Source organism: Kitasatospora sp. SC0581, assembly GCF_048159585.1.
Classification (GTDB): Bacteria; Actinomycetota; Actinomycetes; order Streptomycetales; family Streptomycetaceae; genus Kitasatospora.
Window position 1 is genome coordinate 113,427 of the sequence record NZ_JBLRWA010000016.1, and the last position, 42,092, is coordinate 155,518.

Below are 42,092 nucleotides of genomic sequence, written 5' to 3' on the forward strand. Positions count from 1 at the left end.
GAAGATGAACGGGGTCCCCGCGTTCTCGCCGTGCATCGCGGTGAGCTGGGTGACGAACGCGAACGCCAGGAAGACGATCAGTGCCGTCGCGGCAGGCCCGGCCAGCCGGCGGACCAGCAGGCCGACCGCTCCGGCCAGTTCCACCAGTCCGGTCAGGTACATGAACCAGTGCCCTGCCCCGATGGCGTCGAAAACGGTCGTGGCGGCGGGGAGCGCAAGCAGCTTGGGCAGCGCGCTGGCCAGGGCGAAGAAGAGCGCGAGCAGGATCCGCAGCGTCCAGACCACCCGGACCACGGCCGTGCTGGACTTCGTGGCGGTGGCGGTGGTCGTGGTGGCGGTGCTGGACATTTCAGGTCTCCCTGGTCGGCTGTCGTTGCTTTCTCGGGTTTGACCGCCGCTACCGCCTGAACTCATCGCTCTCGGGAGGAAAAGTCTTCCGGCAGCCCCACCTCCAGTACCGGCGGCTCGCCGCCGACCCGCGCCACCCCGCCACCGCGTCTTCGGCTCCTACGTCGAGAACGGCGCCGACGCCTGGCGGATCTACCGGACCTGGGGCCCGGGCGCCGAGGCCGACCGCCAAGTGCACCACGGCCGGGACGACGCGGTGCTCACCGTGCTGCTGATCGGGCCGCACCGCTGACGGCCGCTTCCGCCGCTGGGCCCACGTGTGTAGAGGGCGGGCAGCGGGTCGTCCGCGTTCGGGGTGTGGAAGGCGTCGTGGGCGGCCCGTTCGACGTGGTGCAGCAGCGCCTCCCCCCCGGTGGCGGGCGCCCGCCACCGGGGGGCGCTGCTTGTCCGCTGGAGGAGCTGAGAACCCTCATCCCCAGGTCGCGGGGTCAGTGCGGAAGAAGCCCGCCTATCCGGGCGCGGTTGAGGGTGGAGACGCGGTCGCGGGTGCCGAGCTTCCGGTAGATCCGCTCGATGTGCTTGTTGGCGGTGCGGGTGGTGATGCCGAGGCGTCGGCCGATCGCGGCGGCGGTGAGCGCGTCCGCGAGGAGAAGGAGGACGGCCGCCTCACGCGGCGTGAGCCCCGCGTCGGCGGACGGAGCCTGTTCCTTGGTCACCTCGCCGCTGGAAGACGGGGCCTGCCGCATGGCATGCCACTGGGACAGCAGTTCCCACTGCCGGTCGACAGCGTGGAGCAGCGGCTGGATCCGGGTTCCGTAGGCGCAGTCCGAGGCGGTGAACGCACCGTCCGGGCGGAGCAGCACGTACCCGCGCACGGGGGAGTGGGTGCCCGGCAGGGGAATGCCGAAGGCGAAGCGGCGGCCGGGGGCGAACCTGCGGACATCCCGTAGATCCAGTGCTCGGCCGATCTCCTGTGCGGTGAGCGGGACGGTGCCGGGCGTCGTCGCGTAGTAGTCGGAGAAGGGGCGTCCGGTCCTGATCTGACGGCACGCCCTCTCATCGGTGAGCGCGGTGGCCGCGCCGCCGCCGGTGGCGATGGTCATGGGCCCCGCGTCCATGCGCCAGTCCCCCTCTTTGAACACGACGATCTCGGCATCGCAGGCGCTCAGTAGTTCGGCCAGGACGAGCCCGTGGAGCGCGGAAGGGTCCCGCTCGTGCAAGACCGTCACGGCCAGGTCGTGCATCCGCCGGTAGAGGCGCGCGGTATGCCGGGCGTTGTCGGGCACTGTCCCTCCTGGCGTCGGCGTGCACGGCGCAGGCAGGTGGCGGTGTCAATACGCAGAACTGCCACTGGGGGGAGCCTGCCCCGGCCTGGCAGGCTTACACGAGGACGAAAAGTACGTACACAACATTCACTGAATCCGTGTGGAACACCCGTTCTTCAAAGAGGAGTCCGAGAATGAAGTCGAACACCCGTCGTCTGGGCCGAGCCACCGCGCTGGCCGCCGCCGTCGGAACCGCCGTCGTCTTCGCCGCCGGGCCGGCCTCCGCCGCCGGCGGGTACTGGAGCGTTCAGTGCGACAACGGCAGGGCGTGCATCGCCCTCGCCAAGGGCGGGGCGACCCCGGTCTGGAACCTGGACGGCTGCGGCGTACACCCGATCCACGACTACTACCGGTTGGGCCAGGCCCACGGCAACACGTTCGTCGTTCACTACGAGAACCTCCTGACGGACACCGTCTTCGCCTGGCAGACCCGGGGGCTGGACCGGAACGTCCTGGTCACGTCCGTGGACGTGCAGTGCTGAGGTAGAGGGCCGGGCGGGGTCGGCGCTAGTCGAGTCCGAGCGCAGCGAGCCGCTCCGACCGCTCACCGGTCGGCTTCGCACGCCGGCTCTCGGCGTTCGACAGGAGCGTCCCGAGCTTCACCTCCGCCGTGCCGCCGCCCTCGGGGACCGGCTCGACGTGGCCGCGGGGCACGGTCGCCGATCCGGTCCGCGCCTTGTACCGGGCGAGCGCGGCCGGGCCGCAGTCGAAGGCGCCCGGCTTCCCTGCGCCGGCCTTCCTCGCCGCCGCCCCCGTCGCCTCGGCCGCCCCCTCCTCCGGGAACCACGGCACCGTCCTCGAGTGCTTCTGGAGCAACGAGTCGAACTCGTGGCCGTCTGACCATCAACCGGTGGGCTCCTCTATCTCCAATGACCATTGTTCCTAGAATGGCCGCATGGAGCACATCGAAGCGATCGCCGCCCTGCACGACCCCGTGCGCCGCCGCCTCTACGCGTACGTGGCGGCCCAAGGCCGCGAGGTGGGCCGGAACGAGGCGGCGGAGGCCGTCGGGGTGGCGCGGACACTGGCGGCGCACCACCTGGAGAAGCTGGTCGAGGCCGGGCTGCTGGAGAGCGGCAGCCGCAGGCTCACCGGGCGGTCGGGGCCGGGGGCGGGGCGGCCGGCGAAGGTGTACACGCGGACGCGCGCCGAGCGGGTGGTCTCGCTGCCCGCGCGCGACTACCGGACGGCCGCCGAACTGCTCGCCGAGGCCGCCGAGCGGGCCGGGCTGGACGACGGGCTGCGCGCAGCCGCGCGGCGGCGGGGGGAGGCTGAGCGCGGAGCGGCCGCGCCCTGCGGGGGGCTCGACGAGGCCGTCGCGCTGCTGGCCGCCCGCGGGTACGAACCCCACCTGGAGGAGGGGGCCATTCGCATGCGCAACTGCCCCTTCCACTCCGTCGCCGAGCGATTCCCGCCCCTCGTCTGCGGCATGAACCTCGCCCTCCTGGAGGGACTTCTCGGCGCGGACGGCGCCCTCCATGCCCGGATGGACGCCCGGCCCGGGGAGTGCTGCGTGGTGGTCGAGCCTTCTAAAATCAATATTGATTGACATAGAAAGAAGGCCCGTGCTGGGATGGCGCCATGACCTCCCACCACCTCGCCCAGTTCAACGTCGCCACGCTCCGCCACCCCGTCGACGACCCGCGCATCGCGCCGTTCGTCGATCTGGTCTCCCCGGTCAATGCCGCCGCCGACACCGCCCCCGGCTTCGTCTGGCGGCTCGCCGCGGACGGGAAGGACGACGCGACCGCCCTGCGCCCGGCGGGCGAGGACGTCATCGTCAACATGTCGGTGTGGGAGAGCCGGGAGGCGCTGTGGGAGTTCACCTACCGCAGCGGGCACCTGGAGGCGATGCGGCGACGGCGTGAGTGGTTCGAGCGGAACGTCGAGGCGCACCTGGTCCTGTGGTGGGTCCCGGCCGGGCACCTGCCGGACGTCGACGAGGCCCTGGAGCGACTGGCCGACCTGCGCGCGAACGGCCCCTCCCCGCGCGCCTTCACCTTCAACTCCCCCCGCACTCCGGACGGAGCCGCACCACACCCGGGCGCGTGAGCGGGCCGCTCCTCCGCCACCGCCGAGCGGACCCGGCGTCCGCCGTGCCGGCCAGGACCACCAGCAGCCGCGGGAACGAACGCCAGCGCTGCTCCTCGCCGAGCCCGCGGCGTACGCGGGCTCGGCGGCGGGCCGGTACACCCCAGCCTGGCCGGCGGGCAGCTCCGGGGCGGGGACGAGGCCGAGCGGGCCGCAGGCCTCGCCGCGGGCGCGGGCGCCGGCGACGAAGGCGGCGTGGATCCGGCCGACGTCGAGCAGCGTCGAGCAGGTGCTCGCGCCCGTGCCGCCCGGCGCCACAACGGGTGCCGGGCGGGCCGGTTCAGCGCAGCACCTCCAGCTCCGGCCAGTCGTCGCCGGGCCGATCGAGGAAGCCGGTGGGCCGCCCCGTCAGGTACCGAGCGAAGAAGGCGGCGACGGCGGTGCGCTGGGCGGCCAGGGAGCGCCGGGGGTCGACGGTGCCGATGAGTCCGGCCGCGTCGGGGACCGGGAGGCGGCGGACGAGCTGGGGCAGGAGGACCTGGAGGTCGGTGTACGAGCCGTGGGCGGCGTTCCGCAGCCGCAGGGCATGCCGCAGGCCGGTGGACGCCGCCCAGCACGAGGCCCAGCTCGGTTCGGTGCGCAGGGTCTTCGTACCGGAGGCCATCAGCAGGAAGGGCTTGGCGAGGCCGCTGTCGGCGACGGGCCCGAGGAGGGCACCGTCGAGGTCGGCCGCCGCGCGGACGCGGGGCTCGTCGTGGGCGAGCTGGGCGGCGACGGAGCCGCCGAGGGACTGCCCGAGCACGCCGGTCCTGGCCGGGTCGGCGGCTTCGGCGAGCCCGTCCGGGAGCGGGCCGGTGCCGGTGCCGGTGCCGGTGCCGGTGCCGGGGCGGTCCCCACGGGCGAGGCGGTCGAGTGCGCCGAGGACGAAGCGGGCGTCGGCGAGGCGGGCCCGGGAGTGCCCGGCGAGGAGGGCGGCGACGACCTCCGGGGTGAGGTCGTCGGGGAGCGGGAGGGCGCGTTCGACACGGCCGCCGGGGAACTCGACCTGTTCGGCCTCGTACGTGGAGTCGAGGGTGACGACGAGGTGGCCGCGGCTCGCCAACTCCTCGACCAGGGTGGTGCCGAGGGCGCGCGTGCCGCCGTCGCCGGGGGAGAACAGCACCACGGGCAGCCGGCCGGCGCGACGGGCGACGGGCGCGCCGGTGCGGGCGTGGGTCCTGATTCCCCGCCAGTCGGCGGCGCCGGCGGGGACACCGAGGGCCGGTGCGGAGTGCGCGTCCCAGTCGGCTGCCGCGGCCGGGGGCAGCCAGGGGGCCGTCGGGTGCCCGGCGCCGGGTTCCGCCGGGTACCAGAGGCCGGCCATGAGCTCCCGGTAGGGCTTGGCGGGGAGGAGGGGGTCGGGGCGGCTGTCGTCGACCAGGTGCAGCGCGACGGTGCCGACGGGCCAGGGCCCGGTGGGCGGGGGCAGGCGCAGCGGGACGGGGATGCCGGTCGGGGCGGCGGGGCGGCTTCCCGGGGCCGGGGCGGCGGCCACGGTGGCGAGCGCGGCGACGCCGAGCGTGCCGAGCAGGGCGCGGCGGGTCGGGGGCATGGTCGGGGGCATGGCGCGTACTCCTCGGGCGGTGCGGCTGCGGGGTCGCCACCAGGGTTCCGCCGCCGGGGGTGCGGGGCGCCCTGCCGGGGGACGATCCCGCCGGTGGGCGCGTGTCGCCCCGGCGCGCGTTCGCTCCTCCGCGCGGAGGAGCCCCCGGTGTCCCGGGGTCTCCCCCCGGTGTCCGCCGGCGGGCGGACGCCTTCGCGGGCGCGAGGGCCCTACCGTGGGGCTCCGGCGAGGACGCCGGACGACGCGGACGCGAGGACGGACACGATGACCGAGACCGGCGCGGTACGGACGGGCCCGCCGGGAGCCCTCGCCCGGCTGCCGGGGCGGGTGCCGCCCCTGGTGGCGGACGCCGCGCTCGCGGCGGCCCTGTTCCTGGTGACGCTCGGGCCGGGGCGGGTGGCGAACGGTACGGGCTTCGCGCTGCAGACCGCTCTGGTGCTGCCGTTGGTGTGGCGGCGGCGGGCGCCCCGGGCCGCGTTCGGGGTGATCGCCGCCGCGGCGCTCGCGCAGTGGCTGCTGGGTGTTCAGCTGCCCGCCGACGCGGCGTTGCTGGTCGCCCTCGGGACGGTGACCGCGCGGGCGCCGTCCCGGTCGGCGTGGGCGGCGGCTCTGGTGGCGGTGGCCGGGGCGGTGCTGGCGGCGGCGCGCTGGGCGCCCGAGGGCCGGTTCCCCGCCTCGGCCGCCGCGATGACGGCGGCGGTCGCCGCGAGCGCGCTGCTCGGGGCGAACGCCCGGATCCGGCGGGCCGCGCGGGCGGAGCGGCTGGCGCGGCTGGAACTGGACCGCGACGAGCGGGAGCGCCGGGCGGTGGAGGAGGAACGCGCCCGGATCGCACGGGAGTTGCACGACAGCGTGACGCACGGCCTGTCAGTGGTGGTGGCGCTGGCGGACGCGCTCGGGCACGCGAGGCCGGCCGACGCCTGCGCCGTGACGGCCCGGATCGCGGAGACCGGGCGGCAGGCGCTGACCGACATGCGGCGGGCCCTGGGCCTGCTCCAGGAGGCCGGTCCCGACGCCGGCCCCGACACGGGGCCCGGGGACGACCGGCGGTCGCCGCCGGGGATCGGGCAGCTCAGGGCGTTGTGCGAGCAGATGGCGGCGGCGGGCCTCGTGACCCGGCTGCGGGTGGACGGCGAGGCCGCCCGGGTGCCGGCCGCGGCGCAGCTGACGGTGCACCGGCTCGTCCAGGAGTCGCTGACCAACGCGCTGCGCCACGCGCCGCAGGGGTCGCGCGCCGAGGTGCGGGTGTCCTGCGCGCCGGGGGCGGTCACGGTCGAGGTGACCGACGACGGGCGGGCCGCAGGGACCGGGCGGCCGGGCTCCGCCGGGTCCGGGCGGGGTCTCACGGGGATGCGGGAGCGCGCCGCGGCCTTCGGCGGGGTGCTGGAGGCGGGCCCGCGGCCGGGCGGCGGCTGGCGGGTCTTCGTACGGCTGGATCCCGGGGGCGCGCCGTGAGCGTCCGGGTGCTGCTGGTGGACGACGAGGAGCTGCTGCGGCTGGCGTTCGGCATGATCCTGCGCGCCGAGCCGGACATGGAGCCGGTCGGGGAGGCGGCCGACGGGGCGGCGGCGGTGGAACTGGCGCGGCGGCTGCGGCCGGACGTGGTGCTGATGGACGTGCGGATGCCGGGCACCGACGGCATCGGGGCGACCCGGCGGCTGCTGCGCGAGGTGCCCGGGACGCGGGTGCTGGTGCTCACGACCTTCGACCTGGAGGCGTACGCCGTCGAGGCGCTGCGCGCCGGGGCCTGCGGCTTCCTGCTGAAGAACAGCCGGCCGGAGGAGCTGCTGGGGGCGATCCGCGACGTGGCCCGGGGGGACGCCGTGGTCTCCCCTCGGGTGACCCGGCTGCTGCTGGACCGCTTCGCCCACCGGCTCCCCGCCGCCGGAGACGGGGGCGGGGGCGGGGGCGGGGGCGACGCGGAGCGGCTGCGCGTGCTGACCGCGCGCGAGCGGGAGGTCCTGCTGGGGGCCGCCCGCGGCCTGACCAACACGGAACTCGCCGCCGCCCTCGGTCTCGCGGAGCCCACGGTGAAGAAGCATCTCGGCCGGGTCATGGCCAAGCTGGGCCTGCGGGACCGGGTGCAGGCGGTGATCTTCGCGTACGAGTGCGGGCTGGTCGGGCCGAGGTAGGCGTGGGCGGCCGCCGGGCGGGGGCCGGCGGCTCAGGCGACGCGATCGACGAGGCCGTCGCCGACCTGCTCGCCCGGACGGGCGCGGAGTGAGCAACCCGCACGACCCGGACGGTCTCGCCGGCGGCGTCGTCTGACAAGCGGTCTTGATCGATTGACAGGCGATATTGACCGGTGCAGTCGAACCATCGGTACGGTCAGCTCATGGAAGAGCTACCTGAGGGCGTGGACCGCGACATCCTGGACCGCCGGATAGGCCGTGCGATCAAGGCGATCCGAGACGCGTCCGGTTGCACGCTCCACGAAGCACTCGACGTATTCACACAGCGGTACGAGGAGCTCCGCCGTGATCGGCCTGGTGACTTCCGGCTGAGCCGCGAGGAGTACAGCCGGGACGTCTACACCTGATACACCTGATCCGACCGAACTCGCCTGTCGGCGGACACGGGTGACCGAGCAGACCGGCCAGGAGACCACCCGCGGGAGCCGGCACGTCGCCGGCCGCGGTGAAGGCGCTGCCGGCGTGCGAGCGGCTCCGTGATGAGGCGCTCGCCCTGCTGGCCGCCGAGGAAGAGGCCGCGGCCGAAGGCCGGCTCGGTGCCGTCCGGTAGATGCGTACCGGACGGCACGACGCCGTCGGCCTGCTGATGGAGACCGTCCAGGTGCCACCGTCCACGGGAGCACCGCCCTTGGCATCGACGGTGCGGTCAGCCGCGGCGCCGACGGCGCATCCGTGACCCTGCTGCCCGGCCTGCGCTCGCAGCAGGAGCTGCTCCTGGACGCCCGGGAGCTCGCGCGGGACGCGGTCGATCGCCTCGCCCTTCAACCCACCGAGCGCTGCACCACGGGCCCACCCGGCCGCAGTCCAGCCAGGCCGTGAGAGTGTCCGCGCGGGCCACGGACCATGCACTCACGTCTGTCCGTCCGGTCCTGTACGTCGGCCCGGCCGCTCATGAGAGTGGGCCCGAGACGCATCAACTCACGGGAGGATGCCTTGCGCGCCCAGCGGACCGCTCAGCTGCTCCGTTCTGGGTGTTTTGAAAGATCCTGTCGATTGATCATGCGTTGAGCAGGGACTTGCAGAATCTGGGACCGATGTTCGGGTCGGTCGGGAGAACCTATGGGTGGTCAGGGGAACAGGGGCTGGCCGTTCTGCCCGTAGACGGCTCGGTAGCCTCGCCCGATGCGCATCCTGTTCACGTTCATCGGTGGCAGCGGCCACTTCCGCCCCCTCATCCCGGTGGCCCGCGCGGCGCAGGCCGCCGGGCACACCGTCGCGGTCGCGGGCAGCGGCGGCAGAACGGCCGAGATCACGGCGGCCGGGTTCACCGCCTTCGCCACCAGCGAGCCGCGGGTAGGTACGGCGGGTTCCGCGGGCGCGGCGGCCGTGCCCGTCGACGTACCTGATCCGGCGGCTGACCTGCGGCAGCTCGCCGAGGGCTTCGCCCGGCGCGGCGGGAGACGGCAGGCTGCTGCGGTGCTGGACATCGCCCGCGATTGGAAGCCCGATGTCCTGGTGCGCGACGAGGTCGACTTCGGCAGCTCGATCGCGGCCGAGGTGCTCGGGATACCCTGTGCGACCGTCATCGTGCTGGCCGCCGGGGGCTTCCTGCGCAAGGAGGTCGTCGCGGCGCCGCTGCACGAGCTGCGCTCCGAGTACGGCCTGCCGGTCGACCCTGGGCTCGCGATGCTGGACCGGGACGTGGTCCTGTCGCCGTCCCCGCACACCTTCCGGGACCCGCGCTTCCCGTTGCCCGCCCACGCGTTCGCGTTCCGGCCGGGCCCGGCCGTCCCCGCAGCCCCCGTGCGGGACACCCCCACCGTGTACTTCACGCTCGGCACCGTCTACACCAGCACCGAGCTGTTCGCCCGGGTCCTGACCGGGCTCCAGGGACTCGCGGTGAACGTGGTCACGACGGTCGGCTCCCAGATCGACCCCGCGCTGTTCGGGCCAATGCCGCCGAACGTCCGGATCGAGCGCTTCGTCCCGCAGGATCAACTGCTGCCGCAGTGCGGCCTGGTGGTCTCGCACGGCGGCTCCGGCAGCCTGCTCGGCACGCTCGCCCACGGCCTGCCCTCGGTGCTGCTGCCGCTCGGCGCGGACCAGCCGTACAACGCGCGGCGGTGCGTCGAACTCGGTACCGCCCGGGTGCTGGACCCGGTCACCGTGACCCCGGATGAGGTGCGCGAGACGGTGTCGGCGGTACTGGCCGACGAAGGCTACCGCCATGCCGCCGAGCGGCTTCAGCGCGAGACCAACGCCCTGCCCGGACCGGAGCAGACCGTTCCCCTGCTCGAAGCACTCCGCTGAGCATCCCGCGTCCCCGTATCGGCCCCGCCCGCTGACGACCCCGTACGTCGTGGCGGTTGGAGGGCACGGCCGGGCTGGACGCGGCTGCCGCCGTGCTCGGCCTGCCCCGCCGCTCGGAGCCGGGACGTGCGCGGGTCCGCTGGCTGCACCGTCCGGGCCGGGCTGTGGTGGTGCTCGCTGCCCGGGGTGTTCGCCGCTGTCCCGTCCGGGTCTGTCCCCGCGTTGCCGGCCGGGTCCCGGGCGGCGGGCCCGATGATCCCGGTCGCAGTGGTTGGACCCTTTCTCATCCCCGGACCACCTCGGCGGCGGCCGCGCGTTTCCCCTGGACAGAAGGATCCGTACCGCACTGCCGCACCGCGGTCCCGACCCGCGATCCGACCCGGTGGCCTGGGACGCCCCGGCAGCTGCGCGCGGTCGGCCGGTGCTCTGCGGGGTGGCCGTTCTGGTTCTGTTCGGAGCGGAGCGGCTCCTGGTGGTCGAGGCCGATCTCGACTGTGCTCCCGTCGGCGAGTCGCAGGGTCTCCTTGTGTCTGCGCGGCACGTCGAGGTGCCCTTCCCGTTCGCGGTCCTGGGTGGCTGCGGCGAGGTTTCGGGCGTCTTTCTCCGCCTCTGTCACCTTCGCGGCCGGTCAGTTCCGGTCGGCGACGCCGGCCTCCAGGACGGAGACCACGGCGAACAGCGAGAAGCAGACGGCGCCGAGGCCGACCAGGACCCGGGCCGCGACCGTCACGTCCGGGTCGGCCGACTCGAACAGGAACGCCGACATGAACAGGCACAGCAGTGTGGTGCCGACCGGGACCAGCGGGGCGCGGCCGGCCGGCGGCGCGGCACGGCGCCAGCCGAGGGCGAGCAGCAGCACCGCGCTCAGCACGGTCCAGCACAGCAGACCCAGCCCGATCTGCACGTACCCGGTGGCCAGTTGACCGGGCCGGGGGTCCAGGGCGACGACGACCAGGCCCCCGGTGATGTCCATGGCGCCGAGCACGGCTGCCGGGACGAGCCACCAGACCCGCTCCCGCCGGGTGTACGTGTTCCGGATCTGCCGCAGCAGGGTGATCACCAGCCCGATCAGGGCGGTGCAGACGATCGCCTGGTCGACCACCACGTGCCCGGCCGTGAAGCGCCCGTCCGAGTCCCCGCCGCCCCCGTTGGCCAGCATGACGGTCGCCCACGCCCAGGCGGCGGCGGCCGCAAGGACCGGGACCGCCACCAGCGCCCGGGCCGCGGACCGGCCGAACGGCGCGGGCGAGCGCGGCGGGGAACCCTCCGGCAGGACGGCGTTCTGCCCGATCAGCGTGAAGCGGGTGGCGACCGCGGCCACCGACGAGACGCACACGCAGACCAGGCCGATGCCGAGGACCACGCTGCCGGCCACGAAGTCGGCCACCGGCCGGTGGCTCTCCGCCAGCAGGCCCAGCCCGTAGCCGACGGCGGCCCCGGACACCGCGAAGCCGAACGCCGGGTAGCCAATCCGGTCCAACGCGCCGAAACGGCCGGTCAGTTGCCGCACGACGGTCGCCGCGACGGCGAACAGGCAGAGACAGACGGCGGCCAGGAAGACCAGCGTCAGACCCGCGACCCGGGCGCTCGGCCCGGTGGAGTGCGCGAGGACGTAGCCGCCGAGCGAGGCCGACACCGCTCCCATGAGCAGCGGAATCGCCCGGAGCAGCACGCTCATTCCGTGGTTCACCAGGTCTCCTCGTTCCCTCGCGCTCGCCGGTTCCGGGCGGCAGTCAGTGTTCAGCCCGCCGGGTCTCCGGCCGGGACCCCGGCGGCGGGTGTCCACGGATTTCGTCCGATCGGCTCACGGCTGCTCCGTCCCGACTGGATCCCAGCTCACGTGTCCCGCACCCTTCTCGCTGCCGGCCCCGGGAATCCCGGACCGGCTGGCTCTTCCAGCTCGGGGGAGCGTACGGCGGGACAGTGACAGCCCGTACCGGCGAGCACTTCACCGCGCTGGTCAGGATCACTTGGCAATCGGTCAGGACCGCGTGTCAGAGGACATCGGGCTCAGCCCCGCGCTCGACCCGAGGCCCTGACCGGGTACCCGCCGGTGGCCCTGACCGGGTACCCGCCGGTGGCCCTGATCGTCACCGGCGCCGGAGCGATGTCCCGGTCAGTCTTCCAGGTCCGACCAGTTGTTGAGACTGCCGTCCTCGACAACCCACTCGTGGTAGCCGAGCCTGCGGCCGATCTCCTCGAAACCGGCTCAGCCGCGCCGGGCCAATGGGGATGAAGTACACCTTCATCGCCCGCTCAGGCCCCGGAGGACTCGCGCACCGTCAGGTCCGGCAGGAGGTCCAGGTGGTGCACCGGCAGGGCGGGGCCGGTGGCGGCCAGCCGGCGGACCAGGAGGTCCACCGCGGCGGCGCCGACGGCGCGCTTGGGCGGGGCCACGGCGGTCAGCGGCGGGGCGCCGAGGGCGGCGAACACGTCGTCGTAGGCGACCAGGGCGAGGTCCTCGGGGATCCGTACGCCGCGGGTGCGCAGCAGGGGCAGCAGTTGCAGGGCGTCCTGGTCGTTGTGCACGAGGGCGGCGCGGACCCCGTCGGCGACCGCCTCGGCGAGCCGGGCGGCGACGGAGTCGACGCCGGCGGCCGGGGTGCGGACGTCGATGACGGGTTCGGCGGGCAGGTCGAGGGTGCGGCAGGCGTCGGTGTAGCCCAGGCGGACCTGGTAGGCCGTCCAGGTGTCGGTGCGGGCCGCCAGGGCCACCCGGCGGTGGCCGAGGGAGGTGAGGTGGCGCAAGGCGAGCAGGACGCCGTGGCGGTGGTCGGAGCCGACCGCGTCGAGGGCCGCGGCGGGGCTGCCGGGGGCCGGGCGTCGTTCCAGCAGGACGGCGGGGACGGGGAGTTCGGCCGCCCAGGCGTGGTCCTCGGGGCGGTCGGCGGCGGTCCAGTTCGGGGCGAGCAGAAGGCCCTGGGCGCCGGAGGCGAGGAGCTGGTCGACCTGGACGCGGTCGGCGCTGGCCTCGTAGGAGGAGATGCCGAGGACCAGGTGCGCGCCGGCCTCGGCAGCGGCGGTGCGCGCGCCGGCGATGACCTCGTCGAAGTACTGCACCACGGCGGGGACGAGCAGGCCCAGAGTGGGGGCCTCGGCGGGCCGGGGCGGCACGGGGGCGGGGGCGTCCGCGGGGCCGCCGAAGGAGACGGAGCCGTGGGTGCGGCGGAGCAGGCCCGCGTCGGCGAGGCCCGCGACGTCCCGGCGGACGGTGACGGCGGGCAGGCCGAGCCGCTCGGCGAGGTCCACCACCCGGACGGTGCCCAGGCCGCGCACCGTGTCGAGGATGCGGGCGCGGCGATCGTCCGCCGGGATCGGCATGGCACTCCCTGTCGGTGGGCCGGTCTGTCGAGGTGGACAGGAACCTACCATTCGGTCACCGGGGGGACGGCCGGTGCGGGCTCCCCGCGGGCCCGGGCCGGGGGCCGGCGCGCGCCCGCGGGGCGGGAGGGGTCAGGAGCCGTAGCGCTCCTCGGGGACGGCGGGGCCGAGGTCGGGGCCCTCGACCAGTTCGACGCGGTCGCCCGGGCGGTGGAGTTCGAGGACCAGCAGCTCGTTGGCGCCGGCCCGCCAGAGCGGCGCGGGGGCGTAGAGGGTGCGCTGCGGGCCGCGGTCCCAGTAGCGGCCGAGCGCGAAGCCGTTCAGCCAGACCATGCCCTTGGTGAAGCCGGGCAGAGCGAGGAAGCCGTCGGCGGGGGTGTCGACGGTCAGTTCGGCGCGGTGGAAGCCGGGGCCGTCGGCGGTGGAGGGCGCGCCGAGGGCGAGGGCCGTCAGGTCGTCGAGGGGCAGCGGGCGTATCTCCCAGCCGAACTGGTACTGCCGGTCGACCCGGACACCGCCGGTGATGCCCTTGGGGTCGTGCAGCAGCGGGCCGTAGTTGATCCGGCCGAGGTTCTCGACGAGCAGTTCCAGGACGGCGCCGCCCTCGGGCACCCGCAGCGGCAGGGCCTGTTCGGGGTGGTTGCGGTCGAGGACGCCGAGGGGCTCGCCGTCGAGGAAGACCTGGGCGCGGTCGGCGAGGCCGTCCACCCGCAGTTCACCGTGGGCGAGCGGGCCGCGCAGACGGGTGCGGTAGTGGATGAGGCCGAGGTTCTGGCCGAGCCGCTCCATCGGGAGGGGCTCGGGGAGGTGGTGCGCGGTGGAGAGTTCGCCGAGGGCGCCGCCGGCGCCGAGCAGCGGGCGGCCGGCGGTGACGGGGGCGCTGCGGGGGGCGAGGCGGGCGGGCAGCGGCGGCAGCGGGTGGGGGTTGGGGCCGAGGTGGCGTTCGATCACCGCGCGGAAGAGGTGGAACTTCTCGGTGAGTTCGCCGGCTTCGCCGACCGGGGCGTCGTAGTCGTAGCTGGTGACGTCCGGCTGGTAGCTCGTGCCGTCGTGGTTGGCGCCGTTCCACCAGCCGAAGTTGGTGCCGCCGTGGCCCATGTACATGTTGACGGAGGCGCCGGCGGCGAGCTGGGCGTCGAGGACCTCGGCGGCGTCCTCGGCGTCGCGCACGTGGTGCGGTGCGCCCCAGTGGTCGAACCAGCCGCACCAGTACTCCATGGTGACCAGCGGGCCGACCGGCTGGTGGCGGCGCAGGCAGGCGAGGGACTCCTCGGGGCGGGAGCCGAAGGTGCCGGTGGTGAGGAGTCCGGGCACCCGGCCGCCGAGCTGGAAGCCGTCCTCGGCACCGTCGGCGGTGAACAGCAGGACGTCGACGCCGCGGGCGACCAGGGCGTCCCTCAGATGTTCGAGGTAGGCGGTGTCGTTGCCGTAGCTGCCGTACTCGTTCTCCACGGCGACGGCGACCACCGGGCCGCCGTGGGAGGAGAGCAGCGGGAGCAGTACGGGCACCAGGTGGTCGAACCAGGCGTCCACGGCGGCGAGGAAGGGCGGGTCGAGGCGGCGCAGCCGCATCGCGGGGTCGGCGAGCAGCCAGCCGGGCAGGCCGCCGAACTCCCATTCGGCGCAGATGTAGGGGCCCGGGCGGACGATGACGTCGAGGCCGAGGTCGCCGGCGGCGCGGACGAAGGCGGCGAGGTCGCGGTCGCCGGTGAAGTCGGCGCGGCCGGGGGTGGGCTGGTGGAAGTTCCAGGCGACGTAGGTCTCGACGGTGTTGACGCCCATGGCGCGCAGCCGGGTGAGGCGGTCGGTCCACTGTTGGGGGCGGATGCGGAAGTAGTGGACGGCGGCGGAGACGATCCGGTGCGGACGTCCGCCGCGCAGGAAGGTGTCGCCGTCGGTGGTGAGGGCGGGGTGGGGGGCCTGGTCGGCCATCGGGTCCTCCGCGGGAGGGGAGCGGGAGTGAGGGGGGTGTGGGGACCTCGGTGGGTCCGGGCGCACGGCTGCGCGGGTGGCCGCGGGCGGATCGGCGGCGGCCACCGTGGTCACCCTAGGAGTTCGGTGATCGCACGGTCAATCGATCGGCGATCATCGGCTTTATTGATCAATTTCCGATCGAACGATACTCTTCGATCGGAATATCATCGGCTGACCGCTTCCGGACGACGCGTCGGCCGGCACGACGGATGGAGGCCGGAATGGCCATCTCGGGGGAAGAGCGCCGCAGGCTGATCGTGTCGGCCGTCGGCGAGCTCGGCGGGCGGGTCCGCCTCACGGAGCTGGCCGACCGGCTGGGCATCCCGGCCGTGACGGTCCGCCGGGACGTCGCCGCGCTCGCCGACGCCGGCCGGCTCTCCCGCTCGCACGGCTTCGTCTCCCTGGAACGCCCGGACGACGGCGCCGGGCCGCCGCTCGCCCCCGGCCCCGGGCAGGGCCGCGCCCTCGGCCTGCTGGTGCCCTCGGTCGGCTCCTACTTCGACGAGGTGATCGCCGGGGCCCGGGCCGCCGCCGCGGCCGCCGGGGCCCGGCTGGTCCTGGGCATCGCCCCGTACGGGGCGGGCGGCGACCGGCTACAGGCCGAACGCCTGCTGGAGTCCGGAGCCGAGGGCCTGCTGCTGGCCCCGGGGCTGGTCCCGGGCCGGACGGCCGAGGACTACGCCTGGCTGGACGCCCTGCCGGTGCCCGCCGTGCTGGTGGAGCGCCGTTCCCCCACCCCGGACGGCCCCGGGGCCGGACTGGACACCGTGGCCTCCGACCACCGGCACGGGGTCCTGAGCGCCCTGCGCCACCTGGCCGGGCTCGGCCACGGGAGCGTGCTGCTGGCCGCCCGCGGCGACTCCTGGACGGCCGCCGAGGTGCGGGCCGGATACCGGGAGGGCACCCGGCTGCTCGGACTGCCCGACCTGCCGGCGCTGGACATGCTCGGGCCGGGCAACCTGCCGGCCGATCCCGAGCCGCTGGTGGCACGGATCGCCGAGGCCGCGCGGTCCGGGACCCGGGCGCTGCTCGTCCACAACGACCAGGACGCGCTGCGGCTGGCGCCGCTGCTGCGCGCGCACGGCCTGGCGGTGCCCGCGGACGTGGCACTGGTCGCCTACGACGACGTCTTCGCCGCGCTCGCCGCGCCCCCGCTGACCGCCGTCGCCCCGCCCAAGCACGCGGTGGGCGCGGCGGCCGTCGACCTGCTGCTGCGCCGCCTGGCGGCGGGCGCCGAGCTGCCGGTGCACCGCACGGCGCTGCTCCCGGTCCTGCGCGTGCGCGCTTCCTGCGGGGCCGAGCGGACGGCCCCGCGGACGGGCGCCGCGACCCTGGGGTGAGGGGCGCGGCGCCGCCTCGGCCGGACAGGGCCTGAGGAACAGGTGTGCGCCCTCAGCCCGGCAGCAGCGCGGACAGGTGGCGCGCCCCGCTGCCCAGCCGCGGTGCCAGGGGCGCGGCGCGCGGGTGCCAGGGGGCCTCGTACTCCCAGGCCGCCCAGGTGCCGGGCGGCAGCAGGTGCAGGCAGTCGGCGATCGGCAGCACTCCGGTGCCGAGCGGCAGCGGGGTGAGGTCGTCCGCCGAGGCGACGTCCTTGACCTGTGCGTAGCCGAGGTGGGGGCCGAGCGCGCGGTGGGTCCGTGCCGGGGTCTCGCCGGCCAGCCAGGTGTGCAGCAGGTCCCAGAGCGCTCCGACCGCGGGGTGGTCCACCCGGTTCAGCAGGGGTGCCAGGGCTGCCCCGGCGCGGTGGGAGTCGTGGGTCTCGACGAGGATCCGCACGCCGAGGGCCGCCGCCCGCGGGGCCGCCGCGCGCAGGCGGCGGACCGCGCGCTCGTCGGCCTCGGCCGCCGGGCCGGGGCCGCCGTGCGGGAAGACCCGCAGGTGGCGGCAGCCGAGGTCGGCGGCCAGCCGCAGGTGGGCGGTCAGCGCGGCGAGCACCGGCGCGTCCGGCCCGGGCGCGGCGACGCCGACGTAGGAGGCGAGGGTCAGCGGGAGGACCCCGGCGGTGGACAGCAGGCGGGCGGCGCGGCGGCGTTCGTCCGCGTCCAGCCCGAGGCGGACCGGCTGGTCGTCGGCGCAGCGCAGTTCGAGGCCGTGCCAGCCGTGTTCGGCGGCGAGGGCGGCGGCCCGGTCGAGCGGCGTCCCGGGCAGGCCGAGGGTGGCGAGGGCGAGGGGCACGGCGGTTCAGTCCCCTTCGGCGGGGTGGACGGTGACGGCGGCGGGTGCCAGGCGGATCCGCAGGCCCGGTGCGCCGGCGAGGCGGACGGTCAGCAGGACGGCCTCCGGGTCCTGCCCGTCCGGCCGGGCCGTCAGCTCGACGGTGTCCGCGAGCGCCGGCGGCCGCGCGACGGCGGTGAGCCGGGCGGCGCAGGCGAACAGGGCCGGGCCGTCGGCGGGAAGCTCGCCGGTGAGCACCGGCAGGGCGGCTTCGGGGCCGAACGCGGTACCGCCGGGGACGTGCTCGGCGCCGGCGGTGGTGAAGCCGCGCAGGGCGTGCAGCTCCGAGGCGAGCCCGCCGTCGGCCCGCACTCCGGCACCGGCGCGCTGCCCGGCGCCCCGGCCCGCGACGGCCCAGCCGGTCTGGGTGACCGGGGTGCCGGCCGGCCCGCCGGTGACCAGGTGGGCCCGGAGCTCCTCGGCGCCGTGGGCCAGGGTGAGCGAGGTGACGGTGACGCCGGGCAGTTCACGGCCGCCGACGCGCGGGTGCCAGCGGGAGGCGGCCCAGCCGGGCCCGGTGCCGAGCGGGTGGACGCGGCCGCGTTCGGTGGGTCCGGCGTCGGTCAGCAGGGCGAGGTGGTTGTCGGCGGGGCCCTCGAAGGCCGGCCCGGTGGCGGTGGAGTGGGCGAGCCGCGCGTAGTACGGGTCGTCCGGGCCCACGGCGTCGGCGGGCTGGTCGTCGCTGCCGTGGTTGTGCAGCCGGACCAGGCCGTCGGCGGCGGTGGACTGCACCAGCCAGCCGGGCCCGTGCAGGGCGAGGACGGTGTCGCGCTCCTCGACGGGTGCGAGTCCCTCCGGCGCGGTCCACACCGGGTGGCCGGGCGGGAGCAGCAGGCCGAGGAAGGCGCTGCCGGCCCAGTACGGGGAGGCGGGGCCGGAGTAGACCTGGACGAGCCGGAGGTCGGGTCCGTGCCAGCCGAGGGTGAGCAGGCCCCGGTCGTCGACGGCGCCGCGGTCGAGGAAGTGGCGCAGGGCTCCGGAGGCGAGGCGGCGGGTGGTGCCGGGGGCGAGCGGGGTGTGGCCGGTCAGAGCCCCGGCCCAGAGCGGGGCGGTGGCGGCGAAGCGGTAGGTGAGCGAGCGGCCCTGGTGGACGGGCGCGCCGTCGGCCCCGAAGGTGTGGGCGTAGCCGGCCAGGTGGGCGGCGAGGCGCTCGCCGTACACGGCGCCCAGGGCCCGGTCGCCGGCGAGGTGGGCGTGCAGGACGGGGTACAGGTGCAGGGCCCAGCCGTTGTAGTGGTCGAAGGCGCGGGGGCGGCCGTCGGTGTACCAGCCGTCGCCGAGGTACCAGCGGTCGATGTGCTCCAGCCCGCGGCGGACGGCGGCGCGGGCCTCGGGTTCGGCGATGCCGGCCTCGGCGAGGAAGCCGCCGACGGACAGCGGGAAGAGCTGCCAGTTGTTGTCGTTGGGCACGCGGTGCAGGGCGTCGGCGAGCCAGCGGCCGACCCGGTCGCGGACGGGCCCGGACAGCCGGTCCCAGAGCCAGGGGCGGGTCAGGCGCAGGGCGAAGGCGATGGAGGCGGCCTCGACCATGGCCTGGCCCCGGTCGGTGATCAGCGGCCAGGACTCGCGGTCGCCGTCGGCGAGGTCGCGCTCGCCGGTGGGGGTGCGGGTGCCGGCGTCGAGTCCGGCGGCGTAGTGCGCCAGCAGGCCGTGCGGATCGGTGCCGCCCGCGCCGGCCACCCGCAGGGCGGCGGGCAGGAAGGTGCGGGCGAAGCCCTCCAGGGCGTCGGAGCGGCGCCCGGAGCGGCTCGGGCGGGGGCCGGGCAGGTCGATCAGCGCCCCGGCGGGACTGGCGTGGGGGAGGACCGCGGTCAGCAGGCCGTCGGCCACCACCTCCCAGTGCTCCCTGGTCCAGCCGGTGTGCGGGCTGAGGTCGCGGTCCTCCGGGGGCAGGCGCATGAGGTCCTCCGTGATCGGGTGGTGGGCCGGAATCTAGGTAGTGCCTGATCGTTCGTCAAGCTGGAGCGATCAAATGAGCGGCTTGATCGGATTGTGATGTTGTCGCCGCGGCAGCGTATTGCCCCGATTTTCCGGCATTCCAGTGATCGCGAGGGCGGCTTCGGAAGCCCGGCAGGTCGATCATGTCAGATCATTTGATCCAAATCTCTTGACTCCGATCGCCTATCTGCTCAGGATGACAGCCAATCGCCCCCACCCTCTGCGGGTCCCGGCCGGAGCCGACCGTTTCCGGGCCCTGTGCACCCTCGTCCTAAGGAGCCCACCGATGCGCTCGACCCCCCTCTCCCGGCGCAGAGCCCTCCGCACCGCCGCCGCGGCCACCTCGGCCGCGCTCTGCGTCACCCTGCTCGCCGCCTGCGGCAGCAGCGGCGACGGGGCGGCGGCCACCGCCGCGGACGACGGCAAGCCGGTCAGCCTGACCTTCTGGGGCTGGGCGAAGGGCACCAAGGACGTGGTCGCCGCGTTCAACGCGAGCCACCCGAACATCCAGGTCGTCTTCGAGGAGATCCCGGCCGGCGCGGCCGGCGGCTACGCCAAGCTCTCCAACGCGGTGAAGGCCGGCAACGCCCCCGACGTCTTCAACGTCGAGTACCCGCAGCTGCCGGACTTCGTCAGCCAGGGCGCCGTCCAGGACATCAGCAAGCTGGTCGACGGCGACCTCAAGGCCAAGTACCTGCCGCAGGCCGTCGAACTCACCTCGCTCGGCGGCCGCACCTGGGCCCTGCCGCTGGACGCCTCCCCCCAGGTCTTCTACTACCGCAAGGACCTCTTCGCCAAGGCCGGCATCACCGTCCCCAAGACCTGGGACGAGTTCCGCACCGCGGCGCAGCAGCTGAAGGCAGCCCAGCCCGACACCCGCATCGCCACCTTCTTCCCCGACGACCCGACCACCTTCGAGGCGATGGCCTGGCAGAACGGCGCCCACTGGTTCGCCGCCGCCGACGAGGCCTGGAAGACCGACCTGACCGGGCCGGAGACCCGCAAGGTCGCCGACTACTGGCAGAAGCTGGCCGACGAGGACCTCGTGCGCGTCATGCCGTCCTTCAGCCAGCAGTGGACCGCCTCCCTGCAAAAGGGCGAGACGGCCGGCTACCTCGGCGCCACCTGGGGCGGCGGCGTCCTGAAGGCCAACCTCGGCACCGCCCCCGAGGTCAACGGCACCTGGGCGGCCGCGCCGATGCCCAGCTGGGACGGCAGCCCCGCCAGCGGCATGCTCGGCGGCACCACCTTCGCCGTGTCCAAGGACAGCAAGAAGGCCAAGGCCGCCGTCGAGTTCGCCACCTGGGCGACCACCACCGCGGACGGCTTCAAGGCCCGGATCTCCTCCGGCACCTCCTCCGCCTACCCGGCCGCCACCGAGCTCGTGCCGGCCGCCAAGCAGGCCTTCAACACCGACTTCTACGGCGGCCAGGACCTCTACGCCCTCTACGCGGACGCCGCCAAGTCCGTCAAGCCGGGCTGGACCTGGGGCCCGGCGATGGGCGTCACCAACGGCTCGCTGAAGGACTCCTTCGGCAAGGTCGCCGGCCGGACCGGCACCATCGACGAGTCGCTCACCGCCGCGCAGCAGGCCACCCTCGCCGAGTTCAAGAACCGCGGACTGAAGGTCGCCCAGTGACCACCGGCACCCATCCAGGCCGTACCGCCTGCGCCACCGCCGGCCGGTGGCGCGGGCGGCACGGGGCACCGGCCGTGCTGCTCGCCCCGTTCCTCCTGCTCTTCACCGCGTGCACGCTGATCCCGATCGGCTACGCGATCCGGCTCAGCCTCTTCACCGAACGCCGCTCCGGCCTCGGCTTCGGCGACGCCGAGACGGTCTTCACCGGGCTCGGCAACTACACCCGGGCACTGTCGGACGCGGCCTTCCGCGGCGGCTTCCTGACCGCCGCCCAGTACTGCCTGATCTACATCCCGCTGATGACCGGCCTGGCGCTCGTCCTGGCCCTGCTGCTGGACTCCACGCTGGCCCGCGCCCGGCGCTTCTTCCAACTGGCGCTGTTCATCCCGCACGCCGTGCCCGGCATCATCGCCGCGCTGCTGTGGATGTACCTCTACACCCCCGGCATCAGCCCCGTACTGGACGCACTGGAGTCCCTGGGCACCCAGCCCGACCCGCTCGGCCACCCGCTGCCCGCCGTCGTCAACATGGCGCTGTGGCAGTGGACCGGCTACAACCTGGTCATCTTCTACGCCGCGCTGCAGGCCGTCGACCGCTCCGTGCTGGAGGCCGCCGTCGTCGACGGCGCCGGGGAGCTGCGCACCGCCCTGAACATCAAGGTGCCGCTGATCCGGCCCTCGATCGCCATGGTCGGCCTGTTCACCGTCATCGGCTCGCTCCAGCTGTTCACCGAGCCGATGATCCTCTACGGCACCTCACCGGGCGTCACCTCCTCCTGGACCCCGAACATGTACGCCTACACGGCCGCCTTCGAACGCCACGACTACGGGCTCGCCGCTTCCGCCTCGGTGCTGCTGGCCCTCGCCGCGGCGGGGCTCTCCTTCGCCGTCACCCGGCTCACCCGGGGCCGCTCCGACCGCCGGCGGGAGGCCGACGCATGACCACCACCGCCACCCGCCCCAGCGGCGCCCCGCCCCGCCGCCCGGCCCGCGCCGCCCGGCCGCGCCGCCCCTGGACACTCTCCAAGACCGCCGTCAACGGCACCCTGGTCCTGGCCACCGTCTACACCCTGTGGCCGCTCGGCTGGCTGCTCACCGCCTCCGCCAAGAACACCGCCGACCTGCTCGGCGGCAACGCCCTGGGCGCCGACAACTTCCGGCTCGGCCAGAACCTGCACGACCTGGCCACCACCGGCGACGGCATCTACTTCCGCTGGTACCTGAACTCGCTGCTGTACGCCGGGATCGGCTCGCTGCTGTGCGCGCTGGTGTGCGTCGCGGCCGGCTACGCCTTCCACGTCTACCGCTTCCCCGGCAAGGAGAAGGTGTTCGGCCTCGTGCTGCTGGGCGTGCTGGTGCCCACCACCGCGCTCGCCCTGCCGATGTACCTGCTGGCCTCCGAGCTCGGCATCGTCAACACCTTCTGGGCGGTCTTCCTGCCCTCGCTGGTCAACCCCTTCGGCGTCTACCTGGCCCGGGTGTTCTGCGCCGGCTACGTGCCGAACGAGGTCCTGGAGGCCGCCCGGATGGACGGCGCCGGGGAGCTGCGGACCTTCTGGTCGATCGGGCTGCGGATGGTGATGCCCGGCTTCGTCACCGTCCTGCTGTTCCAGTTCACCGCCATCTGGAACAACTTCTTCCTGCCGCTGGTGATGCTCTCCGACAGCCGGCTCTTCCCGGTCAGCCTCGGCCTGTTCAGCTGGAACGCCCAGACCAAGGCCTTCCCCGAGTACTACCCGCTGGTCATCACCGGCTCGCTGCTCGCCGTCGTGCCGCTCGTCCTCGCGTTGGTGCTGCTCCAGCGGCACTGGAAGGCCGGCCTGACCGCGGGGAGCGTCAAGTGAGCCCGAACCCCGCCACCGCCGCGACCGGCACCGCCACCACGCCCGCCCCTACGCCCGACCGGGAGACCACCGTGCCCGACGGCCGGCCCGCCAGCCGCCCCCGCGCCGTCCTCGCCATGCACCGCGAGCTCGCCGGGCGCCTGATCGACCCGCACACCATGGCCCGGCTCACCGCCCTGGCCGACCTCGACCCGGCACTCGTCCTTGACGACTTCACCACCCCCGAGGCCCGCGCGGCGCTCGCCGACGCCGAGGTGATCGTCTCCAGCTGGGGCTGCCCGCCGATCGACGAGGAGGTGCTGGCCGCCGCCCCGCGGCTGAGCGCCGTCATCCACGCCGCCGGCTCGGTCAAACACCACATCACCGACGCCTGCTGGCGCCACGGCCTCAAGGTCACCTCCGCGGCCTGGGCCAACGCCCTGCCGGTCGCCGAGTACACCGTCGCCGTCGTCCTGCTCGCCAACAAGCGGCTGCTGCCGATCCGTGAGGAGTACCGGCGCCGCCGCGCCCCCCACGACTGGCAGCTGGCGTACGGGGCGGCCGGCAACTACCGGCGCACCGTCGGCATCGTCGGCGCCTCCCGGATCGGCCGGCGGGTGATGGAACTGCTGCGCCCGCACGACCTGGACCTGCTGCTCCACGACCCGTACGTCGACCCCGCCGAGGCCGCCCGGCTCGGCGCCCGCGCCGTGGAGATGGACGAACTCTGCGCGGCCTCCGACGTGGTGAGCGTGCACGCCCCCGAACTGCCGGCCACCCGGCACCTGATCGACGGCCGCCGGCTCGCCCTGATGCGCGACGGCGCCACCCTCGTCAACACCTCGCGCGGCTCCCTGGTCGACCAGGAAGCACTGGTGCGCGAGGCCGCCTCCGGACGCCTCGACGCCGTCATCGACGTCACCGAGCCGGAGGTGCTGCCCGCCGACTCCCCGCTCTACGAGCTGCCGAACGTCTTCCTCACCCCCCACGTGGCCGGCTCGCTCGGCGGCGAGCTGCACCGGATGGCGGCCGCCGCCGCCGACGAGCTCGCCCGCTACACCGCCGGGCATCCGTTCGCCCACCCCGTCCTCGCCGAGGACGGACACCGCACCGCGTGACCCCGCGCAGCGCCCCCGTGCCGCGCGGCCCCGCAGCACGCTCCTCTCAGCACGTCCCTCGCACCACGTGCTCCCCGCACCAGCAACGAATCGGAGAACCCCCATGCCCCGCAGGGTGATCGGCATCGTCATGAACGGCGTCACCGGCCGGATGGGCTACCGCCAGCACCTGGTCCGCTCCATCCTCGCCATCCGCGACCAGGGCGGCCTGCCGCTCGGCGACGGCGACACGCTGTGGCCCGAGCCGATCCTGGTCGGCCGCAGCGCCGACAAGCTCAAGGACCTCGCCGACCGGCACGGCCTCACCCACTGGACCACCTCGCTCGACGAGGCCCTCGCCCACCCGCTCGCCGAGATCTACTTCGACGCCCAGGTCACCCCCGCCAGGGAGACCGCGCTGCGCACGGCGATCGCCGCCGGCAAGCACATCTACACCGAGAAGCCCACCGCCGAGTCGCTGGAGGCCGCGCTCGACCTCGCCCGCCTCGCCCGCGACGCCGGGGTGTGCAACGGCGCCGTCCAGGACAAGCTCTTCCTCCCCGGCCTGCGCAAGCTCAAGCGGCTGGTGGACGGCGGGTTCTTCGGCCGGATCCTCTCCGTGCGCGGCGAGTTCGGCTACTGGGTCTTCGAGGGCGACTGGCAGCAGGCCCAGCGGCCGTCCTGGAACTACCGCGCCGAGGACGGCGGCGGCATGGTCCTCGACATGTTCCCGCACTGGCGCTACGTGCTGGACGGCATCATCGCCCCCGTCCGCTCCGTGTACGCGCACACCGCCATCCACATCCCCGAGCGGACCGACGAGCGCGGGCAGGTCTACCGGGCCACCGCCGACGACGCCGCGTACGGCGTCTTCGAGCTGGAGGGCGGCATCACCGCCCAGATCAACTCCTCCTGGGCGGTCCGGGTGGACCGCGACGAACTGGTGGAGTTCCAGGTCGACGGCACGGAGGGCAGCGCGGTCGCCGGGCTGCGCGAGTGCCGCTTCCAGCACCGCGCGGCGACCCCCAAGCCGGTCTGGAACCCGGACCTGCCGGCGACCGAGCCGTTCCGCGCGCAGTGGCAGCGGGTGCCGGACAACGAGGAGTTCGACAACGGATTCAAGGCGCAGTGGGAGCTCTTCCTGCGCCACGTGACCACCGGCTCCCCGTACCACTGGGACCTGCTCGAGGGTGCCAAGGGCGTGCAGCTCGCCGAACTCGGCCTGCGCTCCGCCCGCGAGGGACGCCGGATGGACGTCCCCGAGCTGTCCCTGTGACGGCCGCCGGCCGCATCCGGGCCGGCCACCGAGCACCCGGCCGCCGGGGAGACCCGAGCGCCCCACAGCCGCCCGCCGACGAGACGAATGCGCTGACACCATGACCGAGATCCACCTGCCCGGCCACGGCCGGCTCCGGCTGCGCGAGCCCGCCGTCCTGCCCGCCCCACCCGCCCCCGCCCGCTCGCGGACGGCCTTCGCCGCCGCCCACGTGGTCGCCGACCCGCTGGGCGACAACGCCCCCGGCGCACCCGCCGCCGTCGACTGGGACGCCACCCTCGCCTTCCGCCGACACCTGTGGTCGCTGGGCCTCGGCGTGGCCGACGCGATGGACACCGCCCAGCGCGGCATGGGCCTCGACTGGCCGGCCACCCGCGAGCTGATCACCCGCTCCGGGGCCGAGGCCCGCGCCTGCGGCGGCCTGCTGGCCTGCGGCGTCGGCACCGACCAGCTCGCTCCCGGCCCCCACCCGCTGGACGCCGTCCGCGCCGCCTACGAGGAGCAGCTGACCGTCGTCCAGGAGGCCGGCGCGCAGCCGATCCTGATGGCCAGCCGCGCCCTGGCCGCCGCCGCGCGCGGCCCGGAGGACTACCTGGAGGTCTACGGCAAGCTGATCGCCGCCTGCGAGCGGCCGGTGCTGCTGCACTGGCTCGGCGAGATGTTCGACCCGGCGCTGGCCGGCTACTGGGGCTCCGCCGACCCCGACCCGGCCGCCGCGACCGTGCTGGAGCTGATCGGCGCGCACGCCGACCGGATCGAGGGCATCAAGGTCTCCCTGCTGGACTCCGACCGGGAGATCGCCCTGCGCCGCGCGCTGCCGGCCGGCGTGCGGATGTACACGGGCGACGACTTCCACTACCCCGAGCTGATCCGCGGCGACGAACACGGCCACAGCCACGCCCTGCTGGGCGTCTTCGACCCGATCGCGGCCACCGCCGCGGCGGCGCTGCGGGCGCTCGACGAGGGCGACCTCGACCGCTACGAGGAGCTGTTCGCGCCGACCGTGCCGCTGGCCCGGCACCTGTTCGCCGCGCCGACCTTCCACTACAAGACCGGCGTGGTCTTCCTCGCCTGGCTGGCCGGCCACCAGGACCACTTCACCATGGTGGGCGGCGCGCAGAGCGGACGTTCGGTGCCCCACCTGGTGGAACTGTTCCGGCTCGCGGACGCCGCCGCCGTGCTCCCCGACCCGGATCTCGCGGCCGACCGGATGCGCCGGCTGCTCGCCGTCGCGGGGGTGGCGGCATGAGCGGCGCCGGCGCGGCGAACGGCCTCGCGAGGCTGTCGCTCAACCAGATCACCACCCGGGGCTGGAGCCTTCCGGAGGCCGTGCGGGGCTGCGTGGACGCCGGCATCCCGGCCATCGGGCTCTGGCGCGACAAGGTCGCCGAAACCGGCCTGGCCCGCTCCGCGAAGCTGTGCCGGGACGCCGGACTCGCCGTCAGCAGCCTCTGCCGGGGCGGCTTCCTCACCGCCGACGGCCCCGAGCGGCGCCGGGCCGCGCTCGCCGACAACCTCCAGGCCATCGAGGAGGCCGCCGAACTCGGCACCGACACCCTGGTCCTGGTCGTCGGCGGCCTGCCGGCCGGCAGCCGCGACCTGGTCGGCGCCCGCGCCGCCGTCGCCGACCTGCTCGCCGAACTCGCCACGCACGCGGGCGACTTCGGTGTGCGACTGGCGATCGAGCCACTGCACCCGATGTTCTGCGCCGACCGGGCGGTGGTCTCCACCCTGGCCCAGGCGCTCGACCTCGCCGCCCCGTACCCCGCCCGGCAGGTCGGCGTCGTCGTCGACAGCTACCACGTCTGGTGGGACCCGGCACTGCCCGAGCAGATCGCCCGCGCCGGTCGAGAGGGCCGGATCGCCTCCTACCAGGTGTGCGACTGGACCCTGCCGCTGCCCGCCGACGCCCTGCTCGGCCGGGGCCACGTCGGTGACGGCCACATCGACTTCCGCACCCTCACCGACCTGGTCACCGCCGCCGGGTACGAGGGCTGGATCGAGGTCGAGATCTTCAACCAGGAGATCTGGGACACCCCGGGCGAGCTGACGCTGCGCACCCTGATCGAGCGGCACCTGACGCACCTGGCCTCGCCGTGAGAGTCGTCGTCGCGCCCGACTCCTTCAAGGGCACCGTCACCGCCCGGGACGCCGCCCTGGCGCTGGCCGCCGGCTGGCGCTCGGTGCGGCCGGACGACGAGCTGCTGCTCCGTCCGATGGCCGACGGCGGGGAGGGCACCCTCGACGCGCTCGCGGCCGCCCTCCCCGGCGCCGTCCCGTACCCGGTCCCCGACTGCACCGGCCCCGACGGGGGGCCGGTCACCGGCCGCTACGCGCTGCTGCCGGACGGCACCGCGCTGGTCGAACTCGCCGACACCGGCGGCCTGCCGCTGCTCGGCGGCGCCCTCGCCCCGCTCACCGCCGGCACCCGCGGCACGGGCGAGACCATCGCCGCCGCACTGGACGCCGGCGCGCGGCAGGTGACCGTCGCACTCGGCGGCTCCGCGTCCACCGACGGCGGCGCCGGGCTGCTGGCCGCCCTCGGCCTGCGGCTGCTGGACGACACCGGCACCGACCTCCCGGACGGCGGCGGCGCCCTCACCCGGGCCGCCCGGCTCGACCGCACCGCCCTGCGCGCCGCCCCGCCCGGCGGCGTCCGGCTGCTGACCGACGTGACCAACCCGCTGCTCGGCCCCACCGGGGCGGCCGCCGTCTACGGGCCGCAGAAGGGTGCCGACCAGGCCCGGATCGCCGTCCTGGAGGCGGGACTGCGCTGCTTCGCCGACCTGCTCGGGGGCGACCCCGCCCTCCCCGGCTCCGGCGCGGCCGGCGGCACCGCCTACGGCCTGGTGACCGCCTGGGGTGCGCAGGTGGTCCCCGGCGCGGCGGCGGTGGCCGAGCTGACCGGCCTCGACGAAGCCCTCACCGGGGCCGGCCTGGTGATCACCGGCGAGGGCCGCTTCGACCGCACCAGCCTGCTCGGCAAGGCGGTCGGCGAGGTCCTCGCCCGCGCGGAGCGGGCCGGCGTCCCCGCCCGGGTCGTCGCCGGGGAGGCCTCCGACCCCGGCGCGCTCACCCTCACCGGGCTGTCCGGGGACCCGGCCGACGCCCGCCACCGGGCGGCCCACTGGCTCACCGCCGCCGGCGCCCGACTGGCCCGCGCGGCGCCTCCTTTCACCGTCTGACGACGTGGAAGGCCTCCCGCGATCCGGACCACGCGGCCGAGAAGGCCCGCGCCGAGCACCTCCACTCGATCGCCTCCACCCGAGCACCTCCACTCGATCGCCGACGGCGAGGTCATACCGAAGACGCTCACCGTCGTCCCGCCCGGCCCCCACCTCCCAGGAGGAGCTCCCCCCATGACCGCCGCGCCGAACCCCGCCCTGCTCTCCCGCCGCCGCCTGCTGCGACTCGCCGCCATCGGCACCACCGCCCTCACCCTCGGTGCCCTCCCCACCCCCGCCACGGCCGCGGCCGACGCCTACGACACCCTGCGTCTGCGCTGGCTCGACCTGCTCACCGGCACCGGCTTCGACCCGGCCACGGCCCCCTACGCCACCACCCTCGCCGCCCTCGGCGACCGGGCCCGCACCCGGCTCCAGGCCATGGCCCCGACCTCCACGTCCCTCTGGCCGGACCTCCCCCTGGGCACCGCCTCGGCGAACGTCACCGCCTCCCACACCCGCCTGCGCACCCTGGCCATGGCCTGGGCGCAGCCCGGCACCGGTCTGACCGGTGACCAGGCCCTGGCCACCGCGATCACCACCGGCCTGAACCACCTCAACATCACCACCGGTGCCTACACCCCCACGGCCACCGCCTACGGCAACTGGTGGGACTGGCAGATCGGCACCCCGCAGGCCCTCCTCGACACCTGCGTCCTGGCCCACGACCTCCTGCCGCCCACCCGGCTCTCCGCCCTGCTCGCCGCCGTGGACCGCCAGGTCCCCGACTCCCTGGTGTCGAGCTACACGGGCACCAGCACCGGCGGCAACCGGGTGGACCTGTGCCGCGTCCTGGCCCTGCGCGGAGTGCTGGGCCGCACCTCCGCCAAGCTCACCACCGCCACCACCGCGCTCTCCCCGGTCTTCCCGTACGTCCTGGCCGGCGACGGCCTGTACGCCGACGGCTCCTTCGTCCAGCACACCTGGGTGCCGTACACCGGCTCCTACGGGGAGGTGCTGCTCGGTGGCCTGAGCAGGCTCTTCGCCCTGCTGGCCGGTTCCGCCTGGCAGATCTCCGACCCGTCCCGGCAGAACGTCTTCGACGCCGTCACCGACGCCTACGCGCCCTTCCTCTACAACGGCCTGGTGATGGACGCCGTGAGCGGGCGGGCCGTCAGCCGGGGCCGCCAGAGCGGCGACCAGCTCCAGCTCCAGCAGGACGACCACGTCCGGGGCCACACCCTGATCGGCCACATCCTGCGCCTCGCCGACTCCGGTGCCGCCCCGGCCGCCCAGTCCGCCGCCTGGCGCTCCGCCGTGAAGGGCTGGCTCACCCGTGACCACTACCTGCCCTACCTCTCCAACGCCTACCTCGACGTCCCCGAGCTCGCCCGTGCCCAGGCCCTCCTGAACTCCGCCACCGCCGCCGCCCCCGAGCCGCTCGGCGCCCGGGTGTTCGCGATGGACCGCGCCGTGGTCCGCCGCTCCGGCTGGGCCGCCTCGCTCAGCCTCTGCTCCGCCCGCACCACCTTCTACGAGACCGGCAACGGCGAGCACCTGCGCGGCTGGCACACCAACAACGGCATGCTCTCCTGGTGGGGTGCCACCTTTGGCAACGGCCAGTACTCGGACGCCTTCTGGCCCACCGTGGACCCGTACCGCCTGCCCGGCACCACCGTCTCCGCCAAGCCGCTCGCCGACGCCGCCGGCGGCACCTGGGGCGCACCCCGCCCGGACTCCACCTGGGCCGGCGGCGCCACCGACGGCACCTACGCCGCCGTCGGCCAGGACCTGCGCGGCCTCTCCTCCACCCTGACCGGACGCAAGTCCTGGTTCCTGCTGGACGATGCGGTGGTCTGCCTCGGCGCGGGCATCAGCTGCACCGACGGCACCCCGGTGGAGACCGTCGTCGACAACCGCAACCTCGGCCCCGCCGGCACCCACGCCCTCACCGTGGACGGCGCCGCCCAGCCCACCACCCTCGGCTGGTCCCAGCGCCTCGACGGCGCCCGCGCCGTCGCCGTCGCGGGTTTCGGCGGCTACGTCCTGCCCGCCGGCACCACCCTGCGGGCGAAGCGCGAGGCCCGCACCGGCAGTTGGCACGACATCAACACCGGCGGCTCCACCGAGCAGCTCACCCGCCGCTACCTCACCCTCTGGTTCGACCACGGCACCAACCCCACCGACGCCGGGTACGAGTACCAGGTACTGCCCGGCGCGACCGCCGCGGCCACCGCGGCCCGGGCGGCCGCCCCCACCGTCACCACCCTCGCCAACTCCCGTACGGTCCAGGCGATATCCGACTCCGCCTCGGGTGTCACCGCCGCCAACTTCTTCGCCGCCGGCACGGCCGGGCCGCTCACCGCCTCCGCCCCCTGCTCGGTGCTGGTCCGCGACACCGACAGCACCCGCACCGTCACCGTCGCCGACCCCTCCCGCCGGGCCGCCACCGTCACGCTCACCCTCGCCGGCACGGGCCGCCCCACCGAGGCCGCCGAAGGCGTCAGTGTGCTCTCCACCGAGGGCGCGGTGACCCTCCTGGTGGAGCTCGGCGGCACCCAGGGCGCCGGCCGCACCATCACCCTCACCACCGCCTCCGGCGCCCCGGCGACCGCCACCGCGACCCTGCTCGACCCCACCCAGGACAGCTACGTCCGCGACGGCTCCTACGCCACCACCAACTACGGCACCGCCACCACCCTGACGGTCAAGAACACCAACACCACCGACAGCGGCTTCAGCCGGCGCGCCCTCCTCACCTTCGACACCACCGCCGTCCCCGGCACCGTCCGCCGCGCCGTCCTCTGGGTCCACGGCGCGGTCGCCGACTCCGGGGGCACCCTCGCCACCCTCCAGGCCTTCACCACCGCCCCCACCCCCTGGACCGAACCCGCCGTCACCTGGGCCAACGCCCCCGGCCTGGCCCAACCCCTCGGCACCGGCCGGATCTCCACCACACCCGACTGGATCCCCCTCGACGTCACCCCCGCCGTCACCCCGGGCAACCCCTCCCTCACCCTGGCCCTCTTCCAGCCCCTCGCCACCGTCGGCCTCGCCGTCAACCTCGACGCCCGCAGCCACACCACCTTCCACCCCGTCCTGGAGGTGATCACCTCCTGACCGGCCACCGCCGCACCATCGGGTCGCGGGACCGGACGCATCCATGGACGACGAGACGCCGCTGCGGGGCCGGGCCTACGGAACCGACCACGACGACCCCGTCCCCGGGCACGTGTACCGCGAGCGTGTCGGTGGTCCGCTCGACGGCCTCTCCTGGACGTCACCGCCTGGGACGCCGACCGGCTTGCCGGCGGCGCCGCGCTCGCCACCGAGATCGGTCGGTACGGCGCCGGCGGTCCCGGGGCCACACGACCGCGAGGTCAGCCGAGAACCCCGCCACCGGGTCCCACAGTGCGTCAGTTGGCATCGTGGCGGTGGCGGTGGTGAGGTTGCCGGAGAAGTCAGTCGTCCGCGTCCGCGAAGGCCGGATCCCACGCGGCCGGGCCCCCGGAGGCCACGGTCCGCCTGGTGCCATTCGACTCTCGGACATCCGCCCGACTGCTTCTTGACGCGCTGGACCACCGCCAGGCCGTCCAGATGGCGGCTGAACTGCTCGAACTCCTGAAGCGCGAGGCCGAGTCCCAGGCCCGATGAACATTCGATCAGTGCGTGCGGTGTCCGGCACCGGCCGGGCGCCGCACGCGTTTCCAAGGTTCCAGCCCACCGCCGACAGATCACCAGCGGATAGCGCCACCCCCGCCGGGGCATAGCCGGAACCAGACCCACCAGCGGAAGGAGACCAGCAGGATGTCGTGGCGGGATGCGGTACAGCCGGCGTTGAGGGTGATGCTGCAAAGGGAGGCCTACCCGGACCCCTACCTGGAGCTGCTGCGCGTTGGCGTGGAGCACCAGGACGTCGCCGAGGACATCGTTCTGACGCTGGCGGTGGACGGGGCGCTCGTCACCGGGACCGTGATCCCGACCGCGGAATGGGAGGACCTGTACGTCCGACAGGTAGCGGACGCCGACTATTACGGGATGCGGAAGGTCGTGCGGGAGGTGATCGGGCACCTGGACCAGGCCGTCGAGGGCGGGCGTCGCCGCAGGGCGGCCGACCCACGCTTCCTGCACCTGAAAGACGTCACCGTCCGCTCGGGGCGGAGCGCCCGGAGGCTGTCGGCCTGGCGGGGGCCGCTCGCGGCCGTCGGTGGCTGGAGCCTGGGCGAGCCGGACGAATGCTGAGGGTCCCGTCGGGCGCGCGCGACCGACAGGTACGGATCGTCGCCGGGTGCCGTTCGTCAGCTGCGGCGACTCAGGAAGCCCCTGCCGGGTCTACGTGGCGACGACCGGCGAGGCCGAGGCCGGCGGCGTACCAGTCGACGTGGGTGGCGACGGCGGCGAAGACGCCGGGCCACGTCTCCTCCTGGAGGATTGCCCGGAGCAGCAATTCGCGGACATCGGCGAGGTAGGCGTCGAGGCGGTGGCCGGTGCGGGTGAGTACCGCGCCCGCCGGCCGGGACCTGGGCCGCCCGATCCTGGATTCCCCGCTGGTGCGCGGCGCGATGTGGCTGTGCTGGAGTGGCCACGACGGCATCCGCACCCTCCACCAGGGCGCCGGCCCGGCCCGCGGCTGGACCGAGCGCGACGTCGACGGCCTGGACGGCTGGGTGGCCCTGGTCGACGGCCGGATCGTCCTTGCCACCCGCCCTGGCGGCCTGCCGGAGCCCGTCGTCCACGCCGAGGCCTGGCAGGCCGGCGCGACGCTGCACGCCGCCCTCGCCCAGCACCCCACCCGTCCCGACCACACCCAGGACGAAGACGAGGGCGACGACCAGGAGCACGGGCTGCTCGGCGGCATCCGCCACCGGGTCCGCCGCCGGGCCGCTGGGATGACCCCGGAGAACATCCAGCAGGCCCTGCACCAGGCCCGGGACGACGAACGCGCCGCCGACCGCTATGCCAACGCCGGAGACGAGACCGCCTACGCCACCGCGGACACCATCCGCGCCGAGTGGCAGCGCGTCCGCGACCACACCGCCGAAACCCGCGCCGAGCGCTACGACCCCGACCACGACACCGCCCTCCAACACGCCCTGCGCGCCGAACGCCACCGACGCGACGTCGCCGACTGTGCCCGCGAGGCCGCCCACCGAGCCGGCCGCCCCGCCGCCTGCTCGCCGCCGAGTGCATCTGCCTGGGCCGCCGCCCGGCACTGGGGCCCTGCCTGTTGAGGCGCCAGCCGCCCGACACCAAGGCCTCGTCCGCTGGCGCTGCCTGCTGTGCCTTTCCCGGTCCGCCGCCTGCTGTGCCGGGCTCGCCCAGCCTTCAGCGGCCGCCGGACCACCCCGCCGCTTGGCCCGTCGGCCGCCGTCGCCTGGTGGCTGGTGGATTCGTCACGGGCCGGGTGGTGGATCGTCGTGTGGTCCCGCTGCTGCGGTGTCGTCTTGGACAGCGCTGTTCCAGGCGTGCTGGTAGGTGGTGAGGGCAGCTCGTAGGTGTTGGCCTTGGGGGGTGTCGGGCAGGCTGTGGCGGTGGGCGAGGTCGGCGGTTGCCTGGCTGGCGGGGAGGACCGTGGTGTTGCCGGCGGCCAGTGCCGCGGTGTGCCAGTAGAGCTGTCGGTTGACGGCTTTCGACAGGCCGGACGTCGGGTCGCCGACGAGTGTCCGGGCGGCGGTGGCGAGTTCGGCTTCGGCGGCCGCGAACGTGTCGTGGTTGTCGGGTGTCGGTGCGGGCACCACCGCGGTGTCGGCCCGCCCGCCGTCGGCGACAGGCTCGTCCCCGGTGGCCGCGAGCGCGTCGTCGTCCTGCCCCCGTCCGGCGTCCGTCTGCCGCCGCGTCCCGCCGCTGTGGGGCGGGGCTGTCCCGCTCTGGCCGGGGCGGGGGCTGTGGTCGGAGCCTTCGTCGTGGCCCTGGCCGCCGTCCGGACCGGCTGGAGGGACCGGAATGAACGTCCCGGGCCAGCGTACTTAGACACCACCGCGGGGACGGTTCCTGCTATTGTCACGCCCCTAGACTTTGAACGTGTTCAATATTGGGGGGCGAGTGGATACGTCGGGCGTGTGTCGGCCGGTGCCGCGGGCGGCACGGGTTCTGGTGGTACTGGCGATGCTGTGCACGGCACCAGCACTGGTCTGGGCGGCCGCCAGCGGCGGGACCTTCCTCGACGGTCCGCTCATGCTCGGTTCACTGGTAACACCCGTACCCCTTCTCGCGCGGAGTGCGGACAACTTTCGGGCAGCTTGCCGGGTCACCGGCTGGGGGGTGCTCGCGCTCTCGGCTGTCGGCTTCCTCTTCGGCCTCTTCGTGCTGGCGCCGGTGGGCATCGTTCTGCTCGCCGCGGCAAGCCGGTCGCGTCCCGGGTCCCGCCGCCTCCCGCTGCTGGTCGGCACCCTGGTGCCGGTGGTGACTCTCGGTCTTGCCGGCTGGGCGTTCGGCCCGTTGCTGATCGGCCCGTACTTCAGGGAGCCGGACGCTTTCCTCGCCACCGTTCGCGAGGGCAGTTCACTCCTTGGCCCGTCGCTTCCGGCGGAGCTCCTGGTCGACGGCTCAGGCCTCGGCCACGGCGCCACAAGCGTCAGTGTGGGGCAGACCGGCGGAGTACCGGGCGGCACGCTCACGGTCGTCTTCGCCCCTCGCACTCCCGCCGCCGATCTGGCCGTCCTGCGGCAGAGGATCGCGGGCCTGCCGGGCGTCAGCGATGTCAGGCTCTGCAACCCACCCGCCCACAACTGCCGCTGACCGGGAACCGGACCCGCCGCCCGGGTGGCCGCTGCCGCTTGCCCGCGCGCTGGCCGCCCGCCCCGGGCACCGAGCGGGTGCGGACGGTCCGTACTGCACCAGGTTTTCGATCCGGGCGGCACCGGGCCGGGGCTGCGGCCAACGGCTCGTCGACGGCGGGGTTCTCCTCGGCGCCGGCAGCTGGTCGACTCCCGCGTCGCCCCGATCGGCGTCCAGCTCGTCTGAGGCCCACCCGCCCCGGTCCGCTGCTGCACCGGTTCGTCGCCGGGTTCGCCAGGGGGCCTCGCCCCGGCGTCGTCGTTCCGGCGGTTGTCGGGCTCCGGCGTCGGTTGTCGGCCTCGCCGCTCCGGGTGCCGTCCGGCTTGCCTCGGCGACGTCCCGTCCCACCCGCATCCGGTGCTGTCGTCGTGGCGGTCGGCGGTCGGCGGTCGGTCCGCTCGCCGAGCGCGCCGGGTCGACGTCCTCGCCGCTGCCCCGGTCATGGCCGCCCGTCGTTCGGCTCGCTGCTGTTCCCAGCCTGCTGCCGCCGTTCCGGCTCGTCCTCGCGACGTCCTGGCCTGCCGCCTGCCGTCCGGCCTCGGCGTTTGCCGCCGCCCCGCCGCCGTCCCGCTGCTCCGGCGCCGTCCCGGTGTCGTGGTCCGGCTCGGCCCGGCTTGTTCGCTGGGCTGGGCCGAGTAGCGGGTGCTCGCGGCGGGGCCGGCGTACACGGCGGAGGCCTGTCCGTGGTGTTCCGTTACCGTCCCGCCGTGACGGAACCTGCTGGGCCCGTGCCCGGCCGCCGGGCGGTGCCCCGCGGTCGCGCGCCGTTCCGTCGCCTAGGGTGCCTCGACGGCCCGCGGGTCGCTGGTCAGCGCGTAGCGGCGGGCGGCTGTTCGGCGGTGCTGCCGATCTCCTCGCCGGGGATGCCCAGGGCTTCCTCGGCTTTGCGGTCGCAGAGGTAACCGGGGGCGACCTGAAGGGCGAGCAGGCCGAGCTCGTGGCGGACGTCCAGCCGTTGCCGGGCCATGTCGCGGCCCCGGGCGACGCAGGAGTGCCACTGCTCGGTGTCCCAGCCGTCGGGGCCGTGGACGACGGCGAGCTCGGCGGCCGGAACGTCGGGCCGGGACCGGACGTCGGCGACCGAACGCGCGACGATCTCGGCGACGACCGTGGCCTCGGGCGGCCGCCCGCCCGAGGCGCCGGCGTCGGCCAGGCGCTCGGTGATCAGGTCGGTGAGCTCCGCCGTCCTGCCCTTGAGCTCGACGACCGCCCGCACCGGCAGTACCAGGCCGGTGTCCCACGCGTGGGACAGCTCCAGGCCGGCTTCCCGCCGGACCGTCGCCTCGATCGCCTCGGCCGTGGCCGCCAGGTCCAGCAGCCGGTAGGCGGTCGAGCGGCTCACCCCGAACTCGGCGCCGACCGCGCCCCGCTTCTCGGCCTTTCCAACCTCGCCGCCACCCGCTACGTCCTGTCCGCACACCCGGAGAAGAAGAACGGCCCCATCGCCCCGTAGAGCTACGACCGTGGGGACCGACAGGGCGGCGAGGCGGCGGCGGACCGTGAGCGTGAGCAGCAGCCACTACGTTGAGTGGCACCTGCCTGGCTATGACCCGATCCTGGAGCTGGGCGTGGCGCCCGCGTGGCTCCAGGTCAGCGAGCAGATTCCGACTACAGCACGGGGAACGATCATGGCCAACGTCACATGCTTTTCGGTCCACCCAGAACCACAGTCCATCCCGCCCGACGGGACGGTCTTTTTCTCGGTAGGCCCGGATGATCGTTTCGGCGGCGCCGCGATCACGGCCACTGTCCAGGCAGGCTCAGGCTCGGGAAAGACCGTGTTTGCCGAGGTGATACAGATGGCCACGCGGAGTCAGATCGACTTTCCTGGACCTGCGACGAGCCACTTCCTCGACATCGTCGTCAGGAACAACGGTCACGTCAGCGACGGCGCCGCGACCATCGACTTCTACGACGTTTTCATCACCTCTATCACTCCGTAGCTCGCTCCGACGGTGGTTTCAGATAGTGGCACCACAGGGCCGCCGGCCAGCGCAGCCACAACTGCGAGCCGCGCTGCGGGCCGGCTACGGCTAACCCCGGCGACGCCGAGCGCCTGGACGCCGAACTCGCCGAGCAGCTGCTGCGCCGCGTGCCGGTCGACCGACTCGACCAGGTCGACCAGGTTCCCCGCCGTCGTGGACCTGGTCGCGGTCGCCGAGATCGTCGCCGCCTACTGCGGCCGCGTGCTGCTCGCCGCCGACCCGGAGACATCCGACGCCGTCGACCAGGCCGTCGCCGACCTGCTGGCGCGGCAGGGCGCTGAGTGACCGACCAGCACCAGCAGCCGGACCCGGCAGACGCCGTGGTCACCGACCGCGCCGCCCAGCGCGCCAAGGAGCTCGGCGCCACCAAGGCACTGGAAGCGCTGCGCGCCAACTCGCACACCGGCCGCGGCTCGGCCGCCCGCTCCGCATCGTCACCGAGGGCGGCCAGCAGGTCGAGCTGTACCAGGGCCTCGATCCGGACGGCGACGGCCGGGACGGCGTCCGGCGGCTCGACGACCGACTGGCACACCGCGCGCTCGCAGCCTCGGCACAGGCACCGATCCATGAGGGCTGCGGCGTCTTTCCACCTGCCATCGAACTCGCCGATTAGGTGGCGCCCGCTGTGCGGGAGGGACGGCGGGCGCGCCCGGGGCCGGGGCGACGTTGTCCGCCGGGGGCGGGCCGTGGCGGTGGTGAGCGCTCGGCGAAGGCCGGCCCCCGCCCGGCCGCCTCCCATACGTGGGGCGACGGCGACTCCGCCAGGCCGCCAGGAGGACGAGCCCGTCGTTCTGGCCGACATCGCCGACCGCCCCGGTGCCCGTCCCGGCCGGCGTCGGACCCCGTCGGCCGACGACGCCGCGCGCCCGCCCGCTGCACTGCCGCCTGCCCGCGCACCGTCCGGTTCTGCCCCGGCCGCCGCCGGCTGGCTGGTTCTGTACCGCCTGCTGCCGATCGCCTCGCTCGGGCCGCCGGCGTACCGTCACCCGACGGTCGGCGAGTCGCCGCCCGGTCGGGCCCACACCGCCCGCCCGGCCCGCCCTGCCGGTCGAGGCCCGCTGCGCCGGGGTTCGCCCCGCCTGCTGCGTCCTGCCCGCCGCGCCCCGCCTTCGGCGGCCGCCCGCCGTCCTGGTTGTCCTGGCCGTCGCCCGCTGTCCTGGCCTGCTCTGGTGGGGCTGCGCTGCCTGGTGGGGTTGGTTTCGTTACGGGCGGGGTTGTGGTGGATCGTCCTGTCATTCCGTCACGGTGCCGTTCCCGGTGGTGTTCCCGGTGCCGTTCCCGGTGGTGTTCCCGGTGGTGTTCGCGGTGCTGGTTCTGGTGGTGTTCCAGGCGTTCTCGTAGGTGGCGAGGGCAGCCCGTAGGCGTTGGCCTTGGGGGGTGTCGGGTAGGCGGAGCCGGCCGCGGCGGCTGGCGAGGTCGGCGGTGGCGTAGCGGAGGTGGGGCAGCAGCATGTCCTCGCCACGGGCCAGTGCCGCGGTGTGTCGGTACAGCTGCCGTTCGACGGCTTTCGACAGGCCGGACGTCGGGTCGCCGACGAGGGCCCGGGCGGCGGTGGCGGGTTCGGCTTCGGCGGCCGCGAGCGCGTCGTGGCTGTCGGGTGTCGGCGCGGGTACCACCGCGGTGTCGGCCCGCCGCCGTCGGCGGCGGGCCCGTCCCCGGTGGCCGCGAGCGCGTCGTCGTCCCGGCCCCGTCCGGGGGCGGGGTCCTTCTGCCGCTGCGCCCCGCCGTCGTAGTCCGGCCCGCTCTCCGGTTCGGCGTCCGGCGCGTCCGGCCGCTCGCGCGGCTCGGCGACGGCGTCGTCGCCGACCTCACCGACCAGGCCGGGGTCCGGCCGGGCGGCGGCAAGCTCGTCCTCGGTGGCCGCGGGCGCGGTGTCGTCCTGTTCCTGGCCGGGGCCTGGCGGGGTGGTGGGTTCGGTCTCGGTGTCCTCCGGGGTGGTGGGGCGGGACCGGGCCGGTTCGGGGTGGGTGTGCGGGGTGCCGTCGTCGAAGACGACGGTGAGCTGGGCCCCGGCCGCCGTGGCCACCTGCCGTGTTCCGGTCGTGGTGGTCGTCTGCCGCGCCCGGGCGGTTCCGTCGTTGCCACCGGGGCCGGCGGAGCGGCGGGCCGGGCCGGGCTGCTCTGTGTTCGCCCCGGCGGCGCGGGTGGTCTTCCGGCCGGTCTCGCCCGGGGTGCCACCTGCCGGGTGGTCGGGAGTCTTCGGGCGGGCGCGGCGGCAGGTGGGGAGGAGTTCGTCGTAGGCGGTGGTGGTGGGCAGGGGGCGGGTGTCCGGGGGCAGGGCGGCCCGGACCCGTACCGGCTCGGCGGCCGGTGCGCGGCCGCGGCCGGGGCCTTCACCGCGGCTGGGGCTTTCACCGTGGCCGTGGTCGCCGTCCGGGACCAGGGCGTCCGGCCTCGCCGTCGTCTCGTCCGCTCCGGCTCCGCAGGCGCTCTGGAAGGCGGTCAGCAGGTTCTCGGGGACGGCCTGTTGGCCGCGGACCTGCGCGCGCTTGCCGCGCCCGGCGGGGGCCGGCGCCGCCGCCAGGGCGGAGGCGGCCGTGTAGCCCTGCCGCTCGCCGGCCGCCTGGTCGAGGGCTGGCGCGGGGAGTCCGAGGAGGGCGAAGGCGCCGTCGAGTGCGGCCTGGGCGGCGCGTGCGTGCCGGACGAACACCGCCGCCTGGCCGCCGTCCAGGCCCTCCAGGACCTGGCGTGCCTGTTCGTCGCCGCCGAGGCGGGCCAGGAGGGTGCGGGCCTCGTCCCGTAGGGCGGGGAGTTGTTCCTCGAGGCGGCGTCGGCGGTGTTCGGCCTGGCGGCAGGCGGGGCTGCAGTGCAGGGCGGGGCGGCCGGTGGCCGCCTTCGGCAGGGGCCGGCCGCATCCCGGCCGTGTGCAGGCCGGCCCGGTGCTCAAGGGTTCCGTCACACGGAGGATTCTGACGAAATGCCAGCCGGATCGGAAGCGGGCCCCGGCGCGTGAGGCCCGGCCGCGCGCCGTCCCGGCCCCGCCCGCCGCTGGCCTGGGCCGCACCGGGGTGGTTGCGTCACCGTCTCCCGGTGACGGAACCACCCGAAGCTCTCAGGGTGTGACCTGTTGGTGTTGTGGGGCGTGGAATGGCCCCACAGGCCGGGTTGTCTGGACCTTTGGTTGTGCCTGTTGGGGATGTTCGCGGGGTCGGTGTGGGGTGGGGTTTGGTTACTTTGTGTGGTGGGTGGGATTGGGGGTCGGGTCGGCCGCTGGTGGGGCTGGTGGGGTTTTGTTGGGCGTGTTTTGGGGGTGAATTCCGCCGGGTATTCCGTGCTGCTGCTTTTATGGATTCGCTGCCTGTGGTGGTCTGAATTCGGTTTGGGATTGTGGTTGGCGGGGTGGTGGCGGGGGTTGGTGTTCGGTTTCGTCTGGGGGTGGAGCCGCCGGGCCCCGTCTGGGGCGTTCCGGCCTGCTGTGCCCTGCCCGCCCGCTGCGCCGCTGTCGGCGACGGGCTCGTCTCCGGTGGCCGTGCGGGCCGCTCTGCGCCGTCGTCTGGGCCTGCTGCGCCCCTGCTTGGCCGCCGCCGTCCCGGGTCCGCCGCCCGGGCTCCGCCCCGTTCGGGGCCGTGCGCAGGTCGGGGGTGGCCGTCCGGGCCCCTTTGCGTCGTCGTCGCCGTCCCGCCGTGCTGGCCGCGGTCCGGGGCCGTGCCCGTCCGCTGCGCCGCTCGCTGGACGGGTGGGTGGCCGTCAGGCCGCCCTGGTGGGGGAGGTGGGTCAGCGGCCGGCGAGGTGGCGGGAGGTGAGTTCGACGTCCTGGAGCTGGGTGGTGGTCAGGCGCCGGGCTTCCCAGATGACCGTGGCCAGGTCCACGGCCCGGGTGTGGAGCGGCGGCAGGTCGTCGGGTAGGTGGATGCCACCGAGTGCTGCGAGGTCGGGGGCGGGGATACCGAGCACGCCGGCGAAGCCGGCTACCAGCTCGGGGGTTGCTTCGACGGTGCCGCGGCCGACCCCGCCGATGGTGGACGGAGACAGGTAGATCCGTCCGTCGGTGACCGCGTACAGGGCCCTGACCGTGCTTGGCCAGGTGAGGTTCCGGCTGTGGGCGAGCCCCAGGAGCGCCGCGCCGAAGCCCGGCTCGTACCGGTGGTACGGCCGGTCGACCCCGCCACGCCCCTCACGCCGCACCAGGGGCTGCGCCCGGATCGCGTCCAGCAGCGGTCGCCGGTTCTCGGCGGGCATGATCATCGCGTTGTAGACGACGGTGCTGATCGACCAGTTCGGGTTGCGGGTGATCGGTGTCAGGTCGTCGGGCACCGGTTGTCCGGCGAGGACGAACAGGTCGGCGGCGTGCAGGCCGAGTGCCGGTCCGAGGTCTCTCAATAGCCGTCCGGTCGGCGGCTGCCCGCCGAGCACGGCTTGCAGCTCTGCCGGGTCGATGCCGGCCGCTGACGCAAGCGTGGCGGAGCCGAGCGCCCGGTGGCCCGTCAGGTGCGCCAGCAGCGCGCCGAACCGTAGTAGGCCTGCCATGCCGTCAGCCTACCGACGGCCTGCAGGTGCTGGCTGTCCTGGGGCACCGTCTGGAGCTGCAGGTACCCGTGCTGGTCCGGGCTGTCGGGGCCGGCTTTCTCCTGGTGGTGTGCTCGGCGGCCTGGCGGGACGGTTGGGTGGCCGTCAGGCCGCCGTGGAGGTCCGTTCCGGGGCGGCTGGCCGTCAGGTCGCCCTGGTGGTGGCCCAGGAGGCCTGTGCCTGGCCTTCTGCTGGTGGCCCAGGAGATCCGTTGTCGGGGATTCTTCCGTCCGGCCGCGCGCCGGCTGCGCGGGTTGGGAGGGTGGGGTGGTGAAGACTGCGCGAGGAGCCGGTCCGGATCGTGTCTGTGTGCTGCCGGGGCGGCCGGGGTGGATCCGGGATGTCGTCTACCTCGGCGACTAGGTGCTGGACTACCTGGCCGTGGCCGCGGCGGCGAACGCCTGGCGGGACGATGGCCGGTATCTGCTGCCGGCGGACACCTACCGGGTCGCGGCCCAGGCGATCACGGACCTGGCCGTCGCCGTCCATCGCCGTCCTGGCCGCGCCCCGTCCGGGTGCCTGCTTCCGCCGTCCGGGGCCGTCCGGGCCGGGACCGCCGTCCGGGGCCGTCCGGGCCGGGACCGCCGTCCGGGGCCGTCCGGGCCGGGACCGCCGTCCGGGGCCGTCCGG

Annotated in this window: 38 protein-coding genes (1 of these 38 only partly in view); 24 read left to right on the forward strand and 14 right to left on the reverse strand. The window is 74.8% G+C overall.

All coding sequences use genetic code 11. From position 1 onward, the window contains the following. Positions 1–348 carry the 5' portion of a DoxX family protein gene (locus ACLWS4_RS23560; RefSeq protein ID WP_416875151.1) on the reverse strand. It extends 72 nt beyond the left edge of the window, so the window shows 348 of its 420 coding nt (coding positions 1–348); its start codon is at positions 346–348; its stop codon lies beyond the left edge, outside the window. 488 nt (positions 349–836) lie between these two features. Beyond that, positions 837–1,634, reverse strand: a complete 798-nt coding sequence (locus tag ACLWS4_RS23565; protein WP_416875152.1) for a LuxR C-terminal-related transcriptional regulator — start codon at positions 1,632–1,634, stop codon at positions 837–839. 173 nt (positions 1,635–1,807) lie between these two features. Here ACLWS4_RS23565 and ACLWS4_RS23570 point away from each other — a divergent pair, with 173 nt between their 5' ends. Further along, on the forward strand, positions 1,808–2,155 hold the full coding sequence (locus ACLWS4_RS23570; RefSeq protein ID WP_416875153.1) for a hypothetical protein: 348 nt from the start codon (positions 1,808–1,810) through the stop codon (positions 2,153–2,155). 25 nt (positions 2,156–2,180) lie between these two features. Here ACLWS4_RS23570 and ACLWS4_RS23575 read toward each other — a convergent pair whose 3' ends face one another. After that, positions 2,181–2,489: a helicase associated domain-containing protein gene (locus ACLWS4_RS23575; RefSeq protein ID WP_416875154.1), complete on the reverse strand. Its 309-nt coding sequence runs from the start codon at positions 2,487–2,489 to the stop codon at positions 2,181–2,183. 79 nt (positions 2,490–2,568) lie between these two features. Here ACLWS4_RS23575 and ACLWS4_RS23580 point away from each other — a divergent pair, with 79 nt between their 5' ends. Together ACLWS4_RS23580 and ACLWS4_RS23585 are read left to right on the forward strand one after the other, a co-directional pair. Next, entirely contained in the window at positions 2,569–3,222 is a 654-nt protein-coding gene (locus ACLWS4_RS23580) for a helix-turn-helix transcriptional regulator (protein ID WP_416875155.1), read from the forward strand. A gap of 32 nt (positions 3,223–3,254) precedes the next feature. Then, complete coding sequence (locus ACLWS4_RS23585; protein ID WP_049660689.1) at positions 3,255–3,725, forward strand: DUF3291 domain-containing protein; 471 nt, start codon at positions 3,255–3,257, stop codon at positions 3,723–3,725. Between the two features lie 319 nt (positions 3,726–4,044). On the opposite strand, the gene ACLWS4_RS23590 is transcribed toward ACLWS4_RS23585, so the two are convergent. Further along, a complete protein-coding gene (locus ACLWS4_RS23590; RefSeq protein ID WP_416875156.1) occupies positions 4,045–5,307 on the reverse strand; it encodes an alpha/beta hydrolase family protein in 1,263 nt (420 codons plus the stop codon). Between the two features lie 264 nt (positions 5,308–5,571). On the opposite strand from ACLWS4_RS23590, the gene ACLWS4_RS23595 reads away from it, so the two are divergent. The 4 genes from ACLWS4_RS23595 (at position 5,572) to ACLWS4_RS23610 (ending at position 9,749) form a co-directional block, all read left to right on the forward strand. After that, the gene (locus ACLWS4_RS23595) at positions 5,572–6,762 is read left to right on the forward strand and encodes a sensor histidine kinase (RefSeq protein WP_416875157.1); all 1,191 of its coding nucleotides are present in this window, start codon (positions 5,572–5,574) and stop codon (positions 6,760–6,762) included. Further along, positions 6,759–7,439 (forward strand): response regulator transcription factor, encoded by a 681-nt coding sequence (locus ACLWS4_RS23600; protein WP_416875158.1) that lies wholly within the window; start codon positions 6,759–6,761, stop codon positions 7,437–7,439. Before ACLWS4_RS23595 ends, ACLWS4_RS23600 begins: the two co-directional genes overlap by 4 nt. A gap of 203 nt (positions 7,440–7,642) precedes the next feature. Next, positions 7,643–7,846: a hypothetical protein gene (locus ACLWS4_RS23605; RefSeq protein WP_416875159.1), complete on the forward strand. Its 204-nt coding sequence runs from the start codon at positions 7,643–7,645 to the stop codon at positions 7,844–7,846. Positions 7,847–8,621: 775 nt separating this feature from the next. Further along, positions 8,622–9,749: a glycosyltransferase gene (locus tag ACLWS4_RS23610; RefSeq protein ID WP_416875160.1), complete on the forward strand. Its 1,128-nt coding sequence runs from the start codon at positions 8,622–8,624 to the stop codon at positions 9,747–9,749. A gap of 628 nt (positions 9,750–10,377) precedes the next feature. Here the strand turns inward: ACLWS4_RS23610 and ACLWS4_RS23615 are convergent. From ACLWS4_RS23615 to ACLWS4_RS23625, 3 genes are all read right to left on the reverse strand, one after another. Further along, positions 10,378–11,439, reverse strand: coding sequence for a DUF2776 family protein (locus ACLWS4_RS23615; RefSeq protein ID WP_416875161.1), 1,062 nt, complete (start codon positions 11,437–11,439; stop codon positions 10,378–10,380). 566 nt (positions 11,440–12,005) lie between these two features. Then, positions 12,006–13,070 (reverse strand): substrate-binding domain-containing protein, encoded by a 1,065-nt coding sequence (locus ACLWS4_RS23620; protein ID WP_380739905.1) that lies wholly within the window; start codon positions 13,068–13,070, stop codon positions 12,006–12,008. Positions 13,071–13,202: 132 nt separating this feature from the next. Next, the gene (locus ACLWS4_RS23625) at positions 13,203–15,002 is read right to left on the reverse strand and encodes a glycoside hydrolase family 35 protein (protein ID WP_416875162.1); all 1,800 of its coding nucleotides are present in this window, start codon (positions 15,000–15,002) and stop codon (positions 13,203–13,205) included. Positions 15,003–15,265: 263 nt separating this feature from the next. Between ACLWS4_RS23625 and ACLWS4_RS23630 the strand changes: the two genes are divergently transcribed. Then, on the forward strand, positions 15,266–16,384 hold the full coding sequence (locus ACLWS4_RS23630; RefSeq protein WP_380778549.1) for a substrate-binding domain-containing protein: 1,119 nt from the start codon (positions 15,266–15,268) through the stop codon (positions 16,382–16,384). 52 nt (positions 16,385–16,436) lie between these two features. Here ACLWS4_RS23630 and ACLWS4_RS23635 read toward each other — a convergent pair whose 3' ends face one another. Together ACLWS4_RS23635 and ACLWS4_RS23640 are read right to left on the reverse strand one after the other, a co-directional pair. Next, on the reverse strand, positions 16,437–17,219 hold the full coding sequence (locus ACLWS4_RS23635; RefSeq protein ID WP_074006088.1) for a sugar phosphate isomerase/epimerase family protein: 783 nt from the start codon (positions 17,217–17,219) through the stop codon (positions 16,437–16,439). A 6-nt stretch (positions 17,220–17,225) separates the two neighbouring features. After that, on the reverse strand, positions 17,226–19,157 hold the full coding sequence (locus tag ACLWS4_RS23640; RefSeq protein ID WP_416875163.1) for a DUF2264 domain-containing protein: 1,932 nt from the start codon (positions 19,155–19,157) through the stop codon (positions 17,226–17,228). A gap of 325 nt (positions 19,158–19,482) precedes the next feature. Between ACLWS4_RS23640 and ACLWS4_RS23645 the strand changes: the two genes are divergently transcribed. The 11 genes from ACLWS4_RS23645 (at position 19,483) to ACLWS4_RS23695 (ending at position 32,436) form a co-directional block, all read left to right on the forward strand. After that, positions 19,483–20,835, forward strand: a complete 1,353-nt coding sequence (locus ACLWS4_RS23645) for an ABC transporter substrate-binding protein (protein ID WP_416875164.1) — start codon at positions 19,483–19,485, stop codon at positions 20,833–20,835. Beyond that, a complete protein-coding gene (locus ACLWS4_RS23650; RefSeq protein ID WP_416875165.1) occupies positions 20,832–21,776 on the forward strand; it encodes a carbohydrate ABC transporter permease in 945 nt (314 codons plus the stop codon). Before ACLWS4_RS23645 ends, ACLWS4_RS23650 begins: the two co-directional genes overlap by 4 nt. After that, positions 21,773–22,678: a carbohydrate ABC transporter permease gene (locus ACLWS4_RS23655; protein WP_416875166.1), complete on the forward strand. Its 906-nt coding sequence runs from the start codon at positions 21,773–21,775 to the stop codon at positions 22,676–22,678. Before ACLWS4_RS23650 ends, ACLWS4_RS23655 begins: the two co-directional genes overlap by 4 nt. 116 nt (positions 22,679–22,794) lie before the next feature. Beyond that, complete coding sequence (locus ACLWS4_RS23660) at positions 22,795–23,775, forward strand: hydroxyacid dehydrogenase (protein WP_074006233.1); 981 nt, start codon at positions 22,795–22,797, stop codon at positions 23,773–23,775. Between the two features lie 103 nt (positions 23,776–23,878). After that, positions 23,879–25,030 carry a Gfo/Idh/MocA family protein gene (locus ACLWS4_RS23665; protein WP_049657187.1) on the forward strand — a complete coding sequence of 384 codons (1,152 nt, stop codon included), beginning with the start codon at positions 23,879–23,881 and terminating at the stop codon, positions 25,028–25,030. 100 nt (positions 25,031–25,130) lie between these two features. Further along, entirely contained in the window at positions 25,131–26,279 is a 1,149-nt protein-coding gene (locus tag ACLWS4_RS23670) for a dihydrodipicolinate synthase family protein (RefSeq protein WP_074006085.1), read from the forward strand. Then, entirely contained in the window at positions 26,276–27,130 is an 855-nt protein-coding gene (locus ACLWS4_RS23675; RefSeq protein WP_049660487.1) for a sugar phosphate isomerase/epimerase family protein, read from the forward strand. The genes ACLWS4_RS23670 and ACLWS4_RS23675 overlap by 4 nt, the downstream gene beginning before the upstream one ends. Next, a complete protein-coding gene (locus tag ACLWS4_RS23680; protein ID WP_416875167.1) occupies positions 27,127–28,215 on the forward strand; it encodes a glycerate kinase in 1,089 nt (362 codons plus the stop codon). The genes ACLWS4_RS23675 and ACLWS4_RS23680 overlap by 4 nt, the downstream gene beginning before the upstream one ends. Positions 28,216–28,389: 174 nt before the next feature. Next, the gene (locus ACLWS4_RS23685) at positions 28,390–31,314 is read left to right on the forward strand and encodes a polysaccharide lyase family 8 super-sandwich domain-containing protein (RefSeq protein ID WP_416875168.1); all 2,925 of its coding nucleotides are present in this window, start codon (positions 28,390–28,392) and stop codon (positions 31,312–31,314) included. A gap of 408 nt (positions 31,315–31,722) precedes the next feature. Then, a complete protein-coding gene (locus tag ACLWS4_RS23690) occupies positions 31,723–31,848 on the forward strand; it encodes a hypothetical protein (protein WP_416875169.1) in 126 nt (41 codons plus the stop codon). Positions 31,849–32,001: 153 nt separating this feature from the next. Beyond that, a complete protein-coding gene (locus tag ACLWS4_RS23695) occupies positions 32,002–32,436 on the forward strand; it encodes a hypothetical protein (RefSeq protein WP_416875170.1) in 435 nt (144 codons plus the stop codon). 70 nt (positions 32,437–32,506) lie between these two features. On the opposite strand, the gene ACLWS4_RS23700 is transcribed toward ACLWS4_RS23695, so the two are convergent. Next, entirely contained in the window at positions 32,507–32,641 is a 135-nt protein-coding gene (locus ACLWS4_RS23700) for a hypothetical protein (RefSeq protein ID WP_274538711.1), read from the reverse strand. Positions 32,642–32,687: 46 nt separating this feature from the next. On the opposite strand from ACLWS4_RS23700, the gene ACLWS4_RS23705 reads away from it, so the two are divergent. After that, complete coding sequence (locus ACLWS4_RS23705) at positions 32,688–33,425, forward strand: hypothetical protein (RefSeq protein WP_416875171.1); 738 nt, start codon at positions 32,688–32,690, stop codon at positions 33,423–33,425. 162 nt (positions 33,426–33,587) lie between these two features. Here ACLWS4_RS23705 and ACLWS4_RS23710 read toward each other — a convergent pair whose 3' ends face one another. Continuing rightward, a complete protein-coding gene (locus tag ACLWS4_RS23710) occupies positions 33,588–33,929 on the reverse strand; it encodes a hypothetical protein (RefSeq protein ID WP_416875172.1) in 342 nt (113 codons plus the stop codon). Positions 33,930–34,215: 286 nt separating this feature from the next. Here ACLWS4_RS23710 and ACLWS4_RS23715 point away from each other — a divergent pair, with 286 nt between their 5' ends. Beyond that, positions 34,216–34,932 (forward strand): hypothetical protein, encoded by a 717-nt coding sequence (locus ACLWS4_RS23715; protein WP_416875173.1) that lies wholly within the window; start codon positions 34,216–34,218, stop codon positions 34,930–34,932. A gap of 847 nt (positions 34,933–35,779) precedes the next feature. On the opposite strand, the gene ACLWS4_RS23720 is transcribed toward ACLWS4_RS23715, so the two are convergent. Continuing rightward, positions 35,780–36,391, reverse strand: a complete 612-nt coding sequence (locus tag ACLWS4_RS23720; protein WP_416875174.1) for a hypothetical protein — start codon at positions 36,389–36,391, stop codon at positions 35,780–35,782. Positions 36,392–36,476: 85 nt separating this feature from the next. Here ACLWS4_RS23720 and ACLWS4_RS23725 point away from each other — a divergent pair, with 85 nt between their 5' ends. Together ACLWS4_RS23725 and ACLWS4_RS23730 are read left to right on the forward strand one after the other, a co-directional pair. Next, complete coding sequence (locus tag ACLWS4_RS23725) at positions 36,477–36,914, forward strand: hypothetical protein (RefSeq protein ID WP_416875175.1); 438 nt, start codon at positions 36,477–36,479, stop codon at positions 36,912–36,914. 195 nt (positions 36,915–37,109) lie between these two features. Further along, positions 37,110–37,241, forward strand: a complete 132-nt coding sequence (locus ACLWS4_RS23730) for a hypothetical protein (protein ID WP_416875176.1) — start codon at positions 37,110–37,112, stop codon at positions 37,239–37,241. Between the two features lie 955 nt (positions 37,242–38,196). Here ACLWS4_RS23730 and ACLWS4_RS23735 read toward each other — a convergent pair. Both ACLWS4_RS23735 and ACLWS4_RS23740 read right to left on the reverse strand, forming a co-directional pair. Continuing rightward, positions 38,197–39,855 (reverse strand): hypothetical protein, encoded by a 1,659-nt coding sequence (locus tag ACLWS4_RS23735; protein ID WP_416875177.1) that lies wholly within the window; start codon positions 39,853–39,855, stop codon positions 38,197–38,199. 815 nt (positions 39,856–40,670) lie between these two features. After that, entirely contained in the window at positions 40,671–41,423 is a 753-nt protein-coding gene (locus tag ACLWS4_RS23740) for a hypothetical protein (RefSeq protein WP_416875178.1), read from the reverse strand. Between the two features lie 402 nt (positions 41,424–41,825). Between ACLWS4_RS23740 and ACLWS4_RS23745 the strand changes: the two genes are divergently transcribed. After that, a partial coding sequence (locus ACLWS4_RS23745) for a hypothetical protein (RefSeq protein ID WP_416875179.1) occupies positions 41,826–42,092 on the forward strand: 267 nt, incomplete at its 3' end.

What these genes read in the sequence shown, in the direction of transcription:
- ACLWS4_RS23570 (WP_416875153.1), top strand. Translation starts at nt 1,808, where the DNA reads ATGAAGTCGAACACCCGTCGTCTGGGCCGAGCCACCGCGCTGGCCGCC.
- ACLWS4_RS23580 (WP_416875155.1), top strand. Translation starts at nt 2,569, where the DNA reads ATGGAGCACATCGAAGCGATCGCCGCCCTGCACGACCCCGTGCGCCGC.
- ACLWS4_RS23585 (WP_049660689.1), top strand. Translation starts at nt 3,255, where the DNA reads ATGACCTCCCACCACCTCGCCCAGTTCAACGTCGCCACGCTCCGCCAC.
- ACLWS4_RS23590 (WP_416875156.1), bottom strand. Translation starts at nt 5,307, where the DNA reads ATGCCCCCGACCATGCCCCCGACCCGCCGCGCCCTGCTCGGCACGCTC.
- ACLWS4_RS23595 (WP_416875157.1), top strand. Translation starts at nt 5,572, where the DNA reads ATGACCGAGACCGGCGCGGTACGGACGGGCCCGCCGGGAGCCCTCGCC.
- ACLWS4_RS23605 (WP_416875159.1), top strand. Translation starts at nt 7,643, where the DNA reads ATGGAAGAGCTACCTGAGGGCGTGGACCGCGACATCCTGGACCGCCGG.
- ACLWS4_RS23610 (WP_416875160.1), top strand. Translation starts at nt 8,622, where the DNA reads ATGCGCATCCTGTTCACGTTCATCGGTGGCAGCGGCCACTTCCGCCCC.
- ACLWS4_RS23620 (WP_380739905.1), bottom strand. Translation starts at nt 13,070, where the DNA reads ATGCCGATCCCGGCGGACGATCGCCGCGCCCGCATCCTCGACACGGTG.
- ACLWS4_RS23625 (WP_416875162.1), bottom strand. Translation starts at nt 15,002, where the DNA reads ATGGCCGACCAGGCCCCCCACCCCGCCCTCACCACCGACGGCGACACC.
- ACLWS4_RS23630 (WP_380778549.1), top strand. Translation starts at nt 15,266, where the DNA reads ATGGCCATCTCGGGGGAAGAGCGCCGCAGGCTGATCGTGTCGGCCGTC.
- ACLWS4_RS23640 (WP_416875163.1), bottom strand. Translation starts at nt 19,157, where the DNA reads ATGCGCCTGCCCCCGGAGGACCGCGACCTCAGCCCGCACACCGGCTGG.
- ACLWS4_RS23645 (WP_416875164.1), top strand. Translation starts at nt 19,483, where the DNA reads ATGCGCTCGACCCCCCTCTCCCGGCGCAGAGCCCTCCGCACCGCCGCC.
- ACLWS4_RS23655 (WP_416875166.1), top strand. Translation starts at nt 21,773, where the DNA reads ATGACCACCACCGCCACCCGCCCCAGCGGCGCCCCGCCCCGCCGCCCG.
- ACLWS4_RS23660 (WP_074006233.1), top strand. Translation starts at nt 22,795, where the DNA reads ATGCACCGCGAGCTCGCCGGGCGCCTGATCGACCCGCACACCATGGCC.
- ACLWS4_RS23665 (WP_049657187.1), top strand. Translation starts at nt 23,879, where the DNA reads ATGCCCCGCAGGGTGATCGGCATCGTCATGAACGGCGTCACCGGCCGG.
- ACLWS4_RS23670 (WP_074006085.1), top strand. Translation starts at nt 25,131, where the DNA reads ATGACCGAGATCCACCTGCCCGGCCACGGCCGGCTCCGGCTGCGCGAG.
- ACLWS4_RS23675 (WP_049660487.1), top strand. Translation starts at nt 26,276, where the DNA reads ATGAGCGGCGCCGGCGCGGCGAACGGCCTCGCGAGGCTGTCGCTCAAC.
- ACLWS4_RS23685 (WP_416875168.1), top strand. Translation starts at nt 28,390, where the DNA reads ATGACCGCCGCGCCGAACCCCGCCCTGCTCTCCCGCCGCCGCCTGCTG.
- ACLWS4_RS23695 (WP_416875170.1), top strand. Translation starts at nt 32,002, where the DNA reads ATGTCGTGGCGGGATGCGGTACAGCCGGCGTTGAGGGTGATGCTGCAA.
- ACLWS4_RS23740 (WP_416875178.1), bottom strand. Translation starts at nt 41,423, where the DNA reads ATGGCAGGCCTACTACGGTTCGGCGCGCTGCTGGCGCACCTGACGGGC.